Here is a 57,671-nt window from a genome sequence, read left to right as displayed (position 1 = left end):
GTCAGTACCTGCCCAAAGGTACGGATCTGTCCGTGTGCCTGACAGTGTCTTCCGTCGCCGCGACGGGTGCGTCGTTGCCAGTGGCTCGTCGCATGTCCGCTGCGCTGTCTTCAGGACCGGCTGGCGGGAAGCGCAGATGCACCTTCAGCCCACGGCCGTTCGCGCTGCTGCCGAGCGAGAGGGTGGCGCTGTGCTGCTCCGCGATGCGCCTGACGATCGACAGACCCAGACCGCTGCCGGGCGCGGCGTGTCCATTGCCGCGATAGAAGCGTTCCCAGACGCGCTCGCGGTCTTCGTCGGGGATACCTGGGCCCGTGTCGCACACGTCGAGCGTCCCACAACCGTCTTCAGTGCCGACATGAACGTCGACGCGCGCATGCACGCCCGCATAACGGATCGCGTTGTCGACCAGGTTGTTGAGCAGGATGCGCAGGCCGTCGGCGTTGCCACGTATTTTCACGATGGCGGGAGCGACGAGACCGAGGTCGATCCGGGCCGGTTCGGCGAAACGCGCACGCTCGCCGACGACCGCGCGCGCAAGCGAGGTCAGATCGACCTCGCTAAAGACCGGCGGGTTCGACTCGGGCCCGAGCCTCGCCAGCGTCAGCAACTGTTCCGCGAGATGGGCGAGGCGCGCGGTACCTATGCCGATCTGCCGGATGATGGCATCGCGTTCGTCACGATTCGTCGCTCGTGGCAGCAGTTCGACCTGCAGGCCCAGCCCCATGATCGGTGTGCGAAGCTCGTGTGCGGCGTCGGCGATGAAGTCGCGCTGCGCGGTAAATGCGCGATCGAGCCGAAGCAGCAGATCGTTGAGCGCGTCGACGAGCGGCTTGACCTCGCCCGGCATCGCCGCGGTATCGATTTCCTGCATGTTGTGCGCATCACGCCGCTTCAGGTTCGCGACGATATCGCGCAACGGCCTCAAGCCGTTGCCGATGCCGAACCACAGAAACAGCGCCAGCACGGGCAGCAGCGACAGTACCGGCCAGAACAGCTGCATCGCGATCTCGGCCAACGCTTCCCAGCGCGCCCGCTTCACCTGCGCGACGCGCACGAGCATATCGCCGTTTCGCGAGACATACGTGTGCCACAACTGGCCGTCGACGGCCAGGTCGGCGACGCCCGCGCCCGTGGGGGGCGGCAACGGCGAATCGAGATCGCTGCTGAACACGCGTGTCGTACCGCGCCACACTTGCAGCAACACCGCGTGTGACTGTTCGCCCGATAGCCGGTCTTCGTTAGCGCCCTGCATGCCACGCAGCGATAGACGCCCGTCGGGCTCGACGACGACGTGTTGTGCGACGGCTTTCAGCTGATCGTCGAGCAGTTCGTCAAGCTCCGCGAGCGCGCCCCAATACGTTGCGGCGCTGGCGAGCAGACCCATCAGCAAGGTGGCCGGCAGCAGCCACATCAGCAGACGCCGGCGCAGCGATCTCACGCGATCTCTCCGATCTGGTATCCGACGCCGCGCACGGTGCAAATCGCGAGCACACCGAGCTTGCGGCGCAGGTTATGAACATGGACCTGGATCGCGTTGCTCTCGATCTCTTCGTTCCAGCCGTACAACCGTTCCTCCAGCTGTTCGCGCGACACGATGATGGCCGGGTCGTGCATCAGTTCGAGCAGCAGTGCGAATTCGCGGCTGGTCACCGATATTTCGTTGTCGTGCAGCCATAGCCGGTGCTGCGCGGGATCGAGCCGCAACGCGGCGACCTGCAACGTCGACTTTGCACGGCCAGCCTGGCGGCGATGCACGACGCGCATGCGGGCGAGCAGCTCCTCGAGCGCGAACGGCTTGACGATGTAGTCGTCGGCACCGCCGTCGAGTCCCGCGACGCGATCCGGAACGGCGTCGCGTGCGGTGATGATGATGACCGGCGTATCGACGTTGCGCGCGACGTCGCGCGCGCGCAGCTTCGCGAGCAACGCCAGGCCGTCCTGCTTCGGCAGTCCGAGGTCGAGCAGGACGAGCCCGTATGACGTGGTGTTCAGCGCGAGCGCGGCCGCGTCGCCGTCCGTGGCCCAGTCGACGGCAAAGCCTGCCCTTTGCAGGCCTTGCTGCAAGCCGTTACCGATCAGCGGATCGTCTTCCGCCAGCAATATGCGCATCCGATGGTCCCGCGAGGAGGGCAATCAGGGGTGGTTGTAAAACTGTTGCATTCTGGCCTTCGATGCATGATTTCCATACTGCGACGAGCCCGCGGCCGGAGGGCCGTAGCCTGTTCCACCGTTTGCTGCACCATTTGCTGCTGCGGCATTGTGAACCCCGATGCGGGCTTCGGCCGCCTGAATGTCCGCGGGGTAGTGCAGCTTGCTGGGCTTGTAGCCGGCGTGTTCGAGCTGGACCAGTTGGGCCCTGACCTGCGCGCGCGACGTCGGATCGTTCGACGTTTGAGCGAACGATACCGCCGGTGCAGCAACGCAAACGATAAGGGCGATTGTCTTGAAGATCGTGTTCATGACGCTTACCTCTTTTTACTGCTGTGTCGAAGCCGTGTTCTGCCGGAACTGATGGCTGAACGCAACGGAAGCCGCGCATGCATGTTGTAGCGTCTCACATGCGCCGGAAACGCTCAGTGATGTTCATACAGTGTCGAAGTGGTGCTTCGCAAGGCTCCATGTCCCCCCGACTCAGCAGTACTGCCAGTAGTCGTGCCCATGCCCGATGTCGAATAGTCGTTGCCCGTCCCACGTGCAGCAACGCGTGTTTCAGCCTTCTGGATATCGGTTGGATAGCGGGCATCGTCGCGTTTTGCCGGGTTATATCCTGCGTTTTCCAGCTGGATCAGCTGTGCGTGAACTTCAGCGCGCGTCGGAGAGTGCGTCGGCTGAGCCAAACACAGAAGCGGTGCGAGCAGGATGCCAACAGCGCCGATCGCGGAAAGAGTCGATTTCATGAACGCCTCCAGTTGGGGTGGTCAGTGCAATGAGAAGAACGTGAGAGAAGTCCAGGATGCGAAGCTTATCTGATGCTTGGCGAAGTCATGTTTGGGATGACTGACCAAACCAGAGCGATGCTTCGAGCCGTGGGATTTCTCATGTAATCAGCGTACTCCTCGGCAACTTAAGGCGAGGTTAACGATGCGCATACGCTCAGCAGGAATTGCGGTGTGCCACATCCTGTTGTCCGCTTTCGAGGGCGATGCGGCACGTTGGCCCCCTTGTTGATTATGGTGCCGCAACGCAAGAAAGCCATTTGTCTGGATGTCGCTGTGAGCATTGCCTTACACGAACAGCCGCTACCGTGACCTTGGCCCATGACAACGACATCCGGCAGCACGTCGCATTTGGGGCTGACCAGCGCGCAAGCCGCGCGTCTGCTGAGCGAGCGCGGCAGGAACGAGCTCAACGAGCATCGCATCGGAGGGCCGACGCGTATCCCGGCACGGTTTTGGGCGCCCGTACTCTCGATGCTCGAGTCGGCGATCACCCTTCAACTGATCAACGGCGAACGTGTCGAAGCGTGCATTGTCGGCGCGCTATTGGTGTTCAATGCCGCGCCCGGCCTCTTTCAGGAAGAGCAGGCAAATGGTGTCGTCGATGCATTGAGGCAGCGCAGAGTCGGCTCGGTGTCGATCCGGCTCCCGCGTTATCGTGATAATGTGGGCCGCCGGCCTTCAATGCTTCAGGCAAGTGTCGGCGTTCTTCCATGTGCAGACGTCGAGTCCGGTGTGAATGACCGGAGGTACCGACTTCCCTTCCGCGAGGTCACGCATGACCATCGCGGCGCGGTAGCCCATTTCCTCGGGCCGCTGGCCGACGAGCACATTCACCTTGTGGTCCTTGAGCGCTTGCAGTTCGGGCCCGAGCGTATCCGCCGAGACGATCACGAACTTGCCGTTCTTGATCTTGTCCATTATCGGCGCGACAACCTGCGAAAAGGCCTGCGGCGCAAAGAGAGGCCAGCCGCCCGCTAGCAGAAAGGCGTCGAGACCGGTAGGGTGGGCGGTCAGCGTGTCCTGCATCATCTGGTTCGCCTTGGCGGCGTCGTCGTTCACGTAGAGCGGACAGCCACTGATCTCATGCCAGCCGTTCTCGCCAGCGAGCTTCGTGATCCCTTTCTTCCCGGAGAGCACATCGCGCGCACCCTGGGCCCGCTGGTTGATGTTCTCCGCTGCCGGATTGCCCATCACCAGGCAGACATTGCCGCCTTTCGGCATCAGCATCTTCAACTGCTCGCCAAGCTTGGCGCCCAGTTCGTAGTTGTCGGTGCCGACATAGCTCTTGCGCAGTGACGCATCCTTCGGCAGCAGATCGGCATCCGCGGTGATGACCGGGACCGATCCGCCGCGGCGGCGCAGCACCTCCGCCACAGCCGGCGCGTTCGCTGGCGAGATCGCCATGCTCGCGACGCCCTTGGTCAGCAGGTCGTCGATGATCTGCACTTGCGCGCTCTCGTCCGCGGCGGTCGCGGGACCGGTGTAGTAGCAGTTGTAGCCTTGCTTGTTGAGTTCCTTGTTCGCCCGTTCGCATCCTTGATGCATGAGGTCGAAGTACGGGTTGTCGAGACCCTTCACCACCAGCGCAAGGGTCTTATCGGCCGCGAAGCCCGAGGACGCCAGCATCGCAAGTCCTCCAGCCGCAGCAAGACACATCCACAGTTTCTTCATTGCTTCCTCCTGTTCGGCGCCGGCTCTACGGTGCCCATGTCGGCCTACACAGTCTTCATAACGATCCAACGTCAGGCCCGAAATCGGAACTCGGCCCTGGAGCGGATCCTCGCGGTCTTGTGAACCCATGCGTGCGGCAGTTCCGCGTCCAATCCGGCCGCACCCGCTTCCCGCGGCACCGGCCGGGAAGCGGCCGGTGCGTCCAACGACATTTCAATCTCCTTGCCGCTCGCCACCGAGCCTGTTAAAGAGCACCGCGACGACGATGAAGCTGCCGACGACCGTGCCCTGCCAGAACGCGTCGACGCCAAGCAGGATCAGGCTGTTGCGGATGACCTCGATGAGTGCCGCGCCGACGATCGTGCCGAAGGCGCTGCCAACCCCGCCGGCCAGATTGGTCCCGCCGACCACGGTAGCAGCGATCACGCGCAGTTCGTCGCCCGTGCCGAGGCCTGTCGTCACCGCGCCTAGCCAGCCGACTTCGAGAATCGCCGCGACGCCCGCCATGAGGCCGCAGAGCATGTAGACGGAACAAACGATGCGGCGCACCGGTACGCCGGTGAGAGTCGCCGCATGACGGTTGCCGCCGATCGCGAATACATAGCGGCCCCAGCGCGTCCAGCCGAACGCGAACCAGAACAACAGCCCAAGCAGGATCAGAAACCACACCGGATTGGCGACGCCGAGCGTCGCGCCGCCGCCGAGCGCGAGGAGCTTGCTCCCGTCGGGGCCGAAATCGAAAATGGTCCGGCTGCGGGAGATCACGAGTGCGAGGCTGCGGCCGACGCTCAGCATGGCGAGCGTCACGACGAAAGGCTGCATGCCGAGATACGCGATGAGCAAGCCGTTGACGAGGCCGACCAGCCCGGCGGTCAGTAGTCCCATGCCGATACCGGCCCAGATCGGGTAGCCCGCGTTCATGACGACCGAGAGCACGATACCGCTGATGCCGATCGTCGAGCCAACCGAAATGTCGATGCCGCCCGTGACGATCACCGCCATCATTCCCAGCGCCACGATGGCGACGAAGGCGAAGTTTCGCGTAACGTTGAAAAGATTCTCGGAGGTCGCGAAGGTCGAGGTCGCAAAAGACAGGGCGATACAGGCGACGATCGTTGCCAGCACGACCCAGAACACCTGGCTTGCGAGCAATCCCGACCAGCGAGTATGCGTCCTCGCGGACTGTGGATCATCGAGCAATGGCGGCACTGTAGGGGGCCTTCGCGGCGCGTCGTTCAATGTGGTGGCTCCGATGCGAGGCAGGTTCAGGCAGCGGCGATGGCGCCGGTGATCAGTCCGGTCACTTCTTCCGGGGAGGACTCTTCGGTCTTCTTGTCCGCGACCTTGCGCCCGCGCCGCATGACAACCACCCGGTGGGCGACGGCGAATACGTCAGGCATGCGGTGGCTGATGAGGATGACGGCGATACCGTGTTCGGACAGGCGTCTGATGAGATCGAGCACCTCGACGACCTGGCGCACACTGATCGAGGCGGTCGGCTCGTCCATGAGAACGAGCCTCGCTTCCGAGAGGCGCGTGCGGGCGATGGCCACCGCCTGCCGCTGTCCCCCCGACATTTGCCTGACGAGGTCGCGCGGGCGCGTCTCGGACTTCAGTGCCTTGAACAGTTCACCCGCACGCCGATACATGGTCGCGTGATCGAGCACGCGGATAGGCCCGAACCCGACCCGCAGTTCGCGGCCAAGGAAAACGTTGGCGGCTGCCGTCAGGTTGTCGCAGAGCGCGAGATCCTGATAGACGACTTCGATGCCGCGCGCGCGCGCGTCGACCGGCTTGTTGAAATGCACGGGATTTCCATCGATGAGAATTTCGCCGTGCGAAGGTGGAAAGTTGCCGGCGACGACCTTCACCAAAGTCGATTTCCCGGCCCCGTTATCGCCCATGAGCCCCACGACCTGACCTGGCTCCAGACTGAGCGTCACGTCGATCAGGGCCTGAATGGCGCCGAAATGCCTGGAAACGCCTCTGAGCTCAAGAAGACTCATGGACAGTCGTGCTCGCTGGAGTGGGGGCGTCCATGGCATTGGCCGGACGGCCAGTAGACACGCGAAGGAAGTAAATGTTTTTTAGCGCACGATAGGGCATTTAGCAAGGCACTTTGGCCACCTGTCGAACGTGCCGCCGAATCGGGAGGCGCCTCCAGTGCGGCTCCGCACGAAGCGGCGAGCAGTGGCCGCTGAGGGGCGTCGAGCCACTCGCGTCCATCGGAAAATGTCATCCAGCGGACTTCGCGCCACAGGCGCCGCTCCTGGCATGACAAGTACGATCGCCCCAATTAAGGCAGGCCTCAAAGCTTCTGGCGCGTCCGTGCGAGGGTAATCACCCATTAGCCCAAGCGGTCCCGGATGTCTTGAGAATGGGTCGTACGGACGCGGGCTAAAGGGCTGGCACGCGGAGATCGTCGCTGGCGCGCCGGCCGTCGACGGATGCTCATCCCTGGCGACGCTGCATGATCACCAATCTGGCGATTTGGCCGCTCCGCCAACCAGTGGTGTCTGTTGAACCTGAAACTGCCCCAGCGCCCAACCGAATGACTCGATTTCCCGCTTGTGCAGCATCGCGAGCTTCAACAGGCACCGCTCGCCTTTTTCCGTCAGGTGGACCTGCACGAGTCGCCGGTCGGAAGCGTCGGGGCGACGCTCGACGAGCCCGGCGGCTTCGCAGCGGGACACGAGCGCCGCGGTGCCGTTGGGCGCTGCCTGCAACCGTTCAGCCAGCTCGCCGATACTGGCCCAGGAGCGGTCGGGAAATCCCCTGACGTGAAGGAGCATCTGATATTGCAGAGGCGTGACTCCTTCCGCGTGAGTAATTTCTTCCGAATACCGCAGGAACCTGCGTAACTGGTAACGGAATGCCGACATGGCTTCGAGATCCTGCTTGTTGGGCATGCCGACCCGGATGTGCGGTGATGTTTGCTTCACTTTGCTACCTGTCTCGTTCGGAACATGGACCGGGCGCCTGAAACCGGATTCTCTGCAGCCTTGCTGAAATCCTGTTGCTCTATCGCAAAGCGCACCGGCAATGGGGCGTGACGGGGTGACAGCGCAAAATCGTATCAGATGGATTGCGTGCCCGCGCCGGATCTGGATGCGGTGAACGGTGGGTGTTCCGTATCGCCACGAGCGTCAAGGTTGGTGAACACGCGTTGATGGGACTATAGTGCATGGCACGACATGACATGATTGCCGAGGCCTGTCTACCCGGTCGCACCGACCGATTCAGGCGGGCGGTGCGATGTTCGATCATCCCCCCAAGACCGCTCGGCTTCTTTCTGCGTGGACCTTGTTTTGCGTGCATGGGACCGCTCGAGGCTTCCGCACCGAACGATGACGCGGTGTTGTCATGCGAGGAGAGGCGGGATATGGCCCCCACGAAGCTCGACGGCAAGGAAGGAGATTCGGCGCCTCCTGAAAATGCGCAAGAAGTCGCGAAGCCGCTCGACCTCTATCGCATGAGCATGCTGGGGTTCTGCCTCGGGATCGTGACCGGTTTTGGCGCGGTCGTGTTCAGGATGCTGATCGGCACTATCCATAATGCGGCGTTTCTCGGACGCCTTTCGCCGCTCTACGACGCGAGCCAGTTTACCCCGCCGTCGCCGTGGGGCGCATGGGTGATTCTCGTGCCGGTAGCAGGCGGCTTCGCGGTCACGTGGCTGGTAAGCCGCTTTGCACCGGAAGCAAAAGGGCATGGCGTGCCAGAAGTGATGGACGCGATCTATTTCGGGGGCGGCGTGATCCGTCCGGTCGTGGCGGTCGTCAAGTCGCTCGCATCGGCCATCGCGATCGGCACTGGTGCGGCGGTGGGCCGGGAAGGTCCGATCATCCAGATCGGTTCGGCACTGGGCTCGACGCTGGGTCAGTGGCTGCGGATGCCCGCCAGTCAGCGGATCATTCTCGTTGCGAGCGGCGCGGGGGCCGGCATTGCCGCGACGTTCAATACGCCGATCGGCGGCGTATTGTTCGCGACCGAGCTGATGATGCCGGAAATCAGCGTGGGGACTTTTCTGCCCGTCGCACTGGCAACGGGCACCGCCACGTTCGTGGGACGGCTGTTCTTTGGCGGAGCAGCGGCTTTCCTGGTTCCCCCTCAGCTCGGAGCGCTCGATAACCATCTCGCGAGCGGCTTCACGCTGCTGCTTTACGCGCTGCTCGGGGTCGTGGCGGGCGTGGCGGCCGCGTTGCTGATTCGCGTATTGCACTGGGCGGAGGACGCCTTCGAGCGCGTTCCGGGGCGTTTTGCGCGCCACGCGCTCGGCATGCTGTTCGTCGGCGCAATGATGTATCTGCTGATGCGCTACGCAGGCCACTACTACGTGGAAGGCGTGGGCTACGCAACGATCCAGGCGACGCTCAATGAACAGTTGCAAGGTGGCCTGTTCCTGCTGCTGCTTGCGCTGTGCAAGATCGCCGCGACGTCGGTTAGCCTCGGCTCCGGCTCGTCGGGCGGCGTATTCTCGCCGTCGCTGTTCATCGGCGCGACGTTGGGCGCCGCGCTGGCGTCCCTGTTCCATCTGCTGGTGCCGGCCGCTCCGGTCAGCGTGCCTGCATTCGCGATGGTCGGCATGGGGGCGGTGGTCGCGGGCGGCACGGGTGCCGCGATGACGGCAGTGGCGATGATCTTCGAAATGACGCGCGATTACGACATCGTGCTGCCGATGATACTTGCGGTTGCGTTCAGCATCGGCACCCGCCGGCTCCTCTCGCGCGAGACGATCTACACGATGAAACTCGTCAGGCGCGGTCATGTCATTCCAGATGCGTTGCACGCCAATATGTTTCTCGTGCAGAACGCGGGGGCGATCATGGAGGCCGACATACTGGTGCTCGACGCGGACGTCCCGTTTCGCGATCTCCTCGATCGCATGGGCATCGCGCCGTTCCGGCACATCGTCGTCACGAAGGCAGGCATGCTGTACGGCGTGCTGCGCATCAACACCGGCCTGCGCCGCGCGGTCAGCCATGACAATCCGACGGTCACGATCGGGCAGCTCGCGAATCGCAACTTCATCGTCGTGAAGCGATCCGAAGCGGCGTTTGAAGTGATCAGCGAACTCCGGCAGCGCCGCGCGGTGATGGCGGTGGTCCTCGTCGATGCCGCTGTCGATGGCGCGTTCGACGTGTCCGGCGTGATTGCGAAGGAGCATATTGCGGACGCCGTCGCGCGCAGTATCGATATTTTCCAGCCCCGGGCTCGCGCAAGGACCGCCACGTCGACGCAATCCGTGCGCGTCAACGACGCTTCGTATGCCGTGCACGGCAGGGGTCTCAAGGTGAGCGACCGTGAAGCTGAAAACTGAGTGGCGGACGTTGCGCGAGCGGCTCAAGGCCGCAGCGCACCTTGCGGATTCCGGGAGCACACGGGAAGACCGTTCGCCCGACGCAACCCCCGACCCGCGCGAGTGGGTGATCGTCTATCGCACCGAGCGCGGGTTCTGCTGCATGTACCGGGGCGAGCCGGTCGAATTCGACGAGATGCTGGACGTGCAGATATGGTCGGAGGAAGAGGACGTGCGGCTCTGGTACTTCGGGCTTTGAACTGGTCCGCGCGTCGTGCGCTGCGCAATTAGCGGTACACCAGGTCGGCGCGGCGATTCTGCGACCACGACGCCTCGTCGTGCCCCAGCGCAACCGGTTTTTCTTTGCCCAGGCTGACGGCTTCCAGTTGCGTCACGGGCACGCCAAGCGTTTCCAGCTCACGCATGACGGCCTGCGAGCGCCGCTCGCCCAGGGCGAGATTGTATTCGGTGGTGCCGCGCTCGTCGGTGTTGCCCTGTATCAGCACATGCTGGGACGGATGCCGGCGCAGATAGTCCGCATGTGCCTGGAGTAGCGCCTGATAGTCATCCCTGACCGTATAGCTGTCGAAATCGAAATAGATGCTTCGCTTTGCAAGCGGACTGTTGGGATTGTTCAGTTCGTCGATCGTCGAGGGACCGGTACTGAGCGCCGACGCATTGGCAGCCTGGCCGCTCGATGTGACCGTTTGCGGCGTTTTCGTTTCCGAATGACATCCGGCGAGCAGCGCGAGCATCACGAAGGTGAGCCGGATCGTGCATTTTTTCATTCTGTCTTCCAGAAAAGTGTCGACGTGGAGCAGGGCAGTACGTCGAGGGAAGCGACGTCTTGAAGTCTATGTGGCGTTTGCGTGGTGTGCCTCCGTATTTTCCCAGGCGATGCCGCCATCGGAGCCGCCGCCGTTTTCTCACGAAGGTCATCTGAATGAACTCCTGCCCGTGTTCCCCCTTCCTGGTTTTACGAAAAAGATGCAGGAATCGCTTGAATAAATGTCACAACGTGCTTATCCTAAGGGCTATTGGTATGGGACCTGGCGTGCCGATATTGCATGTTATGGCGTATGGTCCGGCAGCAAGCCCACTCGTTTTCAGGCGACAGAAGGCGATTCCCCTCCGCCCAGCTTCACGGCTGGGCTTTTTTTGCGTTGATCCATATCTGACGTTGAAACCGTCTGCCACTTTCTTCCGCGTCCTGGACAGAAGAACGCTGCAACATGTTCGGCGGCTTTGGTTCCACTATGGAATCTTCTGGGTGAGCCCGTTGGTCACCGCTCTCGCCGCAGTGCTGGAAGCGCATCTGATTGACGCAGATTGTGACATATGGCGGCGTGCCGACGATCCACGTCGGCGCATCGCTGATGCTTAACCTGCGGCACTTCCATCCCGCGCGATTTCGGACCATCCGCGGCGTCGATCTCGAGCACAGGCTCGCGTTCGCCGGCGCCCCCACAGGCCTGTCGGCGACGTTCAATGCGCCGCTTGTGAACGCGGTCTTTGCCATCAACGAATTGACCCGCAGCTTCGAGGCACGCATGAGCGGCGTGATCTTGCGCAAATTGTCGGATAGATGGCTGGGACAAGGCATGCGCGGCCGCTGCAGGGCCATATCCGATCATCGGGGTGAGCACCGGGTACGGGATCCATCGGTGCGCTGCACTCGCAGATAGGGAGTAAACACAGATTTATTTGGCAGAGGCCACCCGCTATCATGCAGCGACTGTGGCGTGAGGCGGCAAGTTCCAAACGTCTGAATTCTGAAGTGATACAGCGATCATTCATGAAGTCCGCGCCAGACCCATCAAAACTCCTTCGCAAGCTCACCAAGGCCGTGCTGTTGGTCGCGACAGCCATTTGCGGTAGCGTGAACGCGATGACAAGTGATCGGATGCTGGACGAGTTAGTGCCGCTGGATTCCTCTGGTCCATGGGCCAAGATGAGGTCTTCGAGCAGAGGCTCGACCTCTGAGGCAGTATCCTCTCCAACGACATCATGGTATCCGGAGCGAGCCGATCCGTATTCCCGGTCTTCTTTGGCGGACATATCACTGGCAGCGCACGGCGAAATCCTGGCGTTTGACGATGCATACACGCCGTCACGTAATGCGTTTGGCGCAGGAAGTTTTGCACTCAGCGCGTTGGGTTTCGGGGCTTCGAGCCTCGATTAATCATCTCAATCGCGGTAGCGAGGGCCGTGGGTGGTCTTGCCTGATTGTGGAGGGGAACTCACCCATTCGAAATCGGCCATCTCTGTAACGGACGCCGCGCACGAAACGCCGATGTGGTCCCACAATTTCGCCTTCGCCTTCGCCTTCGCTTTGGCGCAATCTTTGACAACCGGATCGGTTGCGAGCGCGACCACTGCCGACGATGCTGCCAGATCTCCCAACACCCGGCGCGAGCATCGGAGTTGTTCCATGCCTCAATGGAGGAAGGGTTCTTCAGAGTGGAGGTTTTCCCGAGTCTCTTTCATGCGCATCCCCGGACATTTACTGAAGCGCTTTACCCGCGCACCGCGCCGGTGCGCGTTGAATCACCGCGATAGACCGGCTGGCACTCAGACGTTTCGTTACATCTCATGGAATTACGTCATATCGTGCACTAACATTTGATATGCGTTGGAAATCCGAAGCGTAGAAATCGGAACCAGCTTTCCAGGAGGAGAGCGCGAGCATTGCTCGGACGTGTCCATTCTGTGGGAGACCGAAATGAGAAGACTATCGACCGCGGGCCGACGGCATCGCCGGCTCGTACTGAAGGCTGCTGCCGCTGCCGGAATTGCGCAGATCGGCGCACCCTTCATCATCAAGGCGCGCGGAGAGGTTCCAATCAAATTCGGGCTCGACGACCCGTTGACAGGTACGTACGCCGAACTCGGCAAGAACGAGCAAATGGGTTGCGAATACGCGATCGATCAGATCAATGCGCGCGGGGGCATATTGGGTCGTCCGGTTCAGCTCATCGTGGAGGATTCCACCAGCGCGGATACTGGCGCTGCTGTACAGAAGGCGCGCAAGCTGATCGAACGTGACAAGGTGGACTTCCTGCTTGGCAATGTCAACTCGGCTATGGCGCTTGCGATCGGGCAGGTTTCAAACGAATTGAAAACACTGCATATTGTGACGGGTGGGCATACCGACGCCGTGACCGGTACAGATTGTCACTGGAACGTCTTTCGGGTCTGCAATACGACGAGGATGGAAACCAACTCGGTATCGAAGGTCCTGTTCGACCGGTACGGAAAAAAATGGTTTTTCATCACCCCCGATTACGCATTTGGCCACACCTTGCAACTCGGCTTCGAGGCGAGCCTGAAGAAGTTCGGAGGGGTGGAGGCTGGAGCCGCGTTGGCGCCGCTTGGCACCACCGACTATTCGTCATATTTGATCAAGGCGCAGGCTGCCGATCCTGACGTCATCCTGTTTCTTACCGCAGGTCAGGATGCTGTCAATTCGCTTAAGCAGGCGGTGCAGTTCGGCCTTAACAAGCGTTTCCACATCGCCGGGGCGCAGCAGGAACTGGAGGTGCTCGAAGGCTTGCCGCCGGATGCGCGAATCGGTACGTGGGTATTCGAGTGGTACTGGGACCAGCCCAACGTGCCCCACGTAGCGGAATACGTGGCCGGCATCCGTAAGAAGGCCGGGAGAGTGCCGACTGCCAGACACTGGTTCGGGCACGTCGCTGTCAATAGCGTTGCACTCGTCGCTAATCAGGAGAAGACGCTTGACGCGGTGAAACTGGCGCGGGCGCTCGAAGGCTTCAAGTTGCCGCCGGACGTAGCGCTGATGCCGGACATACCGTTCTATCGGGCCGGCAACCATCAGCTCATGCCGGATCTCTATGTGGGACATGCGGTAGCGCAGGGGCCTAGACCTGATGATCTATTCCACGTCGATCAGCTGGTAAAGGGCATCGACGCGGCGCTGCCGGTCAGCGAAACCGGCTGCCGTCTCACATGGGCATGACCGGTTCGGGGAGCCAGACAGGGGCTGAGTGCCTAATGACGTCGCGCTGCCGCAACTGCCGCGCGACCGATGAGCCGGGACATCGGTCTCGGACGTCGGCAGCACAGGTAACGGTATGACGCAACTGATCCTGTTCAACGTATTCAACGGTATCGTCATTGGCGCGTTTTACGCGCTAATGGCGCTTGGCCTGTCGCTGATCCTGAATCTGAGCGGTGTCATCAACTTCGCGCACGGCGGATTCCTGGCAATTGGCGCTTACCTCGCCTACACGATCATGCCGTATGTCGGCTTCTGGGCGGCGCTTGTTATTGCACCCTTGCTGACGGCTGCTATCGGACTGCTGATCGAGCGGGTACTGATTCGCCCGCTGTATGGAAGAGATCCCCTATACAGTCTGCTGCTCACGTTCGGGCTCGCGTTTCTGCTGCAAGACGGTAGCCGCTATATCTGGGGCCCTCAGACATTGCCATATCAGATTCCGGACGCACTGAACCAGCCATTGACGTCCTCGTTCTTCTTTCTAACGGGCTATCGTGTGTTCATGGTCGTACTGGTTGTGATCGTCGTGGCGGCGCTCTTCATGTTCCTGAAGTTCACTCGATCCGGCATTCGTATCCGCGCTGGTGTCGGAGACCTCGAAACGGTCGCGACACTGGGCGTGAATGTACGGTGGCTTCGCAGCATGAATTTCGGCCTCGGCATCTTTCTCGCGGGGCTGGCTGGCGTACTGGCAGCCGGCATGCTCGGACTGCAACCGACCATCGGTGATTCGCTCATCATGCCGAGTTTCGTTGCGATCATCGTCGGGGGACTGGGCAGCCTGCCGGGTACGCTGCTCGGTGGCATTCTCATTGGCGTCGCCTCTGGCCTGACCTCTGTCTTTTTCCCGTCCGCGACCGAAGCGGTGATTTACGTCCTGATGGGGCTAGTGCTGCTCGTACGTCCGCGCGGACTGCTGGGTGAGGAAGGGAGGGTCCAGTGAGATCATCACTGCAACTCGCGGGGGATGCGGCGGTCTGGCTGGCGCTCGCAGCCATGCCGTACTGGATCACCTGGCTCGGCGGCTATACGGCACTTGGTACACGCGTAGTAGTAATGGCATTGGCGGCGATGGCGCTCAATTTTCTACTCGGTTTTACAGGCGTGTTGTCGTTCGGTCACGCGGCATATTTTGGTCTCGGCGCCTATGGCGTTGGTATGACGATCCGTTATCTGGTGCCGAATACGCCGCTTGGTATCGTCATTGGGGTCGCGGCCGGCACGCTGGCGGCGGCGCTCATCGGCGCGCTGATTGTCAGGCTTCGGGGCGTCTATTTCGCGATGGCGACGATCGCATTCGGCCAGGTGTTCTACTTCGTCGCCTTTCGCTGGAACGCCGTGACTGGCGGCGACGATGGGCTCTCGGGATGGCATCGCATGCCTCTCCACTTTGGCCAGCAGAGAATCGACATTCTTGGCAACAGCACCGTGTTTTACTATTTCGTTTTGCTTTGCTTTGCCGTGTCGGTTGGCGTCATGACTGCGCTGTTGCGCTCTCCGTTTGGCCGTACGCTTCTGGCGATACGCGAGAACGAAAAACGGGCGCGCTTCCTGGGGCTGCCGGTGGAGCAGCATATCTGGCTGTCGTTCGTGATCTCCTGCTTTTTCGTGAGTTTTGCCGGTACCTTGTACGCGCTGCTCAATAACTTCGCCGATCCGCATGATCTGCGGTGGGACCAGTCAGGCGATTTTGTGATCATGGCCGTGCTGGGGGGAATGCGCTCGTTGTGGGGACCGCTGATCGGCGCGGCCGTCTTCGTGCTGGTTCAGGATTACATCTCCACACGGACTGAGAACTGGATGTCGTTTATCGGCCTGCTGTTCATCCTCGTCGTTCTGTTCTTTCCCCGTGGCGTGCTGGGCATCCGGACGGGCGGGGTACGTTCATGAGCCTGCTCGTAGTCGATCACGTATCTCACCGGTTCGGCAATCTTCGCGCGGTTAGCGATGTTTGCCTGACTGTGGAAGCCGGTGAGCTTCGCGCGGTAATTGGGCCTAACGGTGCAGGAAAGACGACGTTCTTCAACCTGATCAGTGGGTTCTTTCCGCCTACGTCGGGGCGTATCGAGTTCGACGGACGCGACGTGACCCGGCTTGCGCCTCATCGCCGCGTTGCCATGGGAATGGCGCGGACTTTCCAGATTACGGAAGTTTTTCCTGAGTTGTCCGTTCGCGATAATCTGCGGATTCCGGTCGAACTTCGGGCCGGGCACAGGCTCTCGGCGTGGCTCTCGAGGGCGGCGCGCACGACCGTCAACCAGCGGCTGGAAGAATTGCTCGTGCTCGGCGGACTCGAGCAGCGTGCTCGCCGGCTGGTGGGTGAGCTGTCGCTTGGCGACCAGCGAGCCACGGAAATCATCATGTCGCTCGCACTCGAACCCAGGCTCCTGCTCCTCGACGAACCGACCGCGGGGATGGGAGATCAGGAAACCTACGACGTGACGCAACTGATACGACGCCTGCACCGCGATCGATCGCTGACGATGATTCTGATCGAGCACGACATGCGCGTCATCTTCCAACTGGCACAGCGCATCATGGTGCTCGCCGAAGGCAGGATTCTGGCAGAAGGAACGCCCGAAGAAATCACCGGCAATCAAGCCGTGCAAGCAGCCTATCTGGGAACAGCAAAATGAGTGCCCTGGTTGCCGAGGGACTGCAGACCTGGTACGGCAAGAGCCATATTCTGCATGGCGTATCGGTGGACGTTGACGACGGCCAGATTGTCGCCCTGGTAGGGCGCAACGGCGCCGGCAAGACGACAACCATGCGAAGCCTGATGGGATTGACCCGGCCACGCGCGGGAAGGGTGAACATTCTAGGCCGCGAAACGACCGGCTGGCCGCCAGACCGGGTCGCGGCGCTCGGTGTCGGATATGTGCCGGAGGGTAGGCGCATATTCGCGAGTCTCAGCGTGGAAGAAAATCTGCTTGTGCCCAACGGGCGCACCGGTCCTTGGACGATCGCACGTGTGTTTGAGCTTTTTCCCCGGTTACGCGAGCGTCGGAACAACAAGGGCCGGCAACTCTCCGGAGGGGAGCAGGAAATGCTCGCGATCGCACGCGGCCTGCTGCTCAACCCACGCGTACTGCTTCTCGATGAGCCGTCTCAAGGTCTCGCACCGCTGATGGTGCAGGAAGTGTTTGATGTTATCGTCAGAATGCGCGCCGAAGGCATGTCGGTACTTCTGGTTGAGCAGAACGTTCGAGCGGCTGTCGAGATTGCCGACGCGGCTTGCGTGCTGGACGATGGTCGGGTCGTTTTTTCCGGATCCGCGCAAGAACTTGCGCGCGACGAAGCTCGTGTGCGTACTCTGGCCGGGGCCAGTGCGAGCGATTGGCGCATGCTCGACGATGCTTGAATCGCATGAAGCCATGCCACGAATTTGAAATGGCACAGTGTGAACTAACGCTCGCCGAAGCGCACAGGCATTTCCAAGCCCTTTAATTGTCGCTTCGGTTCACGGCGGGGATTTTATCGCCGTCTTTGCGGTCGAAGCGTTCAGGGTGAGCCGTTCATGTATGACGGTGCGCGGATGCGCACCACCTCTTTCGCGCAACGCCGGTTCAAAAACCGAACTTCGGGGCAGGCGCAAGGAGACCAGAAATGAGCACGATTTCCGACCTGACGCTATCGGGCAAACTGCGTCGCGATGCTGGGATAGTGGGGTTGCTGTTCGCAAGCACCACTAGCATGATTGGTTCAGGGTGGCTGTTCGGCGCCTACCATGCATCGAGAATAGCCGGTCCGTTGAGCATAGGCAGTTGGGCGCTCGGCGCTGTCATCATCATGCTGATTGCGCTATGTTTTGCGGAGCTTGCCGCCGTTTTTCCTCGTAGTGGGGCGCTGGTTCATATGAGCCACGCGAGCCATGGCGACGGACTTGGAAGGTTGTGGTGCTGGCTGCTCTTCCTCGCCTATGTCCCGGTGCCTGCAGTCGAAGCCGAAGCAATCGTCACTTATGCAAGCAACTATCTGCCATGGCTAATCCGTCCTGGCTCCGCCGGGGTGCTGAGTTTGGCGGGCTTCTTCGTGTGCGCCGGTTTGCTCGGAATAACCGCGCTGCTGAATCTGATGGTGATCAGATGGCTGCTCAACATCAATTCAACCATTACGTGGTGGAAAATTCTGGTACCGATACTGACCATCGTCGGCTTGATGGCAGCGAGCACCCACTGGGATGTCGTGCGTGCGGCGCCTGACACCTACAAGCTCTCCGGCATGTTCACGGCACTTCCCGCAGCAGGTATCGTTTTCAGCTATTTGGGCTTCCGTACTGCGATCGACCTCGGCGGCGAAACGGCCAATCCACATCGCGACATTCCGCTAGCCGTGATTGGCTCGGTCGTGCTCGCTGCAGTGGTTTACATCATGTTGCAAGTGGCCTTTATCTGGGCGCTGTCGCCGGTCGATCTCGCGCACGGATGGGCACACCTCAGCTTCAAGGGGGAAATGGGACCGTTCGCCGGACTTGCCGCGACGCTCGGGCTCGGCTGGATGGCGACGCTTCTATATATCGACGCCTATATATCGCCTGGCGGCACGGGGCTGATGTATGTAACCGGCGGATCGCGCGTCCTCTTTGCTACGGGCGAAATGGAGGCAGGTCCCCGCGTGCTGACAAAGCTGAACCGCAACAAGGTGCCATGGCTGGCGGTTCTCGTGATGTGGGTCGTTGGCACCATTTTCCTGCTGCCGTTTCCTGCATGGCAGAAGATGGTCGACTACATTACGTCGGTTACGGTGCTGACATATGGTCTTGGTCCGGTCGCGTTGCTGGTGTTGCGCCGTAACCTTCCGGAACTGCATCGTCCATTTCGCATGTGGGCCGCGCCCGTGCTGGCACCAGTCGCATTTATCTGCAGCAACCTCGTAATATATTGGACTGGCTTTGCAACGAACACCTTTCTGTTTGCGCTGGTGGCGATCGGTTTCGTACTCTACGCGGCGTACTACCACATCGTCTTGCGCAAAGCTGCGAAAGACTTCGGCTGGAACAACATTGCGTGGCTGTTGCCATGGTTTGGGGGCATCTGGTTATTGTCTTGGCTCGGCGGCATCGGTGGCGGACTCGGTGTGATCGGATTCGGTTGGGACATTCTTCTAGTGGCACTCTGGAGCGTGATCGTGATGAGGCTCGCAATGCGCTGCGCGTTGGGCGTCGAGCAGACGCGAGCAATGATGGAGCGAATGGACGCGACGAGTTGACCGGCAACGCCATCGTTCAGCGAGGGAGGAGTCAACGGAAGCTCTATCCGTTAGCGGGGCGCTTGAAGCGACTACCCGAGTACCCGCCTGAACTGCAAGCCAGACTTCCAACGGTGAGATCTGGTCAGGGAGTCGCGCTCATGTAATGAGCGGGGATCGAGCAAGACTTGTCTAACCGGAAGCGAAGGGCAGAATGAGCGCCCTCTTCATGCATACCCCACCGTTGTCGAGCACGGCAGACCACCGCAGCAGAGGCGGCGAGCGTGCACGCTCTCTTTGTTCGCCCTCCACGACAGTCGGACTCGGCGCCTCGGACGCGTGCGGTGGTTGGAACGCGATGCGCTGCAAGTAAGAAGGTTGTACGGGCTCATGCCTGACTATGCCTCGCCTTGTTCATCTTTCCCGATAGTGACGGTAGTGGACGACGCAAACATGTAGCGGGGCACATCAAGATTCTGGGGGCGGGTTTGTCCCTGAACACACGGCCGGCCAGGTCATATGTCGAGCCGTGATGCGAACGCTAACTGGCGAGGTCCGGTTCTTCGCACTACCCAGTGCTGCCGCCTTGCGTCCGGATGGCTCCTTCTTAAGCGTCCTTTAAGCACCAAGGCCTAGCTTTAAAGCGTCAACTGTTCGAAGTTTAAACCCTGTGAAAGTCTCGCATGCCATATGCGCCGCCGATGTGAGCGCGCAAGGCCGCATGCGACGTCTGGAACTGGACACTCGCTGAGGAGAATGAACCATGAAAAGGCATCAGGTTATCGCTGTCACGTGCGCGTTGCTCTCCGCCGCCTATTGTGGTGCGACCGTGCAGGCCGCCGAGTCCCCGCGGGCCGTCGCGTGGGACATGGGCAAAGTCTCGGGGAAAGGAAACGAGGCCTTCCAGCAGATCGAACTTGCGCGACTCGCAATCTTCAACGGTAACGGTTCGGAGGCCGCCACGCTTGTAAAAGCCGCCCAGAAATCACTGCAGGAAGCGCAGGCTGACAATACTGCTTTTACCAAGGCTGAAAAAGACTTGAAACTTCCACCCACGGCTTCCAGCGCGCCGCATGTCCAAGCGGACGTCGCTCGCGCTTCGCAGGAGCTGATGTGGCTTCCAGTTGGCGCTGACGTAACTATCACCGACAATCTCGCCCAGTCTTCCGAGAAATCCAAAGCGGTGGCATCCGCGAATGAGCACATCAAGCAAGGTCAGCGGGATCAGGCGCTCAACGCCCTGAAGGTCGCGAATATCAACGTTGCCTACACCATGGAACTCGTTCCGCTAAAACTGGTGATCGCGGACGTCAATGACGCTGCGAGGCTGATCTCTCATCACCAGTACTATCAAGCAAATGACGCCCTCCGGCAGGCGGTGGCGAGCGTGCGGTATGACTGGGTCGACCTGGACGCCATTCCTCAGCACGCACAAACCGCACAAATGGCTTCGAAGCCTGCCGAGCATCCCGCCTCGTCCGCGAGCGCACGATGAATCTGTCCGCGATGCCAAAGCGTCCCTGGCGGTACAGAGGGACAATTTAACGTTAGCTTATTCTGAAGGGTCATCACGCCCCCAAAGAGCAGTCGATCATGGCATTTATTGCCTCCGCTTATGCCACAACACAACGAACGTCGTGCGCAGCTAATGAGCGCTGCCCGCGAGTTAGATTCAAGTCGACCTGCCTGCGCGCCGGTAAGGTATGGTCCGCGCATCTGATGTTTATATAGCACAATGTGCTACATTGGCCTACACTTTGGATATCGGGATTAGCGCAAGCCTCGTTACTGGTTATAAGCGTCGATTGCATCAGGCGGCCGTCTCGGCGGCCGTCGCAACGGCACAGTTGTCCTTCGCGGAGAGGTCTGTATGCTTGTTACGTTCAAGTGCCGTTCAACTCCGGACGTCGTCATGCTGCGGAACCTCGCGGAATATCTCCTCGCAGCGATTGGTAAGCAAGTCGCCACTCGTGGCGTCATCAGCCACGACGAACTGGGTACGGTGATAACGCGACTTGAACGCGCTATCGAAGATCAGGCACGCACTGAATTAGCCCTCAACGTCCTGCATCACGTGCCGAACGACCATAGTTCAAACAGTGCTGCGGCCGCGACCGTCGAACATCGCGCCTGGCCATTGCTCGACATGATGCGCGAGGCCCATCGCCATGGCGACGATATTCTCTGGGGTATTTAGACCGTTGGACCTGACGTTCAAAGGATCATTGTCGCCACGCGCATCGAACCCGGCGCCGACGCATCATTTATTAGCGACCTGCCGCATCGGGCCAATAATTCTCGACATGTCGCGAAGCTAAATGATTGCGATCCGACGTAATCTGCGCGAGCGGTAAATCGCGCGTGCCCTTCGTCGTGCGGCCGTAGGACGAGAGGTCTGGCCGCATCCGAACCACTTCCGGGAGCGGGAGCCCTCGCGGCGCTCAGGGTTCCAATGACCGTCTGGGGATCGTTGAAGGCCGCATAAAAGAGCATGCTGTCCCAGATCACCAGGGTCTCAAGCAGCACGCCGGCGGCGGTGCCGCGCGCGACACGAGCGAGGGCTCACGGGCCGGGTTTTAAGTTTCGTTTAAGTTTTCGCGTCTAAATTCTGAGAAATGTCATGTCGTGCCATAATATTGCAACAGGCTTTCAGCGGGTGCGCCGCGGAATCGCGTGACTTCGACGTGTCCTCAGCTTGCCGGTCAAGCACGTCCGACTGCAGCATCGGCAGCTATCTTCACCCAGCGACTGCTGGGTTTTTTTTTACACGATATGAGCGCAACTTCCACATCGGCCACTTCCCGCTCGCGCATGAGTGCGCTCGAGCTGCGAGCGACGCTGTCGCTCGCAGCGATCTTTGCACTGCGCATGCTCGGTCTCTTCATGATCATGCCGGTGTTTTCGGTGTATGCGAAAACCATTCCCGGCGGCGACAATCTCCTGCTGGTCGGCATCGCGCTGGGGGCGTACGGCGTCACTCAATCGCTTTTCTATATCTTCTACGGCTGGGTTTCCGACAAGGTTGGCCGCAAGCCAGTTATCGCGACGGGTCTCGTAATATTTGCGATCGGCAGCTTCGTCGCCGCGGGGGCGCACGATATTGTGTGGATAATCGTCGGTCGCGTGATCCAGGGAATGGGCGCCGTTTCCTCCGCGGTGCTCGCTTCTATTGCCGACTTCACTACCGAGCAGCACCGCACAAAAGCAATGGCGATGGTGGGTGCCTCGATCGGCATTTCTTTTGCGGTGGCGATCGTGGGTGCGCCTCTGGTGTTCCACTGGCTCGGGATGAGCGGCCTGTTCTCGCTGGTCGGCGCGCTCTCGATTCTCGCGGTTGGCGTGGTGATCTGGGTCGTGCCGGATTCGCCGAACCGGCCCGTCCACCTGCGGGCGCCATTTGCCGAAGTGCTCCACAACGTCGAGCTGCTGCGCCTGAACTTCGGCGTGCTCGTACTGCACGCCACGCAAACGGCGCTGTTCCTTGTGGTGCCTCGCCTGCTCGTCGACGCAGGGCTGCCGGTCTCGTTGCACTGGAAGGTCTATCTGCCGGTCATGGGTATTGCATTCGTCATGATGGTGCCGGCCATCATTGCCGCGGAGAAGCGGGGGAAAATGAAGGCCGTGGTCGTTTCTGCAATCGGTCTGATCCTCATTGGCCAGCTATTGCTTGGCTCGCTCGAACATACACTCGTTATCGTGCCCGCCGTGCTGTTCGTGTATTTCCTCGGCTTTAACATCCTCGAAGCGTCGCAGCCCTCGCTCGTCTCGAAGCTCGCGCCGGGCGATCGGAAGGGTGCGGCCACGGGCGTATACAACACCACGCAGTCGATTGGCCTTGCCCTCGGCGGCGTGGTTGGCGGCTGGCTTCTAAAACACGATGGCGCGAACGCGGTGTTTTACGCGTGCTCCGGGCTCGTATTGTGCTGGCTCGCAATCGCGTTCAATATGAAGGTTCCGTCACCGCGGAAAGCCTGAGTCGCGCTTCTGGCGCGAAATGCAGCCGGTGAGGGCGTGGCCGGAAAAAACCTAGAAGAAAAACAGGGGAACAGATCGTGCGCATTCTCGCGCTGATGGACCGTCGAAAGCTGCAACGCATCAACCGGCTATGGCTCCACTATGGCGTGTTCTGGCTGGGGGCGATCGCCGTAGGCCTGGTCGCGGTGCTTTACGCGAAGCTGATCGATTTCGGCTACGCTGTGTTCCTTCGCTATGCGGCTGACCGGTTCTGGCTGCCTCTGATTGTGGCGCCCGCAGCAGGCGCCGTTACGGTGTGGCTTACACGGCGCTTCTTTGACGGTTCCGAGGGCAGCGGTATCCCCCAGGTGATCGCCATGCTGCACGGGCCGAACGAACTCGGGCCACGGCTGCTCACACTGCGTATTCTCGTTGGGAAGATTCTGGTCTCGTTCCTGGCCCTGCTCGGTGGCTTTACCATCGGCCGCGAAGGTCCGACCATTCATGTTGGCGCCGCCCTGATGTTCAGCCTGAGGCGCTTTTACCCGAAGCGTTTTCTGGCGATCCGGCCGGGCGTGCTGGAGCGCAGACTCGCGCTCGCGGGTGCGGCCGCCGGTTTGTCGGCGGCATTCAATGCTCCGCTCGCAGGCGTGGTGTTCGCCATTGAGGAACTCATGCGCAGCTTCGAGGAGCGCGCGAGCGGCGTGCTGATCACGGCAATCATCTTCGCTGGCGTCGTTTCACTTGGGCTTCAGGGAAACTATGTGTATTTCGGCACGATCGATATCGGGTCGGGATTGCCCCGATGGATTAGCCTCGCCGTAGTGCTGATCGGTGTCCTTGCGGGCGCGCTAGGGGGATGCTTCTGCTGGCTGTTGCTCAACACGAAGCGCTGGATGCCCGAAGTTCTGCTCGAACTGCGCGTGAAGCGGCCTGTGCTATTCGGCGCGCTATGCGGCCTGGTCATTGCGGTCGTCGGCGTGAGCGCAAATGGCCATACATTTGGCAGCGGCTATGCCGAAGCGCGGAGCATGCTGGAAGGCAGCGCGCATGTCAGCGCGGCATACCCGCTCCTGAAGATGGTCTCGATGGTGGGATCGTATCTGCCAGGCGCGCCCGGAGGCCTGTTCGCCCCGTCGCTTGCGATCGGGGCTGGCATCGGCAACACGGTTCACATGGCGTTCTCGCAGATTCAGCTTCCGATGCTCATCGCGCTCGGCATGGTCGGCTATCTGGCGGCGGTCACCCAGAGCCCAATCACGGCGTTCGTGATCGTCATCGAGATGATCAACGGGCACGCGCTCGTTATCTCGCTGATGGCCACGGCGCTCATCGCGAGTCGCGTCTCGCGCTTTTTTGCGCCACCGCTGTACGAGGCGCTCTCGGAGCGTTATCTGCGCAAGCCGTGAGGCAAAGGCGACGGTAGGTCGAACAGACATCGACGGAGTTCATATGGGGATCGCAGACAGAATCGAAAAGCGTCTATTGGGCATGGCGCGCGTGCTATGTCTCATCGTGCTAGTTGGCGCCATTTTGGCGATGATCGCATTAATGTTTGCGCTTGGCGTTCCGAGGACGGCAGCTGTTATCACAGATCCGCCCCTCAGCGCGAGCGAGGTACTCTCTTCGATAGCGGGTTCGGAGGCGGCCAATGACGGTCTGAAGATCGGCAGCGCGAACGGCAACGCCATGGCGGATGTCGCTGGCGCCGCGGGATTAATTATCCCCGCTCCGCTTAATGCCCTGTTGAACCAGAATAACGCAAGCCAACCGCTGCTCGAGGCGTGGCTCGAGCGTATTCCCCAAGCCGACCGACAGCAGTTCCTGGATGAGCTGTCCGACGTTGTTGCGGCTGCCGGGCAGCACGCTGCTACGTGGGAATGGGACAACCGCGAGCGGTATGTTGCAGCGGCCATGGATCAGTATGCCCGTGTCAAGATTGGGCGGATTGATGCGGCCCAAAGCGCCGTTCAGGCGGCAGAGAGCAAAAACGCTCAGTTCGGTTCGTCGCTGGGAATTCTTCTCGCGTTGACAGGTTTCCTGACTTTGCTGCTACTGCTCACAGCGATCGAACGCAATACGCGCAATAGCGCGGTGAAAAGACAGGAATGAGCTGGCGCGACTTGAGATGGGATGCCGATGTACGGTGTTTTCTGTTGCACCAGCTGTCCAGAACAGGCGCGACCTCTCGCCACTCGCACAGCGCGGGCCGGAGACGCACGCCGGATTAAAGTCGAGACAGGTGGCGCAGTCGCTCCTCTGATAGCAGAGTCGATCGCTCGACCTGCTGGTTTGATCTGTCGGCGCGTTTCGGAGGCCGCGCCAACGCGAGGCCAAACTCACTTCTTGCGATTCTGACCGATGGCCCGGGCAACGTGCCGAGCGGGAGATCACCGCGAACAGGAGCCTATCGACAGAGCAGCCCCTGGGTAGATAAGGGTCCAGGTCCGCCTCGCGAAGCTCGCACAACTTACAGCTCTGCAGCCATTAGCTTCGGGCGGCGACGCTGGCATGTGCGTCGCAGTCACAGAAACGATTGGAAAAACCCGATGGGCAATTGTGGAGGGCTATCCGATTGACGTTACATGGTCAGAGCGCTGTCATCGTCGCTATTCTCTGATCGTCTTTTTCGCGCCCCGGCGAAATATTGTCCAAGCTGCCCAGGATCGGCGCGTTTTCCATGCGTTAAGCCTACATCGGTCGACGTTACAAGTGTTCACGACAAACGGTCCACGACAAACGACGTGCTTAACGATGCATCGCGACCGTTCGGTTGACGTGCAATCTCGCTTGGTCATCAGGAGACCCGTAACCCGGCGTCTGCCCGAATCCAGCCGTTGTTCATCAACCAATCTTGCAGAGCCGGAACGGCAGTTGCTCTTCTGTGCGCTATCAGTGCAAAGCCTTTCAAGACCAACGATGACTTACGGTACTTTTCCAGCCTGGCTCCATAGTCTGTCAATCGCCTGGATTGTGTTAGGCGTGGTGTGTGCCGTCATCATTGTGACTGACGAGGTAAGACATCCGCAGAAGATGTGGATCATGAGCCTGGTTTGGCCGCTGACCACGCTATTCGGCACAGTTCTCTGGCTTGCTGCCTATTATGCATGGGGACGCAACGTGCTCGCCGCCGAAGCTAGCGATAAAACGCAACCGTTCACAGTGATCGTGATGAAAGGCACTAGTCATTGCGGCGCCGGTTGCACACTCGGCGACATTATTGTCGAATGGTCAGCCTTTGCGTTTCCAGGGTTGGCGGTGTGGTTCGGATGGCACAGCATATTCAACGAGAAAACTTTTGCCGTCTGGATCCCAGACTTCATGATCGCCTTTCTGCTAGGAATCGGTTTTCAGTACTTCACCATCAAGCCGACGCGCGACCTGTCAATTGGACAGGGCGTGATCGCTGCAGTCAAAGCGGATATTGCCTCGATAACCGCGTGGCAGATTGACATGTATGGAGCGATGGCGATCATTCAGTTCCTATGGTTCAAGCGGGTTTTTGGCGGCATCGCGAACGTTACAAGTTCGGAGTTCTGGTTCGCCATGCAGATCGCCATGCTCGCAGGCTTCGTAACGAGCTACCCTATGAACTGGTGGCTGATTCGTTCCGGCGTGAAGGAGAAGATGTAGACCAAACCCTCAGCGAAAAGGGCGCTGATGGCGACAGGCAAAATCGCAACTGACGTGAAGGCGGTCCCACAGGATGTGCGGCGATTGGATACCAGCGGCGTCCCAAACGCGTTCACCCGGACAAAACGTGCATTGTGATGGATGCCGGATGACCGTAGTAATCTGGACCTCACCCCCTTCCGCGTCCAGAAAATACCCATTGACCGCATGAAATCCGCCGCGCTTCGCAGCGGGTTGATCGCCACTGCTCTGTTCGCTGCGCATGCAGGTCCGCCGGCGCGAACCGAAGCTTGCCGGCGGAATGTCACAGCAGACCGATCGTAGCTAGCGCGGCTACGTAGCGGCGCTGCATTAAGACCTCAGCTCGTGGTTGTACCTTAAAAGTCGTCGTTGTGGTCAGAGAAGCTCGAACCCTGGTTCAGGTTTGATCGCGTTGAAAAAGGCCGTGACCCGACTGTATCGCTGACAGTATCAACCTCTCAGGGGTCCGGCGTAAGCGTTGGCGTAGGTTTGTACGAGAAGGCTCGCCCGCGTCACTATTTCGACGAGAACGAGTAAACCGGCTCGATAAGCGGGTTGGCGGTGGCTTGCGGTGCTTGCCACCAGGCCGGCACCTTCAGCGCCGCTTGGCCCGCCCGCGGCTCATGACTGAGAACCTGGAACACGCCGAAATCGTCATTGCCGTCGGGAATCGCGGCGAGCAGGTTGGCAAGCGCGCGCCAGCCCATGAAGCTCGATAGCCTTATCGCTATGCGCAGCCAGCGCTCGGCGCGTGAGCTCGGGTGCGTTGACGGTGTTGACGGTGTTGACGCTACGCACTGCATCCGTCGCATTGCGTTTTTCGTTGATCCGGCGTCGATCGATGCGCGAAGCAACGGGCAGGTCTGCATGCTATCTCTCCAGTGTTGAACGCCTTCGACGCTGTTCGCGCCGCGCCACGCCGTCCGCTTGCCTTACATCCATGCGGATCACCGCGCCGCCGCTGCCGCACCGGCCACGCCCGATAGCAGCGCCCTCAACACCTGTCGCAACGTGGTGGCGCCGAAGCGTCGCTCGCTGATATTCGCCTCGACGTCGATCCGTCCAGCGTTGTGCGCGTCGTACAGATCGACGATCAGTTGGGCGTGCCGCTCGCCGAGCCCGGCGCCGCGCAGCACGGCACTCCATTCGTCGCGCGGCACCCGGTGGGCGATAACCGGCCGCCCGGACAGTTCCTCCAAGGTACGCGCGACGTCGAGCGCGCTTACCCGCTCTTTCCCTTCGATACTGACCACCCGTGGCGTCGCGCGCGAAGGCCCTTCATCGAGCAGCAACTGCGCGGCAAGCTCGCCGACGTCCTGCGCCGCGACGGTCGGAAACAGCTTGTCGAGCGGATCATGCAGACTCGGCAGCGCGCCCCGGCCGAGCGCGACCGGCAGCACGCGTGCCCAGTTCTGCATGTGCTCGGCGGCGCGCAACAAGATCAGCGACGACGCGACGGTGCGCAACTGCGTTTCGAGGTAGTGGAACAGCGTCGTGATGCCGGTGCCATCCGCGTGCTCGGCGCCGTAGTCGGACAGCGCGAGGAGCCGCGGTGGCGCGCTGATGCGCAAAGCCGCGACGCCCGCGTCGACGATGCGCCGCATCGCGGCCGCGAGATCGTCATGCGCCCCCGGCACCGGACAGAGCCATTGCACTGCCTGCGCGCCGTCGATCGCGCGCGCGACCAGCTGTGGGTCGTTCAGGTCGGCGATCGCGATCTCGCAGCCGATTGCCGCGAGCGCTTCGGCTTGCGTGGCGTCGCGCACCACCGCGCGTACCTGGTGGCCCGCGCGACGCAAGGCGGTTGCGCTCGCGCGTCCCACGTGACCGGTCGCTCCGAAAATGACGAACACGTTGTGCTCCTTTTGAGGATCGCTATGACGTGATGGTAGGGACGCGGTGCTCGCGAGGCGCCCAGATCCGGATGACTTTGCGCAGATCTGGATGATTTTTTACGCCGATGCCGCGCAGGTCGCGCGAGTCGCGTTGGCTGCTCGCGAGCTACGAAATTCCGTCACGCCGGCGAACCTGCCAAAAACGCCGCACAATGCAGGCATCTCGCCGTCATTCAGCTCACTCAGGAGACAAGCGATGAACGCCGTCACCCCGATTCCCGCGCCTGCGCGGCACAGCGTCTCGCGCATCGCCGTGCGCACGAGCAGGGCGCTTGGCTGGCAAGGGTTCGGTGCGGAGCTGGTCAACGTGTCGGCCGGTTTGCATCGGATGCCCGCGTTTCGCCATCATCGCGTGGGCGTGCACGTTGGTGCGCCGGTGACTGCGCGCTGTCTGTGCGATGCGCGCCGCCACACGCGGATTCAGGCGCACGGCGACGCCGACGTGATCCCCGCGGGGCTCGAAGGTCAGTGGAACGATGACGCCGCCTGCACGATTTTCAGCGTCTGGTTTGCCGAGGACTTCGCGCGACGGACCGTCGAGCAACTCGCGTTGAACTCGGCCGACGCGCAGCTGCGCCCGCGCTTCCAGATGCGCGATCCGCGCTTTCAGCATCTCGCCTGGGCGCTGCGCGCGGAGCTCGAAGCGGACGACGCGTCCGATCCGCTCTACGCCGAAAGTCTGTGTACGGCGATGCTGGTGCGTCTGATCGGCGTCGAACCCATGCCGGGCAACCGGCGGCGTACGCTCGCGCCGCGCACGGCCGCACGTATGATCGAGTTTATCGACGCGCATCTCGATCAGCGTCTGACGCTCGACGAGCTCGCCGCGCAGGCGCAACTGAGCGTGCCGCATTTCAAGGCGCTGTTTCGCGACACGCTCGGTGTGCCCGTGCATCAGTACGTGGTACAGCGCCGGGTCGAGCGCGCGCGAACGCTGCTGCTGCAGGGACGCCTCAGCGCAAGCCAGATCGCGCTCGAAACGGGCTTTGCGCATCAGAGCCATATGGCGACACTGGATGTCGCGTTTGCTCGGTGCAACGCCGCGTGAACTCCGCGGCGCCGCGCGCGATGACACGGCCATGTCGGGGCAGGAGAGGACACGACGTTGATGCGCGAACCGCGCGGCGCGGAACGCATCCGCTTCAACCGGGCGCGGCCCCCGTCAACTGCGCATAGACATCATGCGCGAGCTGCAGCAGCTCCTTGCGATCGATCCCACCCGACACCGCATAGCCAAAATCGCCGTCGACCCAATAGAACACGTTGACGGGCCCCGCCTGATACAGCTTGAACGCGGTCGTATTCGCGTTCTCGCGACGATGCGAGATGCACAGCGTGACGCGCTCGCCGTTCGGTCCGCGATACATGAACTGCGCGGTCGTACCGTCGTCGCCGGGCAGCAGGCGGCCGCCCGACAGCATGAATCCGCTCTTGGACAGCATCGGCGGATGGACCTCGGTGCCGAGCCGGTTCGCGAGCCATTGCACGAAGTCCTGCTCGCGATCGGCGCTCATGTCGCCCGGCCGGTCGATCGCCGGCATGTAGACGACGTGCGCGAGCGCCGCCTGGCGCGCGAAGCCCTCGGCGCTGTCCGCGCTGACCGGACGATTTCCGGCTTGCGTTTCGGCCCCTGGGTCGGTTCGATCGATCGCAACCGGTGCAATCAGATCGTTCCTGTGCATGCCGATGCCCACGCCGAGCACGAGCGCCGCGGCCATGCCCGCGAACTGCGCGGCAAAACGCGGCCAGTTCGCGGCCGCTCGCGCGCGGCGCGGCACACCGGTCTGCAGACGCTTCGGCACGGGCTCGCTGAGCACGCGGTCGTAGCGCTCGTGAAGCAGACCATTGAGCGAAAAGTAATCGCTGACGCGCGCGGCCAGCTCCGGATTCTGTTCGAGCGCGCGCTCCACCTCGTCGCGCCGCTCGCCGGACAGCGTGCCGTCCACGTACGCGTGCAAGTCTTCTTCGCCGATCGGCATTTGCGGCTCGCTCATCGCACCACCTGTAATTTCGCACCGGGCTGGGCGCCCGCCATCAAAGCCCGCAGCCGTTCGCGTCCGCGCGAGAGCCGCGACATCACCGTGCCGATCGGAACGTTCAGCGCGAGCGCGACATCGGCATAGCTCATCTCCTCGAGACCGACCAGCAGCACCACCTCGCGCTGTTCGACCGGCAGCCGCTGCAACGCGTAGTCGAGGTCGCGCATTTCGAGCGAACGCGTCTGGCCCGACGGCACCGCGAGCTCGCTTTCGGCGATGCTGTCGTCGTCGACCGCGACGTGGACCGCGCGCGCCGACGCCTTGCGCGCCTGATTCGCGAAGACGTTGTGCATGATCGTGAACAGCCACGCGCGCAGATCGGTGCCCGGCTGGAACAGACGGGTGCGGCCGAGCGCGCGCTCGAGCGTGTCCTGCACGAGGTCGTCGGCGAGCTCCCGATTGTTGATCAGCGCCCGCGCATAGCGCCGCAGACGCGGCACGTGCTCGATCAGCTCGTCACGGACATCCATGGTTGATCCCGGTCAAGGGGCGTGGGGGTGGCATCGGCTTCACTCGCGTCGGTATCGATACGCGCCGGGCCGGTCGCGGAGGCTTCCGTCGCACGATGCGTTCGAACTGCAAACACCTGTCAGCGCATTTTATTCCGCGAGGGCCGCGCGCACCGGCGTCAGCGCGCGCTCATCACGTCGGCGGCGCGCATCAGGCCGTGGGTGCGCGCATTGCCCGCGACGACGAAACGCTGCCGCTGCGCGGTCCACGTCAACAGCCGCAGCTCGCCGATGCGGCGCGCGGCCCACTGCGGCTCTTCCCGCGCAAACGGCGCCGCGGCCGACAGCACGACCACCGGTTGCTGATCGCCGTTCAGATAGACGAGTTCGTCCGCGCGCTGCAATGGCCCGAGCCGCAGCACGCGTTGCTCGACGAGGCGCAGGCCGATCGCGCCGAGATCCGGCGCGGCTGGATCGACGCGCGTCGGCGATGCCGAGGAAAAGGGCCGTGCGGTGGCTTCGGCGAGCGCCATCACGGCGGCATTATCGAGCGCTCGTGCCGACACCTGAGTCGCCAGGAGCCAACCGCTGATGGCGCTCAGCATCAGCGCGAGCGCGATGAGCGCGATGAGCGCGACGAGCGTTCGGCGTGCGCGACCACCCGGTTGCGGGCGCATGCGCAGCGGGCGCGATCCGCCGAGGTGCCCAGGCGCGGGCTCCTCGGCGGTCTGAAACGTGGCCTGGATCTGTGCGTTCAAGCGGTCGTAAAAGGCGACACGCCGTGCTTCCGCCGGATGCTTGCCGAGATAGTCGCGCAGCGACGCGGCGCGCTCGGGCGTCAGCGTGCCGTCCGCATAGGCCTGGATGTCGTCTTCGGAGGGCGGAGCGCCGGAGGGGCGGTGAGTCGAGGTCATGATGATGCGCGGTCTTGATTGCTGCTATCGGACGGCAAACACAGCGGCGGGGACATTTATTCCCCGCGCCGGCGATGTTTTTTTCACACCGCGAATACTGGAATAAACGCTGCCCACCCGTGGTTCTCCCTGGTGCGAACCCGCACAACTCTCCAAGGAGTCGATCATGAAAAAGTTTTCGTTCGTTGCTTTGTCGTTCGTCGTTCTCGCCGCTTCGTCGAGTGCGTTTGCGCAGGGCAAGACACGTGCTCAGGTGTACCAGGAACTGATCGAGGCGCAGCAGAACGGTCTCGACTACGTCACCGACGCGTCGTATCCCGATGTCAGTCCCGTGTTCGCACGTCAGGTCGAGCAGCGCAAGCAGGCGCTCGCCGCGCAAGCGGCGGTCGCCGCGAGCCACGTCGCGAACTCGGGAGCGCCGGCCGTTGGCACCCATTGAAGCAGCATCGGCCACTGGCGCGCGAATGGTTTGAATGTGCGCGCCAGGGCCGGATGGAATAGACCGTAGCGAGGCGTGTTCGCCCGTACGTTGGTCGATGAGTCGATCGACCCGTCGATCGAATCATCGATCCATCCGGCAAGGAGTTTCCGTGACACCACCCTTCGCACCCAAACCCGACCCCGCCGGCTCCGACCCGCGGCCGATCTGCGTGCCATGCCGGCTCGCCGCGATCGGCGCGGTCGCGCTCGCGCTCGCGGGCGGCTTCGCCTACGCCGCGGGGTGGCTGACGCCCGCGCGTCTGACCGCCCCGCGCATCATCGATACGTTCGAGGCGGTCGCGGGCCCGCATCCCGGCTATCGACGCAATCACGCCAAGGGCCTGTGCGTCGACGGCTATTTCGACAGCAACGGCAATGGCGCAGCGCTGTCGCACGCGGCAGTGTTCGCGCCGGGCCGCACGCCGGTGTCGGGTCGCTTCGCGGTGCCCGGCGGCAATCCGTCCGCGCCCGATACGAGCTCGCCCGTGCGCAGTCTCGCGCTGCAGTTCCGGCTTCGCGATGGCGAACAGTGGCGTACCGGCATGAACTCGACGCCGGTGTTCGCGGTGCATACGCCAGCGCAGTTCTATCAGCAATTGCTGGCCACGAAGCCCGACCCTGCGACCGGCAAACCGGACCCCGCGAAGCTGAAGGCGTTCTACGCGGCCAATCCCGAGACGCAGCCGTTCCAGCGCTGGGTCAAGTCGCACGCGCCGTCGTCGAGCCTCGCGAACGCCGCATACTACGGCATCGACGCGTTTCTGTTTACCGATGCCCACGGCACGACGCGCGCCGTGCGCTGGGCCGTCGTGCCCGACACGCCTTATGCGCCGATCACCGCGGCGCAGCAGGCCGAAAAGAACTTCCTCGCCGCCGATCTCGACGAGCGTCTGCAACACGGACCGTTGCGCTGGCATCTGCTGTTGACCGTCGCGCAACCGGGCGACCCGATCAGCGACGCGACGCTGCAGTGGCCCGACGACCGCCAGCGCGTCGACGCGGGGACGCTCGTGATCGAACGCACCACGTCGCAGGAAGACGGCGCCTGCCGCGACATCAACTTCGATCCGACGATCGTGCCCGCCGGCATCGCGCCATCGGACGATCCGCTGCTCGCCGCGCGCTCTGCGGCCTACGCACAGTCGTTCCAACGCCGCACGCGCGAGGAGGCGTTGCATCCCGAGATCCATCGAACCCAGCCAAACGGAGAGCCTTCATGACGCGCACCCGCACTCACTTCAGTCCGCTCGCGCGGCTGCTGCACTGGACGATGGCGCCGCTGATCGTCGCGATGCTGTTTATCGGCGTGGGCATGGTGGCGACGGTATCGCGTGCCCATGATGCGTTGGTCGCGCTGCATCGGCCGCTCGGCATCGCGTTGCTGCTGCTCGTGCTGGTGCGGCTCGCGGTGCGCGTGATGCGCGGCAGTCCGCCATTGCCCGCGCGCATGTCGAAGCCGCAACGAATCGCGGCGCATGCGTCGCACCTCGTGCTGTACGGGCTGATGCTCGCGATGCCGCTGATCGGCTGGGCGATGCTATCGGCGGCCGGCTATCCGGTCACGCTGTTCGGTCCGCTGCATCTGCCGCCGATCGCACCGCACGACGTCGCGCTGTTCGCGCTGCTGCGCGCGCTACATACGTGGCTCGCGTTCGCGTTGTTCGCGACGGTGCTGCTGCATCTGGCGGCGGCGTTGTTGCATGGGCTGATCCTGCGCGACGGGGTGTGGGGCAGCATGGCCCGCGGCGAACGCTGATATGGGTCGAACCGCGGCTTGACCGGGTTGCTCCCGAACTGTCCAGATCGCCCGCCCTGGCGATTTTCGTCCAACGCGTAAAATGGCCGGTTATCACTGGCAAATCGCAACTGGACAGAATCGGCCGGGCGTCGCGCGGCGCCCCGTCATGGTCCACGCGCGCTTGCCTTCGCCGGTTTGAACAGGAATGCACGCGGATGTCATCGGTTTTCTTCGATCGGGAAAGGATTGCGGCATGGCTCGGTGAGCGCACCGTCGCCAAGGCACGCTCGGTGGGCGCGGTCAGCAACGTCAAATGGCAGGGGGACACGCTGTCGGGCGACGTGCAGGGCTCGCAGCCGCGGCCGTACCTGACACGGGTTCGCTTTCGTACCGATGGCGGGTCGCCGTCGGCCGAAGGCGAATGCACGTGCCCGGTCGGCCGCAACTGCAAGCACGTCGCGGCGCTGCTGCTCGCGGAACTCGACTACCACGACGAGATGGATCACATCACGCAGGTCGAGGACGACAGTGACCCGGCGACGTCGGAGGTGTTCATCGCGCGACGGATTACGGTGCCGGGCGCGCCGCCGGCGCCATCACCGTCTCCCTCTTCATCTCAAGGTGTGCGACCCGAACTGGTCAGCTGGCTCGAGCGTTTTCGCGCGCGCGCCCGCGCGGCCGACGCCGCCGAAAACGACGCCGCCCGAAAGGTCGTCGCCACGCGCAAGGAAACGCTCGCCTACCGGCTCAACTGGTCGCGTTTTCATATGCGCCACGAAGTCGTGCTGCATCGCGCGCGTTGCGACGCGGACGGCGTGATCGTCGAAGTCGGCGACAGCTGGGGCGACGTCGAAGGCGCGCTGCTCAGGCAGCCGCGCTTCGTGTCCGACGAAGACCTGTCGATCCTCCGCGGCCTATGGCTCGGTCGCTCGCGCGAGGACCTGGGCCAGTTCGTGCTGCGTGGCACGAGTGGCGCGGAAACGCTGCAGAAGCTGATCGCGACCGGGCGCCTGTTCTTCGACTTCGGGATCGCGCCGGGCCAGGCCGGACCGACGCCGCTCGCGCGCGCCGCCGACCGCCTCGGGCGCATCGAATGGGAGCCGCTCGCCGACGAGCGCCTGCGCCCGGTACTGCGCACCGAACCGCGCGCGAGCATGGTGCTGCCGACCGAGCCGGTCTGGTACGTGGACGGCGTCGCCAACGAGGCGGGCGTCGTGCCACTGTCGCTGCCGTTCCAGCAACTGCCCGACTACCTCGCGATGCCGCCGATCTCGCTCGCCGAGGCGCCGCTCGTCGCGTCGGTGCTGCGTGAGATCGCGCCCGAGCTGCCGCTGCCGCCGACCCACGACGCGCCCGCGATTCGGGTGATCGACGTCGAACCGGTGCCGGTGCTGACGCTGAACAGCCATGCGCTGCCCGGCGCGGGGAAGGGCATCAAAACGGCAAAAACCGCGAAGGCCGCGAAGGCCGCGGAGCGCAAGTCCGCCGCGGTAGAACTGGCCGCCGCGAGCTTCGACTACGACGGTGTCAGCATCAACGCCGACAGCAGCGTGACGCTGGTGCCGTTGCCGCGCGGCGACGTGATTCACATCCGCCGGCGCTACGACGCCGAGAAAAAGCGTCTGCTGGAATTGCGCAAGACCGGTCTGCAAAAGGTGCCGACGCGCAACCTGCATGCGTCGCGTCTGTTGCCCGACACGATGCTCGGTCTGCCCGACACCGACGCGTGGTCTGAGTTCGTCAACGACGCGGTGCCGGATCTGGTCGCGAAGGGCTGGCGCGTGACGATGGCGCCCGAGTTCCGCTACAACGTGATCGAGATCGACGCGATCGACGGCACCGCGCAGCAGGCCGGCGACGGCTGGTTCGATCTGGAGATGGGCATCCGCGTCGGCGAGCGCAACGTGCGGCTCGAACCGCTGCTGGCCGATCTGTTCCGGCGCGACCGGCGCTGGCTCTCTGGCGCGCTGGAGCGTATTCGAGACGACGAGCCGATCGAGCTGAAGACCGAGGAGAACAAGCGCCTGCGGTTGCGCGCCAATCGTCTGAAGCCGGTGGTGCGCGTGCTGGTCGATCTGTTCGATTCGCTAGGCGGCGCGCTTGCCGAAGGCGCGCCGCTGCGCGTGCCCGCGGTCGATGCGGGTCGCCTCGATGCGCTGCACGACACCGGCCGCTGGCAGTTCAGCGGCGACGATTCGATCCGCGAGCTCGCACGCCGTCTGCAAGCCGGTCCGGGCCTGCGCGAAGTGCCGGTGCCGCGCGGGCTGAAGGCCGAGCTGCGCGGGTACCAGCACCAGGGCCTGAACTGGATGCAGTTCCTGCGCGAACAGGATCTGGCCGGCGTGCTCGCCGACGACATGGGCCTCGGCAAAACCGTGCAGACGCTCGCGCACGTTCTCGCCGAGAAGGAAGCGGGGCGGCTCACGCATCCCGCGCTGATTGTCGTGCCGACCACGCTCGTGCACAACTGGCGCGAGGAAGCGCGCCGCTTTGCGCCGGAGCTGAAAGTGCTGGTGCTGAATGGGCCGCAGAGAAAGGAACGTTTCCAGCAGATCGGCGAAGCCGAGCTGATCCTGACCACTTATGCACTGTTGTGGCGCGATCAGAAGGTGCTCGCCGAGCACGACTATCATCTGCTGATTCTCGATGAGGCGCAGTACGTGAAGAACGCGACCACCAAAGCCGCCCAGGCGATTCGCGGCTTGCGGGCGCGGCATCGGCTGGGCCTGACGGGCACGCCGCTCGAGAATCATCTCGGCGAGCTGTGGTCGCAATTCGATTTTCTGCTGCCAGGCTTTCTCGGCAGCCAGAAGGACTTCACGCGACGCTGGCGCAATCCGATCGAAAAGAACGGCGACGACGTGCGCCGCGCGTTGCTCGCGCGCCGCATCCGGCCCTTCATGCTGCGCCGTCGCAAGGACGAGGTCGCGAAGGAGCTGCCGCCGAAGACGACGATCGTGTGTCCGGTCGATCTCGAAGGCGCGCAGCGCGACCTGTACGAAACCGTGCGCACCGCGATGCAGCAGAAGGTGCGCGCGGCGGTCAGCGCGCAGGGGCTCGCGCGCAGCCACATCATCGTGCTCGATGCGTTGCTGAAGCTGCGCCAGGTGTGCTGCGATCCACGGCTCGTGCGCACCGCCAGCGGTATCGCGGACGGCGCTGCCACGGGCGGCGGCGAGCGCGCGATGCGCTCGGCCAAGCTCGATCTGCTGCTGTCGATGCTGCCCGAGCTGATCGAGGAGGGACGCCGCGTGCTGCTGTTCTCGCAGTTCACCGGCATGCTCGCGTTGATCGCCGAGGCGCTCGACGAAGCCGCGATCCCGTACGTCATGCTGACGGGCGACACGGCCGATCGCGTGAGCCCGGTCGAGCGGTTCCAGCAGGGCGAGGTGCCGCTGTTCCTGATCAGCCTGAAGGCCGGCGGCGTGGGGCTGAACCTGACCGCCGCCGACACGGTGATCCACTACGACCCGTGGTGGAACCCGGCCGCCGAGAACCAGGCGACCGACCGCGCGCATCGGCTGGGACAGGACAAGCCGGTATTCGTGTACAAGTTGATCGCGGCCGGCAGCATCGAAGAAAAAATCGTCGCGTTGCAGGAGCACAAGGCCGGGCTCGCCGACAGCATTCTCGCGGAAGATGCGGCCGGCGCCGCAAAGTTCTCGGACGACGATCTCGACGCGCTGTTCGCGCCGATGCCGGACATCGAAGGCGCGCGTTGAACGCGCGAGCAAGCGACCGAACGAGGCAACGCAGACGAGCCACGCAGACACGCAAGGGGGAAATCTGACGCTCCGCAGCAACGCCAATGGGGGCCGCACTGTAACAAAGCGTCTGTGTATGTAAATTGCCGTCGACGGAGCCTTCAACTCATACCAATTTCGAAGTCGCGCTGTGTAGGACTTGCGCGTCGCGCGCGCTGGTGCGGCGCGTAATAACTACTTCGCCAACGGTTACAAAGGAAGTTCTTTCATCTTGAGCACGGCTTTTCCGCGGGCTAACGTGACGTTACTCGTGCGGTTAGACCCCGGCGAGCGTGTGTAGTGTTTGTGGCGGCGTTGCTTCGACAGGGGCAGCGCCGCATTTTTTTTGCCGGCGGCCCTAACGCTGCGCATCACCCGCTGACGGGCCGTCTCGCGGCGCGTCATCGCGTCGGCCAACAATGTGAAGCAGTCGAATGCCTCATGCAAAACGAGGGCTTTGAGTCGCTCGCCCGACCAAGCCGACTGCCTCGAATGACAACTCGACCGGGACAAAATCTAACAATGTTTAAACGATTTCTTTTGAGATTATTCTTATACTGAACACGCAATTGTTAAATAAGAGTACCTGAAGGGAATCTTAAAGCCGATAAGCGAGCGTGGTCAAAAAGCCGCTCCAGCAAGGATCTTCCGTCCGCAGTGTCACTTCCTTCCGGCGCCGGCTAGTGGTGGCAGACCAGAAAAACCTGAAAAGCGCGTCAGCCTTTTCTGATTAGGGTTTTTCGCGACGGATTGCCGGTACACGGCAAACGGGAAGAAAGAAGGTTTTCGATTATCATGATCTGCCCTGCATAATCGCTATGGAAATTACATTTATGCGCTGATTTCCGCTTCATGAAAGCAGCGTCATGGCGGGGTACGGCGAGGGACCATTAATCAGAAAGTAACAGCCGGAATTTTTTGGGAAGCCGGATCGGCGGTGCTGCGCCGTCATCCCGGTCGTCAGCCGGTATACCGGCCGTCAGCCATGAAGGCGCTGTTGCGTTGTGGGGTGTTATGAGAATTGCAGTCCTCGATGATGATTCGGCTCAGGCCGACCTTGTATGTCAAACGCTGTCCGCCGCTGGACACGTCTGTCACGCGTATGGCGCAGGGCGCGAACTCGTGCGCCAGTTGCGTCGTCAGACGTTCGATCTGCTCGTGCTCGACTGGAACGTTCCCGACATGTCCGGCGAAGAAGTGCTTCGCTGGGTGCGCGAAAGCCTGTCCGAGCGCCTGCCGGTGCTGTTCATGACGAGCCGCGCCCGCGAAACCGACATCACTTCGATTCTGAATACCGGTGCCGACGACTATCTCGTCAAGCCCGTGTCGGGCGCCGTGCTGCTCGCGCGGGTTGGCTCGCTGCTGCGGCGCGCGTATTACCTGAAGCCGCCGGCAACGAGGGAAGTATTCGGCGACTTCGAGTTCGACCTGAGCGTCAAGCACGTCGTGGTCCGCGGCACCCCGGTCTCCGTCACGCAGAAAGAGTTCGAACTCGCGCTGCTGCTGTTCCAGCATATGAGCCGGCCGTTGTCGCGCGCACACATTCTCGACGTGATCTGGAAGCAGGCCACGGACATCCCGTCGCGCACGATGGACACTCATGTGTCGATGTTGCGCAGCAAGCTCGGTCTGCGCCCCGAGCACGGTTATCGGCTCACGCCGATCTACGGCTATGGCTACCGCCTCGAGCGGATCGAAACCGGCACACCACCGGCCGCCGACGACGAACCCACTGAAGAAGCGGGGGAAGCGTGACGGTCTGCGTGGATGGGGCGGCATCGGGCAGCGCCGCCATGCCCGGCCGCCGCGCCGCCGCGTGGCTTGCCGCGGCCTGTCTGATTGCAACGGGCGCGACCGGCTGGAGCGCGCTCGCGCACGCGCAGCCCGCGCGCGGCAAGACCGGAGCGAAGGCGTCGCCGGTCTACGCTTCGTACACGACGCACGAGGGCGACACGCTGTATGACATCGCCGCCCGCTACATGGCCGATCCGACCGACTGGGCGCTGTTGAGCAGCCTCAATCACGTGCCCGCGCCGCGCCGCATGGCGGCCGGCATCGTGCTGCGTTTGCCGTCCCGAAGGCTGCGCCAGGACCGGGACACGGCTCGCGTGGTCGCGACCAGCGGTCCGGTCGAGCACGCGTTCGACTCGAGCCCCTATCTGCCGCTGAAAACCGGTGAAACGCTGGCCGAAGGCGATCGCTTGCGCACCGGCGCCAACGGGTTCGCGACGCTCGAGCTGCCCGGCGGCTCATACGTGACGGTCGCGCAGAACGGCGAACTCAACATCGAGAGACTGCGGCACGTCACGCTGACCGGCGTCGTCGATCGCGTCTTTGAGCTGCGCGCCGGCGAGGTCGAGAGCCAGGTCACGCATGCGAAGCGACGCGATGATCGCTTCCAGATCCGTTCGCCTTCGGTGGTCGCCGGGGTGCGCGGCACGCGTTTCCGCGTCGATTACGACGGCGACACGCAAACCACCGCGGTGGCGGTGCTCGACGGCGCGGTCGGCGTCGATCCGGCCATGCAGCGTGGCCAGAGCGCCGCGCCGGCGCCAGGCAGGCCGTTGCAGGCGTCCGAGCAGCTGGTCGAGGCAAGCTTCGGCAACGTCACGCACTCGGGCGGCGCGGTCGGCAGTCCGGTCCAGCTGTTGCCCGCACCCGCGCTCGCGCGGCCGGCGCGCGTGCAGGACGGCAAGAGCGTCGCGTTCGACGTCAACCCGGCCGAGCACGCGGTCGGCTATCGGCTGCAGATTTCGCACGACGCCGATCAACTGGACCTGGTGCGAGACCTGCGAGTGAGCGAGCCGCACGCCGACTTCGGCGATCTGCCCGACGGCACGTACTTCGTGCGCGTCGCGTCGACCGATAGCAACGGTCTCGACGGCCTGCCGAACGTGTACGCGTTCGAGCGCCGCCAGCTGGGGCTGGACGCTTCGGCCGCGCAGCGCGCGGGTAGCCGCGACTACGAGTTCCGCTGGTTCGTCAGCCGCAGCAACGTGCCGACCCGTTTCCGCTTCCTGCTCGCGAACACGGCCGAACTGAGCCATCCGGTAATCGATCGCCCCGATCTGCCGGGCGGCGAACTCGTGATCAGCGATCTGCCTCCGGGCGTCTACTACTGGACGATCGTCGCCGAGCAGTTCGACAACGGCCGCTTCTACGAAAAGAGCAGTCCGGTCCGCTCCTTTACGCTTGCGCGCTGACGCTGGTAGATTCTCGGGGCCGGCCTGCTGGCCGGTCCGTCCTCCCGTTCCCGACTACATCGTCCCGTGCCCGCCACTTCTACGCGAATGAGCCTCGATCCGCGCGCCCGTCTCGGACGGCGGGCGGGCCGGCGCTTTCTGATCGAGTGGGTCAGCGTTGGCTGTCTCGGTCTCGTGGTGATCCTGCTGACGTCGTTCGGGCGCGTCGGCGCCGGCATCGATCTGCTGGTGTACGACCAGTTTCTGAAGCTGCACGAGCAGCCGCTGCTGTCCGACATCGTCGTCGTCGAGATCGACAACGCGAGCATCGACGCACTCGGCCGCTGGCCGTGGCCGCGCAGCGTGCACGCGCGGCTGCTCGAGCAGATCGCCGGGGCCAGACCTGCCGCGGTGATCTACGACGTACTGTTCACCGAGCCCAATGTCGACGACGCCCAGCTCGCCCACGCAATTGCGCTGAGCCCGACCTATCTGCCGGTGCTGCTGACGCCGCCCAATGCCAGCGGCAAGCGCACCGTCGATGAACCCGTCGCGCCGCTCGCGCAGGCTGCTGCCGGGCTCGGTCACATCAATTTCGAAGTGGACAGCGATGGCATCGTGCGCAGCGTCGCGCGCTTCCAGGGCGACGAGCGCTCGCGCTGGCCGCAACTGACGGTGCTCGTCGCCGACGCGGTCGAACACGGCAAGCTGCATCTGCGCGGCGGCCTGCCGCCGCGCCCCTCGAACGAGCCCGCGCGGGGCAGCGACGACGGCGGCGAAGAGCGCTTCCTGATTCCGTTCGGCCCGAACGCCGCGAACTACCCAAAGCTCAGTTTCGCCGACGTGCTCGCCGGCAAGGTGCCGGCCGATCAGTTGCGCGGGCGCATCGTCGTGATCGGCGTGACGGCGTCGGGTCTGTACGACCGCTTCGCGACACCGGTATCGGGCGAGCTCGGTCCGCTGCCCGGCGTTTACATCCACGCGAACGTGCTCGATACGCTGCTGAGCGGCCGTGAGATCCAGCCGGTCGCGCTGTGGGTCGTGTTCGCGGCGGCGCTCGGGCCGCTCGCCGCGCTGCTCGCCGGCTTCCTCGTGCTGTCGCCGCGCCGCTCGTTGTTGCTGACCGGCGCGCTGGTGCTGCTCGCCGCGACCGGCAGCGCGCTGCTGCTGTACGGCGGCAGGCTGTGGATCTCGCCGGTGCCGGCGATCCTCGGCGTCGTGATCGTCTATCCGATCTGGAACTGGCGACGCCTCGAAATGACGATGGCGTATCTGCGCGGCGAACTGCAACGTCTCGCCGACGAGCCGCATCTGCTGCCCGAGACGCCGAAGCGCCGCCGCGAATTCGGCGGCGACGTGCTCGCGCAGCACATGGCGCTGATGGCGCAGGCCGCGCAACGGGTGCAGGACATGAAGCGCTTCGTGTGGGACAGCCTCGATAGCGTGCCGGAGCCGATTCTCGTCAGCGACGTGGCCGGCGTCGTGCTGATCGCGAATCATGCGGCGAAAGCGCATTTCGCTCGGCTAGGCGCGCCGATGCCCGAAGGCCGGCCGATGCAGAGCGTGCTCGGCGGCCTCACGCTCGTGAAGACGATCGACACCGGCGCGGCCACGGACAACGAGCGCAATCTGTCCGCGCACGCGCACTGGCCGGCGCTGCTCGATCCGACGCGCGGCGAGTTCGCGGCGCTGATGGCGCAGGGCGTCGAGGTGCGCGACGCGAACGAGCGCGACCATCTGCTGCGCTATGCGACCTGCACCAACGCGCAGGGCGAGACGACCGGCTGGATCGCCGGTCTCGTCGACGTATCGGCGCTCCATGCGGCCGAGCGTCAGCGCGAAGACGCGCTGCGGCTGCTGTCGCACGACATGCGCTCGCCGCAGGCGTCGATCATTGCGCTGGTCGAGATCGAGCGCGCGCGGACCGAGCCTGCGCTCGCGCGCAGCGTGCTGGAGCGCATCGAACGCTACGCGCAACGCGCGCTCACGCTTGCCGACGACTTCGTGCAACTGGCGCGCGCCGAATCGCAGGCCTATGTGCTCGAGCCGCTGAGTCTGACCGAACTCGTCATCGATGCGAGCGACGAGGTCTGGCCGCAGGCGCACGCGAAGCGCATCGCGCTGCATACGGAATCCGGCGACGACGCCGACGACGATCCCTGGATCTGCGCCGACCGCTCGCTGATGACACGCGCGCTCGTCAATATCCTGAACAACGCGGTCAAGTACAGTCCGCCCGACACGCGCATCGTGTGCAGCTTCACTGGCCAGCCGGCGGCAAAGCGCGCGGGCAGCGAGGCGCCGCGCGTGTCGTGCACGATCCGCGACCAGGGCTATGGCATTCCTGAGGAGCAGCAAGCGGGATTGTTCGAGCGCTTTCGCCGTTTTCACGAGGCGGAGCGGCCGGAAGTGGGCGGCGCGGGACTCGGCATGGCGTTCGTCAAAACCGTCGTCACGCGCCACGGCGGCAGCGTCGAAGTCGTCAGCGCGCCCGGCGAGGGGACGGCCTTCACGATCTGGCTGCCCGCGCTCGACGACGCGCCCCTCGACGAATCGATCGCACCGCGCGTCTGATGCGCCTTTGATGTATTCGATGTACTAGAGAGAAAACAAAAAATGGCAAAGATCGCTCACCTCTGTGCCGCGCTCGCCGCGGCGAGCCTCACCGCTTGCGCGGGCCTAAGCGCCGACGTGCACACCGTATCGGCTAACGGCGCCGACCGCGCCGTTGCGCTGCAAGGCGAGCAGACCTATTCGCTCGCGCGCACGCAGCCGCAGGACGACAGCGTCGACCATCCGCAAGTCGAAAAGCTGTTGCGCGACGAGTTGGCGAAACACGGGTTCGTCGATACGGCGGGCAAGCCCGCGCATTATCGGCTGTCGATGGCGTATAGCACGCGGCCGGCGTCGATCGGCATCGGCGGTGAGGATTGCGCGCCCGCCGATTGCGGCGCGGGCAGCGACGGTCCAGGCGCGCTGCTGTTTGGGCGCAAGTATCAGCACGCGCTGACGCTGCGCTTTTTCGACTACGCGAGCGGCGCCGAGCGCTACAAGGTCGGCGCGGTGTTCATGGATCGCGATGCGGACCCGCTGCATGCACTGCCGTTGCTCGTGAAAACCGCGCTCGCGAAGCTGCCGTTCGATGCGCCGGCCGACTGGCGTGTGAAGCTCAGCATCGACAAGACGAGCGGTGTGCCGAACGTCGACTCGATGGAGCCGCTGCAGCGTTAAAACACAGCCTCGGATCGCCGGGGCCGCGAGTATCAGTTATTCCTGCGCCGGCTCGTCTCGCGGCCAGCGGTTTTCGAACACGCAATCGGCGAGCGGCAGACGGCTCGCCCAGCGCTCCGTTTCGAGCATTGGCTCGCTATAGAACGCAGCGACGTGGCCGAGGCACAGAATCGCGACCGGCCGAGCGCCTTCCGGCATCCCCAGTAGCTGGTGCACCGCGTCGACATCGAATAGCGACACCCAACCAAGCCCGAGTCCTTCCGCGCGCGCGGCGAGCCACATGTTCTGGATCGCGCACGCGACCGACGCGAGATCCATCTCCGGCAGCGTGCGACGGCCGAAGACGTGTCGCTCGCGCCCGTCCATCAACGCGATCACCAGCAGCTCCGCGCATTCGCGCATGCCTTCCACCTTCAGCTTCATGAACTCGTCGCGGCGCTTGCCGAGCGCATCGGCGGTGGCGAGCCGTTCGCGCTCGACGATGTCGCGCAAGCCCGTGCGCAGCGCCGCGTCGGTGATGCGCACGATCCGCCACGGCTGCATGTAGCCGACGCTCGGCGCGTGATGCGCCGCGTCGAGCAGACGCCGCAGCACCGCCGGATCGACCGGATCGGGCACGAAGTGGCGCATGTCGCGGCGTTCGTAAATCGCGCGATAGACCGCATCGCGCTCGGAGTCGTCAAAAGGTTTCGCCATGAAAGAGGGCGGCCGTGAAAGCCGGGTTGGAGGGCCAGTAAGCGTGCATATAGGTTGCCACAATCGGGCCCACCCGGAACACCGCTTCGCCGCGCGCGTCGCTGTGCGCGCGCGTGGCGAAGCGCTGCGGCGCGAGCGGCGTCGCGAGCTTCGAGTAGTGGAACGTGTGGCCGGTCAGCGTGCCGTGGACGCCATCGATCTGCTGCATGCCGAGCGACGTGAAGCGCGTTTGCATCGTCGCGTGACCGGGTAGCAGGCCCAGCATCGGCGTGTTAGTGCCTTGCGCGTCGGTCAGCGTGTCGAGCAGATAGAGCATGCCGCCGCACTCGGCGACCAGCGGTTTGTCCGCCTCGACGTGCGCGCGGATCGATGCGGCGCTGTTCACGTTGCCCGCGAGCGTCGCCATATGCAACTCGGGATAGCCGCCCGGCAGATAGAGCGCGTGCGTGCCGGCGGGCAACGCTTCGTCGGCAAGCGGCGAGAAATAGCTGAGCCGCGCGCCGAGCGCTTCGAGCAGCGCGACGTTGGCCGGATAGATGAACGAGAACGCGGCGTCGCGCGCGATCGCGATGTGCTTGCCTTCGAGCAGACGCTGCAGCACTTCGGGCGAGGGCACGCCGAAATCGACCGGCGGCGGCAGTTCGGCGAGCGTGGTCGACGCGAGCGTATCCGCCGCGCGTTCGAGGCGCGCTTCGAGATCGTCGATTTCATCGGCCTGGTGTAGGCCGAGGTGGCGGTCGGGCAGCGTGATCTCGTCGCTCGCGGCGAGGTGGCCGCACCAGCGCAGCCCGGGCGGCAGCGCTTCCTGCAGCATCTGCGCATGCCGGGCGGAGCCGACGCGATTCGCGAGCACGCCGTGGAACGGCAGTTGCGGCCTGAAGCGCGCAAGGCCGAATGCGAGCGCGCCGAAGGTCTGCGCCATCGCCTGCGCGGAAATCACCGCGAGCACCGGCACGCCGAACGTGGTCGCCAGATCGGCGCTGCTCGGCGTGCCGTCGAACAGGCCCATCACGCCTTCGATCAGGATCAGATCGGCTTCTTGCGCCGCCCGCGCGAGCAGGTTGCGGCATGCGCTTTCGCCGACCATCCACAGATCGAGCGACAGCACCGGCGCGCCGCTCGCGCGCGCGAGGATCATCGGATCGAGAAAATCCGGTCCGGTCTTGAACACGCGCACGCGACGTCCGAGCCGCCGGTGATAGCGCGCGAGACCGGCGGTGATCGTGGTTTTGCCTTGTCCCGACGCGGGCGCGCTAATGAACAGCGTGGGGCACGCCGCGGAGCAAGTCCCCTGGGGGGACGCCCCGAAGGAAGTCCCCTGGGGGGACGCCGCGGACGAAGCCCCGTTGGGGGACGCCGACATCGCTCAGAACTCCACGCCGCGCTGCGCCTTCACACCTTGCTCGCGATACGGATGCTTGATCGCGCGCATTTCGGTGACGAGGTCGGCGGCTTCGATCAGCGCGTCCGGCGCATGGCGTCCGGTCACGACGACGTGCAACATCGGCGCACGCGCGTTGATCACCGCGAGCACTTCGTCGAGCGGCAGGTATTCGTACTTCAGCACGGTGTTCAGCTCATCGAGGATCACCATCTGATAGTCGCCGCTTTCGATCATCCGCCGCGCTTCGTTCCAGCCCTTGCGCGCGGTCGCCATGTCGGCCTCGCGGTTCTGCGTGTTCCACGTGTAGCCGTCGCCCATCGTGACGAAATCGCATTGCGCGATCGCGCCGAGGAAATCGCGCTCCGACGTATGCAGCGCGCCTTTGATGAACTGCACGACGCCGAGCCGCATGCCGTGGCCGAGCACCCGCACGGCCATGCCGAACGCGGCCGTGCTCTTGCCCTTGCCGGTGCCGGTGTTGACGATCAGCAGGCCTTTTTCGACGGTCGCGCCAGCCTGCTTCTTTTCGTGGCCTTCGCGGCGGCGTTCGGTCATGCGTTGATGTGATTCCGGATCGGTTTTCATCGAGGGTCCTGGTTTTGAGGGGCGGGATGGGATGGGGGCGTGTCGCTAAGGGCAGCGTCGTTCGCCGCTGCGATCGCCACCGTGATGCCGGCGTGCGCGGTCTTGCGTACGATCAGACGCACGTTTTGCGCGGTTGTGGAGGAGTCCGGCGCCGTTGCCGCCAGCAGCGCGCACGGCTCGCACACACCATCGACGCCGAGATGCGCGTGTGCCGCCGCCGACGGCGACGCGACCGTTACCGCGGCGATCTGCTCGCGGCTGAACAGTTGCAGCGGCAGCTGATGGCGCGAGCAGAATTCGAGCAGGCCGGCTTCGTTGGCTTTGGTGTCGATCGTCGCGATCGCGCGGATCTGCTCGAAGGCATTCGATCGGAGCGCTGCGCGGACGGCGGCTTCGATATCAGCGGCTTCGCTGCGCAAGCGGCAACCGATGCCGACGCTCAGCGTTTTGATCGCGCGTCCGAATCCGTGTCGTGTCGCGCTCGCTGCCAGTTCGTGAGCAACGCCGGCCTCGCGTTTGGCCGCATCACGCGCCAGTGCGAGCGACGCCACACCGCCGATCACGACGATCGCCGGCGAGCCGAGCCCCGCGCGCGCCACCGCCTCGGCGAACTCGCGAAGCGGCGCGAGCACATGACGCTGCTCAGGCCGCGTCGCCGACTCGATCGCCGCGCACGGCGTGTCGGCGGACATGCCGGCAGCGAGCAATGCGCGGGCGATCTCGCCGAGCCGGCGCATGCCCATGTAGATCACCAGCGTCATGCGCGTCGCGGCGAGCGCGGCCCAGTCCGGTTCGCCACTGCCGGCGCCGTGGCCGGTGACGAACACGACGCCCTGCGCGTGATCACGATGCGTGACCGCGATACCGAGCGCCGCGGGCGCCGCGATGCCGGCCGTGATGCCGTTGATCACGTCGACTTCGATACCCGCGGCCCGTAGCGCCTGCAACTCTTCGCCGCCGCGGCCGAACACGAACGGATCGCCGCCCTTGAGCCGCGCGACGCTGCGCCCCGCGCGCAGATGCCCGAGCATTTGCGCGACGATGTCGGCTTGCGGCGTCGACGGATGGCCGCCGCGTTTGCCGACGTACACGACTTGCGCGTCGGTGCGCGCGAACTGCAGCACGTCGGGATTCACCAGATCGTCGACGAGCACGACATCGGCCTGCGCGAGCGCGCGGGTGGCCTTCAGCGTGATCAGTTCGACGTCGCCGGGACCGGCGCCGATCAGCCAGGCGCGCGTCATCGCGGCGTGCATGGCGCGCGCCATGCGGTGATGGAAGAAGAGAAGCGGCGTGCGACAGCACACGCGGCGGTGAATATAGAGGTCATGCGCAACTGCGAATCCGGGCACGCGCGATGCCGCGCTGCTACGCCTTCACATCCGTTCCCCGCGGATTCCGGCGGCCGGCGGCGCCACGTGATGCACGGATGCAATGCGGCACCGCCTCCGCGTCTGGCCGGTATCCGGGCTGGCGGCCTCATGCGCTTCGCCTTCCCGTCCCGGTTTGTGGATTCGCGGGACAGTGGCATCAAAAACGCATGCGCGGCACGTCGGAATCGAAGGCGAATCGAATCGCGCGCCGCAGGTCGCTTACCGTTGCGGGGACAGCACAGGTTGAACGCGCGAGGCGCTGCCTGTTTCCCGTTTAACTGCACACGCGAGCGCATGTGCGGGCACCAAACGCGCGCATACGATAGCACATGGCGCCTTGCCGGATAAGCCTCGGCGGCGCTTTCCGGCTCGGTGCGTTGCTTGACTGCGCAAGTCCCCGGGCCTACACTCGCACGCACTTTGGGTGCTCGCGTGCGCGCTCGTGCGCATGCAGTTAAACGGGAAACAGGGAGCCATCTGCTCTGGAGCGGCTAACCTGTGCTGTCCCCGCAACGGTAAGCGAAAAGCGGTTCCGGCTTGATAGCCGGGCACCGCAGTGCCGGCTTCGATGTCCTCGCGTAAGGTCGCGTGGACATTTCACCACTGGACGAGAAACCACTCGGCCGGGAAGGGGAAGCGGCGCTTTCGCCAGCCCGGATACCGGCCCAAAGAAGCAGAACGACCGCCGCGGGGATGCGGCGGCGCGTTCATGACCTCAGTTCCGCTTTCTGTATTTCCGTTGTCGCGGCCATGCCGTCGTTCGTCCCCGTGTCTGGTGATCGCTGGTAGTGCTGCGCGTGCTTCATTCGCTCCATTCGCCAGCCGATGCGGACCCTCGCGCGGACTTTCCGGCATACCGATCAACGCCAAGGGATGGACCTCACGATGCAAACTCAATTGCGCAAGATCCCCGTCACGATCGTCACGGGCTTTCTCGGCAGCGGCAAAACCACGCTGCTGCGGCACATTCTTCAGCATGCGGGCGGCAAGCGCATCGCGGTGATCGTCAACGAGTTCGGCGAGCTCGGCATCGACGGCGAAATCCTCAAGGGCTGCGGCATCGGTTGCGATGAAAACGGCGTCGAGACCGAAGGGCAATTGTATGAACTCGCGAACGGTTGTTTGTGCTGCACCGTGCAGGAAGAATTTTTCCCGGTGATGGAAAAGCTCGCGGAGCGCCGCGATGAACTCGATCACGTGCTGATCGAAACGTCGGGCCTGGCGTTGCCGAAGCCGCTCGTGCAGGCGTTCAACTGGCCGCAGATCCGCAATGGCTTCACGGTCGACGCGGTGGTGACGGTGGTGGACGGCCCGGCCGCCGCGAGCGGCCAGTTCGCCGATAACCCGCTCGCCGTCGATGCGCAGCGCAAGGCCGATCCGAATCTCGATCACGAGTCGCCGCTGCACGAGCTGTTCGAAGACCAGTTGTCGGCGGCCGATCTGGTGATTCTGAACAAGACCGATCTGATCGACGAGTCGCGGCAGCACGAGGTCGAAGCCGCGATCCGCGCGGAGATTCCGCCGCAGGTGAAGATCGTGCGAGCGCAGCAGGGGCGGCTCGACCTGCATACGCTGCTGGGCCTCGAAGCGGCGTCGGAAGAGACGATCCACCTGCGTCATGACCACCACGGTTCCGCGGACGACCCCGATCACCACCACGATGAATTCGATTCGGTCGTCGTGCAGGCATCCGTACCGTCGCGCGACGCGGCGCTCGCCGCCTTGCTGGCGCTCGTCGAAACCCACACGATTTACCGTGTCAAAGGCTTCGCGGCACTGCAGGGCGCGGCGATGCGTCTCGTGATCCAGGGCGTGGGCCGGCGCTTCGACAGCTACTTCGACCGGCGCTGGCAAGCGGGTGAAAATGGCGACGGCGCGTTGAGCCGCTTCGTGCTGATCGGCGCAGACCTCGACCAACACGCGCTGCAACAGGCGTTCGACGCGGCGCTCGGCGCGACGTCGAACGCGACGGCATAAACGGGCGCACCAGCATGCATCTGCTGCGCACGACGCCGGGCGGCTTCGTCGACGATACGCAGGGCGTGATCCGCATCGATCAGCAGCCCGCCGAGATCGTCGTGCTCAGTTCCGCCGACACCACGCTGTCGCTGCTCGCGAGCGTGGTGCCGCGTCTCGGCGACGGCTTCCCGAGCGTGCGGCTCGCGAACGTCACGTATCTGCGTCAGCCTGCCTCGGTCGATTTCTATCTGGACGACGTGTTGCAGCATGCGCGCGTGGTCGTCGTCGATCATCTCGGCGGCGAAACGTATTGGCCGTACGGCATCGAGCAGGTGGTCGCGCTCGCGCAGCGCAAACAGCAAACACTCGCGATGTTTTCCGGCGATCTGCAGGAAGACCCGAACCTGCTCGCGCGCAGCACCGCGAGCGCCGAGTTGTGTCAGCAGCTGTGGCGCTATCTGCGCGAGGGCGGTCCGCAGAACGCCGAGGCGTTTTTGCGCTGCATCGCGTATCGCGCGCTCGACTGGGGGCGCGAACCCGATCCGCCCCGCGCGTTGCCGGCCGCGTCGTTGTATCACCCGGAGCGCGATACCCCCATCGTCGCCGACTGGCAGGCGCGTTGGCGGCAAGACGCGCCGGTCGTCGCGATTCTGTTCTACAAGGCGCATCTGCAGGCCGCCAATACCGCGGTGTTCGATGCGCTGATCGACGCGCTCGAAGCGCAAGGGCTCAATCCGCTGCCGCTCGCGATCACGTCGCTGAAGGATGCGGTGAGCCGCGATGTCGTGCAGTCGCTGTGCGCGCAACATGGTGTCGCGCTCGTGCTGAACACGACCGCGTTCGCCGCTTCCGCGATCGACGACCCGGAGCCGCTCGCGCTCGCCGGCGACGCGCCGGTGTTCCAGGTAATCCTGAGCGGCGGTAATCGCGAAGACTGGCTGAAGGACAACCACGGCCTCAATTCGCGCGACATCGCGATGCATATCGCGCTGCCCGAAGTGGACGGGCGCATCATCACGCGCGCGATCAGCTTCAAGGGGCTCGCGTATCGCTGTGCGCATACGCAGGTCGACGTGGTCCGCTATCAGCCCGACCTCGAACGGGTGCGCTTTCTCGCCGAACTGAGCCGGCGCTGGTGCCGTTTGCGTTCGCTCGATAACGCCGACAAGAAAGTCGCGTTGATTCTCGCCAACTATCCGATGAGCGAAGGGCGCATCGGCAATGGCGTCGGGCTCGATACGCCGGCGTCGGTGGTCGGCATTCTGTCGATGCTGCGCGATGAAGATTATCGTGTCGGCGAATTACCCGAAAACGGCGACGCGTTGTTGAACAGGCTGACCGAAGGCGTGACCAACGATCCGGTCGTACGCGATCTGCGTCCGGCCCTGCAAAGCCTCGCACTCGACGACTATCTCGCGCATTTCAACGCGTTGCCGGCGAGCGCGCGCGACGCGTTGAACGCTCGCTGGGGCAAGCCCGAGCAGGACCCCACGCTGCGGCGCGGCCGCTTCATGATCGCCGGCTGGCGCTGCGGCCAGGTGTTCGTCGGCATTCAGCCTGCGCGTTCTCGCGAGCACGGCGACTACGCGAGCTATCACGATGCGGAGCTCGTACCGCCGCACGCATACCTCGCGTTCTATTTCTGGCTGCGCCATCAGTTCGGCATCGACGCGGTCGTGCACGTCGGCAAGCACGGCAACCTGGAATGGCTGCCGGGCAAAAGCGTCGCCTTGAGCGACGCGTGCTGGCCCGATCTGATTCTCGGACCGATGCCGCATCTATATCCGTTCATCGTCAACGATCCGGGCGAGGGCAGCCAGGCGAAACGGCGCGCGCAGGCGGTGATCATCGATCATCTGATGCCACCGCTTACACGCGCCGAAAACTATGGGCCGCTGCAGGACCTCGAACGCCAGGTCGACGAATACTACGAAGCATTGATGGTCGATTCGCGTCGCGCGAAGCTCTTGCGTCGCACGATTCTGACGACGATCGTCGAGCATCGGCTGCACGAAGAGCTGAGTCTCGCGGCGCCGAACCGACAGGACGATGAAGACGCGCTGCTCACACGCGTCGATGCGTGGCTGTGCGAGCTGAAGGAAGCGCAGATTCGCGATGGCCTGCATACGTTCGGGCAGTCGCCGCGCGGCGTGCAGCGGCGCGACACGCTGCTCGCGCTCGGGCGCTTTCCGGTCGGCGATGGGCAGGGCGGCAAGGCGGGGCTCGTCGACGCGCTGGCGCGCGATCTGCGCATCGATCATCGGTTCGACCCGTTGACGGTGGATTGGGCCGCCGCATGGGACGGCCCGCGACCCGAGGTATTGCAGCGGGTCAGCGATGCGCCGTGGCGACATTACGGCGATACGCGCGAGCGGTTGGAATTGCTCGCGGGCGTGCTGTTGCGCGGCGTCTGCGGTGTCGATTGCGATGACGCGGATCGTTCGCAGGCCGTCCCCGTAGCCGACGAAAGTCTGCCGCAAGCGGCACAGGTGATCGCACGCCTGCGCGACGACGTGCTGCCGCGTCTCGATGCCTGCGGCCCGCAGGAAATGACGCAGCTGAAACGCGGCCTCGAAGGACGTTTCGTGCCGCCAGGTCCGAGCGGTTCGCCGTCGCGCGGTCGGCCCGACGTGCTGCCCACCGGCCGCAACTTCTATTCGGTCGACACGCGCGCGGTGCCGACGCAAGCCGCGTGGGCGCTCGGCCTGAAATCGGCGCAGCAACTGATCGAGCGGCATCTGCAGGAGCACGGCGATTATCCCCGCGCGATCGGCCTGTCGGTCTGGGGCACCGCGACGATGCGCACCGGCGGCGACGATATCGCGCAGGCGCTCGCGCTGCTCGGCGTGCGGCCGAAATGGGCGCCGGGCAGCCACCGTGTGACGGACTTCGAGATCATGCCGAGCGACGCGTTCGATCGGCCGCGTATCGACGTCACGTTGCGCGTATCCGGATTCTTTCGCGATGCGTTCGCGAACGTGATGCATCTGTTCGATGCGGCCGTGCAAGCGGTTGCCGAACTCGACGAGCCCGCGGAGCTGAATCCGATTCGCGCGCGCGTGCAGCGCGAACGCGATGCGTTGATCGCGCGCGGCATGGACCCGGTCGAAGCGCGCAAGCGCGCCGGCTGGCGCGTGTTCAGCGCGCGGCCGGGCACGTACGGCGCGGGTCTGCAGCAGATGATCGACTCGCGCCAATGGCAGACCGACGCCGATCTCGCGAACGCCTATCAGGCGTGGGGCGGATATGCGTACGCGCAGAAGAGCGCGGGCGAGGAAGCGCATCAAGCGTTTGGCACGCGCCTCGCAGCGATGGACCTCGTGCTGCAGAACCAGGACAACCGCGAGCACGACGTGCTCGATTCGAATGACTACTACCAGTTTCAGGGCGGCATGGTCGCGGCGGTGCGGCATCTGGCAGGTCAGCAGCCGCGCGTCTATCACGCGGATCACAGCAATCCGGCCGCGCCGCGCGTGCGGACGTTGCAGGAGGAGATCGCGCGCGTGATCCGCTCGCGCGTGGTCAATCCGAAATGGCTCGACGGCGTGAAGCGCCACGGCTACAAGGGCGCGGCCGAGATCGCCGCGACCGTCGATTATCTGTATGGCTACGACGCGACCGCGCGCGTGATCGCGGATCATCAATACGCGCTCGTCGCCGATGCTTATCTGAATGACGCCGATACGCGCGCGTTCATGCAACGGCACAATCCGCATGCGCTGCATTCGATCTGCGAGCGTTTGCTCGAGGCGATGCAGCGGGGGCTCTGGCAGCAGCCGGGTGGCTATCGCGCGCAGGTGGAAACGCATCTGCTTGCGAGCGAACAGCAGATCGAAGGAAGACAAACATGAATGGAGCGATGCGAGGAGCGGACGACCCAGGTTGCTCCGCCTGTGTATCGGGTACGGCGGCGCGGCCCGTTTTTCCGTTTGCGGCGCTGATCGGCCAGGCCTCGTTGCAGCAGGCGCTGGTGCTCGCGGCGATCGACCCGGGCTTGGGCGGCGTATTGATCAGCGGACCGCGCGGCACTGCGAAGTCGACTGCCGCGCGCGCGCTTGCCGAACTGCTGCCGGAGGGAGAGCTCGTGAATCTGCCGCTTGGCGCGAGCGAGGATCGTCTGATCGGCACGCTCGATATCGAAAGCGTGTTGCGCGACGGCTCCGTGCGCTTCTCGCCGGGGCTGCTCGCGAAGGCGCATCGCGGCGTGCTGTACGTCGACGAAGTCAATCTGCTGCCCGATGCGCTCGTCGATGCGTTGCTCGATGCGGCGGCGAGCGGCGTGAATACCGTCGAACGCGATGGCGTGTCGCATAGTCATGACGCGAGCTTCGTGCTGATCGGCACGATGAATCCCGAAGAGGGCGAGTTGCGGCCGCAATTGATCGACCGCTTCGGTCTGATGGTGGAGTTGCAGAACGCGTTCGAGCCGCAGGTGCGGCAGGCGATCGTCAAAGCGCGGTTCGCGTTCGATCTCGATCCCGCTGGGTTTCGTACCGTTCACGCGGAGCAGCAGGCTTCATACGTGCAGCGAATTCGCTCGGCGCGCGCGGCGCTGCCGCTGCTGTCGTTCGATGACGCCGTCCATGCGCGCGTGAGCGCGCTATGCATCGACGCGGCCGTCGACGGTTTGCGCGCCGACCTCGTGATGCTGCGCGCGGCGCGCGCGCTGGCCGCATTCGAACGGGCAGGTGCGGTGACGGTGCGGCATGTGGAGCGCGTTGCCGATCCGGTGCTGCTTCATCGGCGGCGTCAGCATGATTCGCAACATGCGAATCAGCGCCGGCCAGAAAGCGAGGCGCCGACTCGGGACGTCGCTGCGGGTGCGTCTGGCGATACGGCTGGATCCACGACACCTTCCGCCGACTCCGAGTGGGGCTACCTGCCGCCCGAGCCGGCCGCGGCTTTGCCTGTCAAAGGCGTCATTGCGCTCGACGCAAAAAAACGCTGAGCCATCGGAAAGGCGCCGCCGCTGACTCGCGCAGCGGTTTTCGATGGCGACAAGGCGTGGGGGCGGATTCGCGCGACACGTCGCGCGGCGAACCGGGCAGGCGCATTGCATGGCCACCGACGCTCGCCGCGATGCGCGAGCACACGCTGCGTCGTGAGCATCTGCGCTTCGTAGGGGAAGTGCCGCGTGGCGGTGTGCTGCATTGCTTCGTGCTCGATTGCTCCGGGTCGATGCTGGCGGGCCAACGCCTCGCGTTGGCGAAGGGTCTACTGACTGCCTTGTTCGACCGTGCGAGTGCGATGCGCGCCGAGGCTGCGCTGATCTGCTTCGGCGGTGCGGGAGCGGATGTGCGCTTCGGCCCCGCCGTGCCGCGCTGGTGGAACGAGCGATGGCTCGCGCCCGTGGGCGGAGGCGGCGGTTCGCCGCTCGCGTCGGGCGTGCGCAGCGCCGCGCAACTGCTCGAACGCTGCGCGCGGCGACGGCCGGCCCAGCAGCGCTGGTTATGGATTCTGACCGACGGCCGCACGAGCGACGAACCCGCGCGGCCGGCCGACGTCGATGAAGTCGTGTTCGTCGATTTCGAGCATGGTGCGATACGGCTCGGTCGTTGCGAGGTGCTCGCCCATGCCTGGGGGGCGCGGCGGTTGACGCCGGAAGAGTTGCTCGGCTGATCGATGTGTGCGCAGCGAGGTGGACGCTGTTGTGTCCGCACGCGCGTTGCTTTTCTGGCCGTACCGCTTATTTCAGTCCGTTGGACCAGTGCTGCACATCCTCCTGACGATCGAACACGAACACCTTCATCGCCATCTGTTGAACGGAATCGAGTTGATCCAGTTCTAGCCCATGCAGGGACGGCTCGCCAGGCGTTTTGCCCTTCTGAACGTTGCGGATCACCGCCGTCGTCTCGATCTGTGAATCGTATTCGGCCGACTTCAGCCGGAACGCGATGCGCAGCCGCTCGCCGACTTCGCCCAGTGTCCATGACGCACTCAACGACATGCCGAGCGCGCTGATGCCCTTGGCGAGTCCAAGGCCTTCGTAAGTGTCACCGCTCCCGCCGATGCCAAACCGCACGGGCAGGTGCGCATGGACGCGGATCGATTTGCGCTCACGGAGCCGGCGGACCATACCGGGCCTCGACAACACGGCATAGTCGAACGGCACGCGGCAGACCGCTTCGACCGTGCAGACGAAACGGAACACGGCCTGACTCGCGATCGCGACGACCTCGACGTTCTCGCCGGGCGTGAGCGGCAGCGGTTGGCCCTGCAGCACCGGCGGCGTGACGAACAGCGCATGATTCGGCGCGAAACCGATGATGCCGCAAGGTTGCATCGGCGCGCCGCTGCCGAGTTGCGAACGCATGCCGATCAATGCGCCGATCTCGAGGTGCATGTCCTTCAGCGTCAACTCACCGGCGTGGTCAGGCTGGGCGGTTGGCGCCGGCGGTTGTTGTGCGCCGAGGTCGAACAGGTCGCCGCGTTGCGGGCGGAAGTGTTGAAACAGAAAGGCGCGCTCGTCGGTGGTCGCGAGCGTCGTCGCGCTTGCGAAGAGCAGCGTGCCGTCGGCATCGACGATCGGCCATGGGAGCGGCGTGCCTACCGGCACCGTATCAGGCTCGAGCATCGGGGATGCCGCGGCGGGCTGGGTGTCCTCGACGTGTGCGTCGACGAGATTGTCCATAGTCGGCAGCTCATTTAAGTGGCGGGATGATCTGATTGACGGCGGGGAAGGGTAGAACTTTAGTTTGGGGAGCGGTGGTGAGTTCGAGCCGTGCTCGGACTACTTTGTTTTGTCGGTATCAGGACTTCGGCGGGGTTGAATCGGATGACTAACTATTTCCGCTGATTTTTGGTCTGGCCAGAGTTGACTCTTTTTTAGGGCTGGCGGCAATGCGATGGAGATGGCAGTCTTTGCTCCCAAAATAAATTCGCAGAAGGGTATTGACGTGTTGTCGACCGCTCTCCATAATCTCGTTTCTCTGCTGCAGACGCAGCGACGCAAACGAAGCAGTGCCGGGTAGTGGTGGTTCAGGCGCGGCGGGTTTGGCGGACCGATCTTTAAAAACTAACAGTCGATAAGTGTGGGCGCTTGATGCGGAATGCGGCGGCGGATTCTCCGGAATCTGCTGTCAGGCAGAAGTATCAGAAGCCTCACACAGTATTAGAGGAAGGTTTGTCTGTCGAAAGACGGATCAATCATCGTCAGTACGTTGAGTGAGCGACCGGGTTCGAGAGAGCCCGAAAACAGTAACAGGTTTGAACTGAAGAGTTTGATCCTGGCTCAGATTGAACGCTGGCGGCATGCCTTACACATGCAAGTCGAACGGC

General features: G+C 63.7%; 46 protein-coding genes, 1 rRNA gene, 5 pseudogenes and 2 riboswitches. Of the genes and pseudogenes, 30 read left to right on the top strand and 22 right to left on the bottom strand.

The annotated features are described in order from the left end of the window. Positions 1 to 118: 118 nt before the first annotated feature. From HDG33_RS23300 to HDG33_RS23285, 4 genes and pseudogenes are all read right to left on the bottom strand, one after another. Positions 119 to 1,441 (bottom strand): annotated as a pseudogene (locus HDG33_RS23300) (sensor histidine kinase); the annotation flags it as partial. Then, positions 1,438 to 2,112, bottom strand: coding sequence for a response regulator (locus HDG33_RS23295; RefSeq protein WP_184033967.1), 675 nt, complete (start codon positions 2,110 to 2,112; stop codon positions 1,438 to 1,440). The pseudogene HDG33_RS23300 and the gene HDG33_RS23295, both read right to left, overlap by 4 nt. A gap of 24 nt (positions 2,113 to 2,136) precedes the next feature. Further along, on the bottom strand, positions 2,137 to 2,463 hold the full coding sequence (locus HDG33_RS23290; protein WP_184033963.1) for a DUF4148 domain-containing protein: 327 nt from the start codon (positions 2,461 to 2,463) through the stop codon (positions 2,137 to 2,139). 113 nt (positions 2,464 to 2,576) lie between these two features. Beyond that, the gene (locus tag HDG33_RS23285; protein ID WP_184033960.1) at positions 2,577 to 2,900 is read right to left on the bottom strand and encodes a DUF4148 domain-containing protein; all 324 of its coding nucleotides are present in this window, start codon (positions 2,898 to 2,900) and stop codon (positions 2,577 to 2,579) included. 360 nt (positions 2,901 to 3,260) lie between these two features. Here HDG33_RS23285 and HDG33_RS38385 point away from each other — a divergent pair. Further along, positions 3,261 to 3,419 (top strand): annotated as a pseudogene (locus tag HDG33_RS38385) (cation-transporting P-type ATPase); the annotation flags it as partial. Positions 3,420 to 3,620: 201 nt separating this feature from the next. Here HDG33_RS38385 and HDG33_RS23280 read toward each other — a convergent pair. From HDG33_RS23280 to HDG33_RS23265, 4 genes are all read right to left on the bottom strand, one after another. Next, positions 3,621 to 4,742 carry a sugar-binding protein gene (locus HDG33_RS23280; RefSeq protein ID WP_260330570.1) on the bottom strand — a complete coding sequence of 374 codons (1,122 nt, stop codon included), beginning with the start codon at positions 4,740 to 4,742 and terminating at the stop codon, positions 3,621 to 3,623. A gap of 84 nt (positions 4,743 to 4,826) precedes the next feature. Beyond that, the gene (locus tag HDG33_RS23275; protein WP_221311512.1) at positions 4,827 to 5,765 is read right to left on the bottom strand and encodes an ABC transporter permease; all 939 of its coding nucleotides are present in this window, start codon (positions 5,763 to 5,765) and stop codon (positions 4,827 to 4,829) included. Between the two features lie 113 nt (positions 5,766 to 5,878). After that, positions 5,879 to 6,619, bottom strand: coding sequence for an ATP-binding cassette domain-containing protein (locus HDG33_RS23270; RefSeq protein ID WP_184033951.1), 741 nt, complete (start codon positions 6,617 to 6,619; stop codon positions 5,879 to 5,881). A 468-nt stretch (positions 6,620 to 7,087) separates the two neighbouring features. Beyond that, a complete protein-coding gene (locus HDG33_RS23265) occupies positions 7,088 to 7,522 on the bottom strand; it encodes a MarR family winged helix-turn-helix transcriptional regulator (protein WP_184034244.1) in 435 nt (144 codons plus the stop codon). A 473-nt stretch (positions 7,523 to 7,995) separates the two neighbouring features. On the opposite strand from HDG33_RS23265, the gene HDG33_RS23260 reads away from it, so the two are divergent. Both HDG33_RS23260 and HDG33_RS23255 read left to right on the top strand, forming a co-directional pair. Further along, complete coding sequence (locus HDG33_RS23260) at positions 7,996 to 9,930, top strand: chloride channel protein (RefSeq protein ID WP_184033948.1); 1,935 nt, start codon at positions 7,996 to 7,998, stop codon at positions 9,928 to 9,930. Beyond that, complete coding sequence (locus HDG33_RS23255; RefSeq protein WP_184033945.1) at positions 9,914 to 10,168, top strand: hypothetical protein; 255 nt, start codon at positions 9,914 to 9,916, stop codon at positions 10,166 to 10,168. Before HDG33_RS23260 ends, HDG33_RS23255 begins: the two co-directional genes overlap by 17 nt. A 28-nt stretch (positions 10,169 to 10,196) precedes the next feature. Here the strand turns inward: HDG33_RS23255 and pal are convergent, their stop codons facing one another. Continuing rightward, positions 10,197 to 10,697 carry a peptidoglycan-associated lipoprotein Pal gene (gene pal, locus HDG33_RS23250; protein WP_184033942.1) on the bottom strand — a complete coding sequence of 167 codons (501 nt, stop codon included), beginning with the start codon at positions 10,695 to 10,697 and terminating at the stop codon, positions 10,197 to 10,199. 531 nt (positions 10,698 to 11,228) lie between these two features. On the opposite strand from pal, the gene HDG33_RS38100 reads away from it, so the two are divergent. Continuing rightward, positions 11,229 to 11,594: a chloride channel protein gene (locus HDG33_RS38100; RefSeq protein ID WP_311548376.1), complete on the top strand. Its 366-nt coding sequence runs from the start codon at positions 11,229 to 11,231 to the stop codon at positions 11,592 to 11,594. A gap of 502 nt (positions 11,595 to 12,096) precedes the next feature. On the opposite strand, the gene HDG33_RS23240 is transcribed toward HDG33_RS38100, so the two are convergent. Beyond that, positions 12,097 to 12,342, bottom strand: a complete 246-nt coding sequence (locus HDG33_RS23240; RefSeq protein ID WP_184033939.1) for a hypothetical protein — start codon at positions 12,340 to 12,342, stop codon at positions 12,097 to 12,099. Between the two features lie 289 nt (positions 12,343 to 12,631). Between HDG33_RS23240 and HDG33_RS23235 the strand changes: the two genes are divergently transcribed. From HDG33_RS23235 to HDG33_RS23210, 6 genes are all read left to right on the top strand, one after another. Then, entirely contained in the window at positions 12,632 to 13,888 is a 1,257-nt protein-coding gene (locus HDG33_RS23235) for an ABC transporter substrate-binding protein (RefSeq protein ID WP_184033937.1), read from the top strand. A 115-nt stretch (positions 13,889 to 14,003) separates the two neighbouring features. Then, on the top strand, positions 14,004 to 14,873 hold the full coding sequence (locus HDG33_RS23230; RefSeq protein ID WP_184033934.1) for a branched-chain amino acid ABC transporter permease: 870 nt from the start codon (positions 14,004 to 14,006) through the stop codon (positions 14,871 to 14,873). 53 nt (positions 14,874 to 14,926) lie between these two features. After that, on the top strand, positions 14,927 to 15,820 hold the full coding sequence (locus tag HDG33_RS23225; RefSeq protein WP_260330577.1) for a branched-chain amino acid ABC transporter permease: 894 nt from the start codon (positions 14,927 to 14,929) through the stop codon (positions 15,818 to 15,820). Beyond that, complete coding sequence (locus HDG33_RS23220; RefSeq protein WP_184033928.1) at positions 15,817 to 16,566, top strand: ABC transporter ATP-binding protein; 750 nt, start codon at positions 15,817 to 15,819, stop codon at positions 16,564 to 16,566. Before HDG33_RS23225 ends, HDG33_RS23220 begins: the two co-directional genes overlap by 4 nt. Next, positions 16,563 to 17,291, top strand: coding sequence for an ABC transporter ATP-binding protein (locus tag HDG33_RS23215; protein ID WP_184033925.1), 729 nt, complete (start codon positions 16,563 to 16,565; stop codon positions 17,289 to 17,291). The genes HDG33_RS23220 and HDG33_RS23215 overlap by 4 nt, the downstream gene beginning before the upstream one ends. 245 nt (positions 17,292 to 17,536) lie before the next feature. Further along, positions 17,537 to 19,138: an APC family permease gene (locus HDG33_RS23210; protein ID WP_184033921.1), complete on the top strand. Its 1,602-nt coding sequence runs from the start codon at positions 17,537 to 17,539 to the stop codon at positions 19,136 to 19,138. Between the two features lie 377 nt (positions 19,139 to 19,515). Here the strand turns inward: HDG33_RS23210 and HDG33_RS23205 are convergent. After that, positions 19,516 to 19,649 (bottom strand): annotated as a pseudogene (locus tag HDG33_RS23205) (ubiquinol-cytochrome c reductase iron-sulfur subunit); the annotation flags it as partial. Positions 19,650 to 19,880: 231 nt separating this feature from the next. Here HDG33_RS23205 and HDG33_RS23200 point away from each other — a divergent pair. The 6 genes from HDG33_RS23200 (at position 19,881) to HDG33_RS23175 (ending at position 26,704) form a co-directional block, all read left to right on the top strand. Next, the gene (locus tag HDG33_RS23200) at positions 19,881 to 20,612 is read left to right on the top strand and encodes a YfdX family protein (RefSeq protein ID WP_184033918.1); all 732 of its coding nucleotides are present in this window, start codon (positions 19,881 to 19,883) and stop codon (positions 20,610 to 20,612) included. 375 nt (positions 20,613 to 20,987) lie between these two features. Then, positions 20,988 to 21,314 carry a DUF1840 domain-containing protein gene (locus HDG33_RS23195; RefSeq protein ID WP_184033915.1) on the top strand — a complete coding sequence of 109 codons (327 nt, stop codon included), beginning with the start codon at positions 20,988 to 20,990 and terminating at the stop codon, positions 21,312 to 21,314. 614 nt (positions 21,315 to 21,928) lie between these two features. Continuing rightward, positions 21,929 to 23,092 carry an MFS transporter gene (locus HDG33_RS23190; RefSeq protein WP_184034241.1) on the top strand — a complete coding sequence of 388 codons (1,164 nt, stop codon included), beginning with the start codon at positions 21,929 to 21,931 and terminating at the stop codon, positions 23,090 to 23,092. Positions 23,093 to 23,187: 95 nt separating this feature from the next. Then, positions 23,188 to 24,480 carry a chloride channel protein gene (locus tag HDG33_RS23185; protein WP_184034238.1) on the top strand — a complete coding sequence of 431 codons (1,293 nt, stop codon included), beginning with the start codon at positions 23,188 to 23,190 and terminating at the stop codon, positions 24,478 to 24,480. 43 nt (positions 24,481 to 24,523) lie between these two features. After that, positions 24,524 to 25,183: a hypothetical protein gene (locus HDG33_RS23180; RefSeq protein WP_184033912.1), complete on the top strand. Its 660-nt coding sequence runs from the start codon at positions 24,524 to 24,526 to the stop codon at positions 25,181 to 25,183. 807 nt (positions 25,184 to 25,990) lie between these two features. Next, a complete protein-coding gene (locus tag HDG33_RS23175; RefSeq protein WP_184033909.1) occupies positions 25,991 to 26,704 on the top strand; it encodes a DUF4396 domain-containing protein in 714 nt (237 codons plus the stop codon). A 536-nt stretch (positions 26,705 to 27,240) separates the two neighbouring features. On the opposite strand, the gene HDG33_RS23170 is transcribed toward HDG33_RS23175, so the two are convergent. Further along, complete coding sequence (locus tag HDG33_RS23170) at positions 27,241 to 27,594, bottom strand: hypothetical protein (protein ID WP_184034256.1); 354 nt, start codon at positions 27,592 to 27,594, stop codon at positions 27,241 to 27,243. Positions 27,595 to 27,672: 78 nt separating this feature from the next. Further along, the gene (locus tag HDG33_RS23165; protein ID WP_184033906.1) at positions 27,673 to 28,578 is read right to left on the bottom strand and encodes an NmrA family NAD(P)-binding protein; all 906 of its coding nucleotides are present in this window, start codon (positions 28,576 to 28,578) and stop codon (positions 27,673 to 27,675) included. Positions 28,579 to 28,816: 238 nt separating this feature from the next. On the opposite strand from HDG33_RS23165, the pseudogene HDG33_RS23160 reads away from it, so the two are divergent. Beyond that, positions 28,817 to 29,729, top strand: a pseudogene (locus HDG33_RS23160) (helix-turn-helix domain-containing protein). 33 nt (positions 29,730 to 29,762) lie between these two features. On the opposite strand, the gene HDG33_RS23155 reads toward HDG33_RS23160, so the two are convergent. The 3 genes from HDG33_RS23155 to HDG33_RS23145 form a co-directional block, all read right to left on the bottom strand. Continuing rightward, positions 29,763 to 30,614, bottom strand: a complete 852-nt coding sequence (locus HDG33_RS23155) for an anti-sigma factor (RefSeq protein WP_184033903.1) — start codon at positions 30,612 to 30,614, stop codon at positions 29,763 to 29,765. Next, positions 30,611 to 31,129 (bottom strand): sigma-70 family RNA polymerase sigma factor, encoded by a 519-nt coding sequence (locus tag HDG33_RS23150; protein WP_018421072.1) that lies wholly within the window; start codon positions 31,127 to 31,129, stop codon positions 30,611 to 30,613. The genes HDG33_RS23155 and HDG33_RS23150 overlap by 4 nt, the downstream gene beginning before the upstream one ends. A gap of 158 nt (positions 31,130 to 31,287) precedes the next feature. Beyond that, positions 31,288 to 32,022: an anti-sigma factor gene (locus HDG33_RS23145; protein ID WP_184033900.1), complete on the bottom strand. Its 735-nt coding sequence runs from the start codon at positions 32,020 to 32,022 to the stop codon at positions 31,288 to 31,290. A 166-nt stretch (positions 32,023 to 32,188) separates the two neighbouring features. On the opposite strand from HDG33_RS23145, the gene HDG33_RS23140 reads away from it, so the two are divergent. The 8 genes from HDG33_RS23140 (at position 32,189) to HDG33_RS23105 (ending at position 44,396) form a co-directional block, all read left to right on the top strand. After that, positions 32,189 to 32,461 (top strand): DUF4148 domain-containing protein, encoded by a 273-nt coding sequence (locus HDG33_RS23140; protein WP_184033897.1) that lies wholly within the window; start codon positions 32,189 to 32,191, stop codon positions 32,459 to 32,461. Positions 32,462 to 32,612: 151 nt separating this feature from the next. After that, positions 32,613 to 33,722: a catalase family peroxidase gene (locus HDG33_RS23135; protein WP_311548374.1), complete on the top strand. Its 1,110-nt coding sequence runs from the start codon at positions 32,613 to 32,615 to the stop codon at positions 33,720 to 33,722. Further along, positions 33,719 to 34,258, top strand: a complete 540-nt coding sequence (locus HDG33_RS23130) for a cytochrome b (RefSeq protein WP_090805927.1) — start codon at positions 33,719 to 33,721, stop codon at positions 34,256 to 34,258. The genes HDG33_RS23135 and HDG33_RS23130 overlap by 4 nt, the downstream gene beginning before the upstream one ends. Positions 34,259 to 34,455: 197 nt before the next feature. Beyond that, positions 34,456 to 37,962 (top strand): DEAD/DEAH box helicase, encoded by a 3,507-nt coding sequence (locus HDG33_RS23125; protein ID WP_184033894.1) that lies wholly within the window; start codon positions 34,456 to 34,458, stop codon positions 37,960 to 37,962. A 1,035-nt stretch (positions 37,963 to 38,997) separates the two neighbouring features. Next, complete coding sequence (locus HDG33_RS23120) at positions 38,998 to 39,738, top strand: response regulator transcription factor (RefSeq protein WP_184033891.1); 741 nt, start codon at positions 38,998 to 39,000, stop codon at positions 39,736 to 39,738. Then, positions 39,735 to 41,186: a FecR domain-containing protein gene (locus HDG33_RS23115; protein WP_184033888.1), complete on the top strand. Its 1,452-nt coding sequence runs from the start codon at positions 39,735 to 39,737 to the stop codon at positions 41,184 to 41,186. The genes HDG33_RS23120 and HDG33_RS23115 overlap by 4 nt, the downstream gene beginning before the upstream one ends. Positions 41,187 to 41,252: 66 nt before the next feature. After that, entirely contained in the window at positions 41,253 to 43,739 is a 2,487-nt protein-coding gene (locus HDG33_RS23110; RefSeq protein WP_184033885.1) for a CHASE2 domain-containing protein, read from the top strand. Positions 43,740 to 43,781: 42 nt separating this feature from the next. Continuing rightward, on the top strand, positions 43,782 to 44,396 hold the full coding sequence (locus tag HDG33_RS23105) for a DUF4136 domain-containing protein (RefSeq protein ID WP_184033881.1): 615 nt from the start codon (positions 43,782 to 43,784) through the stop codon (positions 44,394 to 44,396). Positions 44,397 to 44,432: 36 nt separating this feature from the next. Here the strand turns inward: HDG33_RS23105 and bluB are convergent, their stop codons facing one another. From bluB to cobA, 5 genes and pseudogenes are all read right to left on the bottom strand, one after another. After that, a complete protein-coding gene (gene bluB, locus HDG33_RS23100; RefSeq protein WP_184033878.1) occupies positions 44,433 to 45,092 on the bottom strand; it encodes a 5,6-dimethylbenzimidazole synthase in 660 nt (219 codons plus the stop codon). Further along, positions 45,076 to 46,455: a cobyrinate a,c-diamide synthase gene (locus HDG33_RS23095; protein WP_260330569.1), complete on the bottom strand. Its 1,380-nt coding sequence runs from the start codon at positions 46,453 to 46,455 to the stop codon at positions 45,076 to 45,078. Before HDG33_RS23095 ends, bluB begins: the two co-directional genes overlap by 17 nt. A gap of 3 nt (positions 46,456 to 46,458) precedes the next feature. Continuing rightward, complete coding sequence (gene cobO, locus HDG33_RS23090; protein WP_090805916.1) at positions 46,459 to 47,061, bottom strand: cob(I)yrinic acid a,c-diamide adenosyltransferase; 603 nt, start codon at positions 47,059 to 47,061, stop codon at positions 46,459 to 46,461. Then, positions 47,058 to 47,492 carry a cobalamin biosynthesis protein gene (locus tag HDG33_RS38095; protein WP_311548377.1) on the bottom strand — a complete coding sequence of 145 codons (435 nt, stop codon included), beginning with the start codon at positions 47,490 to 47,492 and terminating at the stop codon, positions 47,058 to 47,060. Before HDG33_RS38095 ends, cobO begins: the two co-directional genes overlap by 4 nt. Before the next feature lie 87 nt (positions 47,493 to 47,579). Continuing rightward, positions 47,580 to 48,305: pseudogene (gene cobA / locus HDG33_RS38090) on the bottom strand (uroporphyrinogen-III C-methyltransferase); the annotation flags it as partial. A gap of 194 nt (positions 48,306 to 48,499) precedes the next feature. Then, a riboswitch (cobalamin riboswitch) is annotated at positions 48,500 to 48,759 on the bottom strand. 80 nt (positions 48,760 to 48,839) lie between these two features. After that, a riboswitch (cobalamin riboswitch) is annotated at positions 48,840 to 49,118 on the top strand. Between the two features lie 201 nt (positions 49,119 to 49,319). Here cobA and cobW point away from each other — a divergent pair. From cobW to HDG33_RS23065, 4 genes are read left to right on the top strand one after another with little or no spacing between them, the layout of a single operon-like run. Further along, positions 49,320 to 50,411 (top strand): cobalamin biosynthesis protein CobW, encoded by a 1,092-nt coding sequence (cobW, locus tag HDG33_RS23080; protein ID WP_311548373.1) that lies wholly within the window; start codon positions 49,320 to 49,322, stop codon positions 50,409 to 50,411. A gap of 14 nt (positions 50,412 to 50,425) precedes the next feature. Then, a complete protein-coding gene (gene cobN, locus HDG33_RS23075) occupies positions 50,426 to 54,244 on the top strand; it encodes a cobaltochelatase subunit CobN (RefSeq protein ID WP_184033855.1) in 3,819 nt (1,272 codons plus the stop codon). Then, positions 54,241 to 55,341 carry an ATP-binding protein gene (locus HDG33_RS23070; protein WP_184033851.1) on the top strand — a complete coding sequence of 367 codons (1,101 nt, stop codon included), beginning with the start codon at positions 54,241 to 54,243 and terminating at the stop codon, positions 55,339 to 55,341. Before cobN ends, HDG33_RS23070 begins: the two co-directional genes overlap by 4 nt. Positions 55,342 to 55,397: 56 nt before the next feature. After that, positions 55,398 to 56,012: a VWA domain-containing protein gene (locus tag HDG33_RS23065; RefSeq protein WP_184033835.1), complete on the top strand. Its 615-nt coding sequence runs from the start codon at positions 55,398 to 55,400 to the stop codon at positions 56,010 to 56,012. A 67-nt stretch (positions 56,013 to 56,079) separates the two neighbouring features. Here HDG33_RS23065 and HDG33_RS23060 read toward each other — a convergent pair whose 3' ends face one another. Further along, positions 56,080 to 57,024, bottom strand: coding sequence for a flagellar brake protein (locus HDG33_RS23060; RefSeq protein ID WP_184033832.1), 945 nt, complete (start codon positions 57,022 to 57,024; stop codon positions 56,080 to 56,082). Positions 57,025 to 57,601: 577 nt separating this feature from the next. Here HDG33_RS23060 and HDG33_RS23055 point away from each other — a divergent pair. Further along, positions 57,602 to 57,671: ribosomal RNA gene (locus HDG33_RS23055) — 16S ribosomal RNA — on the top strand; the annotation flags it as partial.

It is taken from the genome of Paraburkholderia sp. Cpub6 (assembly GCF_014201065.1).
GTDB classification, from domain to species: domain Bacteria; phylum Pseudomonadota; class Gammaproteobacteria; order Burkholderiales; family Burkholderiaceae; genus Paraburkholderia; species Paraburkholderia tuberum.
Note: the sequence above shows the minus strand (reverse complement) of the source record. Positions and strands in the feature narration are given on the sequence as shown.

Bases quoted from the DNA above. Each gene is read 5' to 3' on its own strand.
- HDG33_RS23295 (WP_184033967.1), bottom strand. From the start codon at position 2,112: ATGCGCATATTGCTGGCGGAAGACGATCCGCTGATCGGTAACGGCTTG.
- HDG33_RS23290 (WP_184033963.1), bottom strand. From the start codon at position 2,463: ATGAACACGATCTTCAAGACAATCGCCCTTATCGTTTGCGTTGCTGCA.
- HDG33_RS23285 (WP_184033960.1), bottom strand. From the start codon at position 2,900: ATGAAATCGACTCTTTCCGCGATCGGCGCTGTTGGCATCCTGCTCGCA.
- HDG33_RS23280 (WP_260330570.1), bottom strand. From the start codon at position 4,742: ATGGGTTCACAAGACCGCGAGGATCCGCTCCAGGGCCGAGTTCCGATT.
- HDG33_RS23270 (WP_184033951.1), bottom strand. From the start codon at position 6,619: ATGAGTCTTCTTGAGCTCAGAGGCGTTTCCAGGCATTTCGGCGCCATT.
- HDG33_RS23265 (WP_184034244.1), bottom strand. From the start codon at position 7,522: ATGCCCAACAAGCAGGATCTCGAAGCCATGTCGGCATTCCGTTACCAG.
- HDG33_RS23260 (WP_184033948.1), top strand. From the start codon at position 7,996: ATGGCCCCCACGAAGCTCGACGGCAAGGAAGGAGATTCGGCGCCTCCT.
- pal (WP_184033942.1), bottom strand. From the start codon at position 10,697: ATGAAAAAATGCACGATCCGGCTCACCTTCGTGATGCTCGCGCTGCTC.
- HDG33_RS23240 (WP_184033939.1), bottom strand. From the start codon at position 12,342: ATGGAACAACTCCGATGCTCGCGCCGGGTGTTGGGAGATCTGGCAGCA.
- HDG33_RS23235 (WP_184033937.1), top strand. From the start codon at position 12,632: ATGAGAAGACTATCGACCGCGGGCCGACGGCATCGCCGGCTCGTACTG.
- HDG33_RS23230 (WP_184033934.1), top strand. From the start codon at position 14,004: ATGACGCAACTGATCCTGTTCAACGTATTCAACGGTATCGTCATTGGC.
- HDG33_RS23225 (WP_260330577.1), top strand. From the start codon at position 14,927: ATGCCGTACTGGATCACCTGGCTCGGCGGCTATACGGCACTTGGTACA.
- HDG33_RS23220 (WP_184033928.1), top strand. From the start codon at position 15,817: ATGAGCCTGCTCGTAGTCGATCACGTATCTCACCGGTTCGGCAATCTT.
- HDG33_RS23215 (WP_184033925.1), top strand. From the start codon at position 16,563: ATGAGTGCCCTGGTTGCCGAGGGACTGCAGACCTGGTACGGCAAGAGC.
- HDG33_RS23210 (WP_184033921.1), top strand. From the start codon at position 17,537: ATGAGCACGATTTCCGACCTGACGCTATCGGGCAAACTGCGTCGCGAT.
- HDG33_RS23200 (WP_184033918.1), top strand. From the start codon at position 19,881: ATGAAAAGGCATCAGGTTATCGCTGTCACGTGCGCGTTGCTCTCCGCC.
- HDG33_RS23195 (WP_184033915.1), top strand. From the start codon at position 20,988: ATGCTTGTTACGTTCAAGTGCCGTTCAACTCCGGACGTCGTCATGCTG.
- HDG33_RS23190 (WP_184034241.1), top strand. From the start codon at position 21,929: ATGAGTGCGCTCGAGCTGCGAGCGACGCTGTCGCTCGCAGCGATCTTT.
- HDG33_RS23185 (WP_184034238.1), top strand. From the start codon at position 23,188: ATGGACCGTCGAAAGCTGCAACGCATCAACCGGCTATGGCTCCACTAT.
- HDG33_RS23180 (WP_184033912.1), top strand. From the start codon at position 24,524: ATGGGGATCGCAGACAGAATCGAAAAGCGTCTATTGGGCATGGCGCGC.
- HDG33_RS23175 (WP_184033909.1), top strand. From the start codon at position 25,991: ATGACTTACGGTACTTTTCCAGCCTGGCTCCATAGTCTGTCAATCGCC.
- HDG33_RS23170 (WP_184034256.1), bottom strand. From the start codon at position 27,594: ATGCAGACCTGCCCGTTGCTTCGCGCATCGATCGACGCCGGATCAACG.
- HDG33_RS23155 (WP_184033903.1), bottom strand. From the start codon at position 30,614: ATGAGCGAGCCGCAAATGCCGATCGGCGAAGAAGACTTGCACGCGTAC.
- HDG33_RS23150 (WP_018421072.1), bottom strand. From the start codon at position 31,129: ATGGATGTCCGTGACGAGCTGATCGAGCACGTGCCGCGTCTGCGGCGC.
- HDG33_RS23145 (WP_184033900.1), bottom strand. From the start codon at position 32,022: ATGACCTCGACTCACCGCCCCTCCGGCGCTCCGCCCTCCGAAGACGAC.
- HDG33_RS23140 (WP_184033897.1), top strand. From the start codon at position 32,189: ATGAAAAAGTTTTCGTTCGTTGCTTTGTCGTTCGTCGTTCTCGCCGCT.
- HDG33_RS23130 (WP_090805927.1), top strand. From the start codon at position 33,719: ATGACGCGCACCCGCACTCACTTCAGTCCGCTCGCGCGGCTGCTGCAC.
- HDG33_RS23125 (WP_184033894.1), top strand. From the start codon at position 34,456: ATGTCATCGGTTTTCTTCGATCGGGAAAGGATTGCGGCATGGCTCGGT.
- HDG33_RS23120 (WP_184033891.1), top strand. From the start codon at position 38,998: ATGAGAATTGCAGTCCTCGATGATGATTCGGCTCAGGCCGACCTTGTA.
- HDG33_RS23105 (WP_184033881.1), top strand. From the start codon at position 43,782: ATGGCAAAGATCGCTCACCTCTGTGCCGCGCTCGCCGCGGCGAGCCTC.
- bluB (WP_184033878.1), bottom strand. From the start codon at position 45,092: ATGGCGAAACCTTTTGACGACTCCGAGCGCGATGCGGTCTATCGCGCG.
- HDG33_RS23095 (WP_260330569.1), bottom strand. From the start codon at position 46,455: ATGTCGGCGTCCCCCAACGGGGCTTCGTCCGCGGCGTCCCCCCAGGGG.
- cobO (WP_090805916.1), bottom strand. From the start codon at position 47,061: ATGAAAACCGATCCGGAATCACATCAACGCATGACCGAACGCCGCCGC.
- cobW (WP_311548373.1), top strand. From the start codon at position 49,320: ATGCAAACTCAATTGCGCAAGATCCCCGTCACGATCGTCACGGGCTTT.
- cobN (WP_184033855.1), top strand. From the start codon at position 50,426: ATGCATCTGCTGCGCACGACGCCGGGCGGCTTCGTCGACGATACGCAG.
- HDG33_RS23070 (WP_184033851.1), top strand. From the start codon at position 54,241: ATGAATGGAGCGATGCGAGGAGCGGACGACCCAGGTTGCTCCGCCTGT.
- HDG33_RS23060 (WP_184033832.1), bottom strand. From the start codon at position 57,024: ATGGACAATCTCGTCGACGCACACGTCGAGGACACCCAGCCCGCCGCG.